General features: G+C 67.3%; 51 protein-coding genes and 3 tRNA genes (2 of these 54 cut by a window edge). 30 read left to right on the forward strand and 24 right to left on the reverse strand.

What is annotated here, in order from left to right; translation table 11 throughout:
* Positions 1-66, reverse strand: partial view of a nicotinate phosphoribosyltransferase gene (locus CXZ05_RS08070; RefSeq protein WP_102972209.1) — the 5' end (the start) only. Its footprint begins 1,263 nt before the window's first position; 66 of the gene's 1,329 nt are visible here — the first part of the coding sequence; the start codon lies at positions 64-66; its stop codon lies off the left edge, out of view.
* 155 nt (positions 67-221) lie between these two features.
* Here CXZ05_RS08070 and clpS point away from each other — a divergent pair, with 155 nt between their 5' ends.
* From clpS to rdgB, 6 genes are all read left to right on the forward strand, one after another.
* Entirely contained in the window at positions 222-599 is a 378-nt protein-coding gene (clpS, locus tag CXZ05_RS08075) for an ATP-dependent Clp protease adapter ClpS (RefSeq protein WP_102972085.1), read from the forward strand.
* Positions 592-1,158, forward strand: a complete 567-nt coding sequence (locus tag CXZ05_RS08080) for a DUF2017 domain-containing protein (protein ID WP_102972086.1) — start codon at positions 592-594, stop codon at positions 1,156-1,158. The genes clpS and CXZ05_RS08080 overlap by 8 nt, the downstream gene beginning before the upstream one ends.
* Before the next feature lie 141 nt (positions 1,159-1,299).
* Positions 1,300-2,325: a glutamate racemase gene (gene murI, locus CXZ05_RS08085; protein ID WP_374754635.1), complete on the forward strand. Its 1,026-nt coding sequence runs from the start codon at positions 1,300-1,302 to the stop codon at positions 2,323-2,325.
* A complete protein-coding gene (locus CXZ05_RS08090; protein ID WP_102972088.1) occupies positions 2,322-3,119 on the forward strand; it encodes an MBL fold metallo-hydrolase in 798 nt (265 codons plus the stop codon). The genes murI and CXZ05_RS08090 overlap by 4 nt, the downstream gene beginning before the upstream one ends.
* Positions 3,120-3,174: 55 nt before the next feature.
* On the forward strand, positions 3,175-3,933 hold the full coding sequence (rph, locus tag CXZ05_RS08095) for a ribonuclease PH (protein ID WP_078026682.1): 759 nt from the start codon (positions 3,175-3,177) through the stop codon (positions 3,931-3,933).
* Positions 3,934-3,938: 5 nt separating this feature from the next.
* Positions 3,939-4,586, forward strand: a complete 648-nt coding sequence (gene rdgB, locus CXZ05_RS08100) for an RdgB/HAM1 family non-canonical purine NTP pyrophosphatase (RefSeq protein ID WP_102972210.1) — start codon at positions 3,939-3,941, stop codon at positions 4,584-4,586.
* An 82-nt stretch (positions 4,587-4,668) separates the two neighbouring features.
* On the opposite strand, the gene CXZ05_RS08105 is transcribed toward rdgB, so the two are convergent.
* A complete protein-coding gene (locus tag CXZ05_RS08105) occupies positions 4,669-5,442 on the reverse strand; it encodes a VTT domain-containing protein (RefSeq protein ID WP_102972089.1) in 774 nt (257 codons plus the stop codon).
* Positions 5,443-5,510: 68 nt separating this feature from the next.
* Between CXZ05_RS08105 and CXZ05_RS08110 the strand changes: the two genes are divergently transcribed.
* Both CXZ05_RS08110 and CXZ05_RS08115 read left to right on the forward strand, forming a co-directional pair.
* Complete coding sequence (locus CXZ05_RS08110) at positions 5,511-6,539, forward strand: exonuclease domain-containing protein (RefSeq protein WP_102972090.1); 1,029 nt, start codon at positions 5,511-5,513, stop codon at positions 6,537-6,539.
* A gap of 374 nt (positions 6,540-6,913) precedes the next feature.
* Entirely contained in the window at positions 6,914-7,483 is a 570-nt protein-coding gene (locus CXZ05_RS08115; RefSeq protein ID WP_102972091.1) for a DUF4395 domain-containing protein, read from the forward strand.
* Here the strand turns inward: CXZ05_RS08115 and CXZ05_RS08120 are convergent.
* Positions 7,470-8,564 carry an ADP-ribosylglycohydrolase family protein gene (locus tag CXZ05_RS08120; RefSeq protein ID WP_102972092.1) on the reverse strand — a complete coding sequence of 365 codons (1,095 nt, stop codon included), beginning with the start codon at positions 8,562-8,564 and terminating at the stop codon, positions 7,470-7,472. The two genes, CXZ05_RS08115 and CXZ05_RS08120, sit on opposite strands and share 14 nt — an antisense overlap.
* 232 nt (positions 8,565-8,796) lie before the next feature.
* Here CXZ05_RS08120 and CXZ05_RS08125 point away from each other — a divergent pair, with 232 nt between their 5' ends.
* The 4 genes from CXZ05_RS08125 to CXZ05_RS08140 all read left to right on the forward strand — a co-directional run bounded on the left by CXZ05_RS08125 (position 8,797) and on the right by CXZ05_RS08140 (position 15,568).
* On the forward strand, positions 8,797-9,738 hold the full coding sequence (locus CXZ05_RS08125; RefSeq protein WP_102972093.1) for an MIP/aquaporin family protein: 942 nt from the start codon (positions 8,797-8,799) through the stop codon (positions 9,736-9,738).
* A gap of 55 nt (positions 9,739-9,793) precedes the next feature.
* Positions 9,794-10,966, forward strand: a complete 1,173-nt coding sequence (locus tag CXZ05_RS08130) for an exonuclease SbcCD subunit D (RefSeq protein WP_102972094.1) — start codon at positions 9,794-9,796, stop codon at positions 10,964-10,966.
* Positions 10,963-14,070: an AAA family ATPase gene (locus CXZ05_RS08135; protein ID WP_102972095.1), complete on the forward strand. Its 3,108-nt coding sequence runs from the start codon at positions 10,963-10,965 to the stop codon at positions 14,068-14,070. Before CXZ05_RS08130 ends, CXZ05_RS08135 begins: the two co-directional genes overlap by 4 nt.
* 124 nt (positions 14,071-14,194) lie before the next feature.
* Entirely contained in the window at positions 14,195-15,568 is a 1,374-nt protein-coding gene (locus CXZ05_RS08140; RefSeq protein ID WP_102972096.1) for an MFS transporter, read from the forward strand.
* Here the strand turns inward: CXZ05_RS08140 and CXZ05_RS08145 are convergent.
* A complete protein-coding gene (locus CXZ05_RS08145; protein WP_102972097.1) occupies positions 15,556-16,290 on the reverse strand; it encodes an IclR family transcriptional regulator in 735 nt (244 codons plus the stop codon). The genes CXZ05_RS08140 and CXZ05_RS08145 overlap by 13 nt on opposite strands.
* A gap of 323 nt (positions 16,291-16,613) precedes the next feature.
* Here CXZ05_RS08145 and CXZ05_RS08150 point away from each other — a divergent pair, with 323 nt between their 5' ends.
* The gene (locus CXZ05_RS08150) at positions 16,614-17,945 is read left to right on the forward strand and encodes an MFS transporter (protein WP_102972098.1); all 1,332 of its coding nucleotides are present in this window, start codon (positions 16,614-16,616) and stop codon (positions 17,943-17,945) included.
* Positions 17,946-17,963: 18 nt separating this feature from the next.
* On the opposite strand, the gene CXZ05_RS08155 is transcribed toward CXZ05_RS08150, so the two are convergent.
* The 3 genes from CXZ05_RS08155 to CXZ05_RS08165 all read right to left on the reverse strand — a co-directional run bounded on the left by CXZ05_RS08155 (position 17,964) and on the right by CXZ05_RS08165 (position 21,138).
* Positions 17,964-18,617 carry a phosphoribosyltransferase gene (locus CXZ05_RS08155; protein WP_102972099.1) on the reverse strand — a complete coding sequence of 218 codons (654 nt, stop codon included), beginning with the start codon at positions 18,615-18,617 and terminating at the stop codon, positions 17,964-17,966.
* A 189-nt stretch (positions 18,618-18,806) separates the two neighbouring features.
* Complete coding sequence (locus tag CXZ05_RS08160) at positions 18,807-19,634, reverse strand: alpha/beta fold hydrolase (protein WP_102972100.1); 828 nt, start codon at positions 19,632-19,634, stop codon at positions 18,807-18,809.
* Positions 19,635-19,755: 121 nt separating this feature from the next.
* Positions 19,756-21,138, reverse strand: coding sequence for an amino acid permease (locus tag CXZ05_RS08165; protein WP_102972101.1), 1,383 nt, complete (start codon positions 21,136-21,138; stop codon positions 19,756-19,758).
* 186 nt (positions 21,139-21,324) lie between these two features.
* Here CXZ05_RS08165 and CXZ05_RS08170 point away from each other — a divergent pair, with 186 nt between their 5' ends.
* Genes CXZ05_RS08170 through CXZ05_RS08190 form a run of 5 tightly spaced genes read left to right on the forward strand, consistent with a single transcriptional unit; the run spans position 21,325 to position 27,218 of the window.
* Positions 21,325-22,035 carry an NUDIX domain-containing protein gene (locus tag CXZ05_RS08170; protein ID WP_102972211.1) on the forward strand — a complete coding sequence of 237 codons (711 nt, stop codon included), beginning with the start codon at positions 21,325-21,327 and terminating at the stop codon, positions 22,033-22,035.
* A complete protein-coding gene (gene nadA, locus CXZ05_RS08175) occupies positions 22,032-23,342 on the forward strand; it encodes a quinolinate synthase NadA (protein WP_102972102.1) in 1,311 nt (436 codons plus the stop codon). Before CXZ05_RS08170 ends, nadA begins: the two co-directional genes overlap by 4 nt.
* Positions 23,343-23,352: 10 nt before the next feature.
* Complete coding sequence (gene nadB / locus CXZ05_RS08180) at positions 23,353-25,179, forward strand: L-aspartate oxidase (RefSeq protein WP_102972103.1); 1,827 nt, start codon at positions 23,353-23,355, stop codon at positions 25,177-25,179.
* Positions 25,172-26,044, forward strand: coding sequence for a carboxylating nicotinate-nucleotide diphosphorylase (gene nadC / locus CXZ05_RS08185; protein ID WP_102972104.1), 873 nt, complete (start codon positions 25,172-25,174; stop codon positions 26,042-26,044). The genes nadB and nadC overlap by 8 nt, the downstream gene beginning before the upstream one ends.
* A 7-nt stretch (positions 26,045-26,051) precedes the next feature.
* Positions 26,052-27,218, forward strand: coding sequence for a cysteine desulfurase family protein (locus CXZ05_RS08190; protein ID WP_102972105.1), 1,167 nt, complete (start codon positions 26,052-26,054; stop codon positions 27,216-27,218).
* Here CXZ05_RS08190 and CXZ05_RS08195 read toward each other — a convergent pair.
* Together CXZ05_RS08195 and CXZ05_RS08200 are read right to left on the reverse strand one after the other, a co-directional pair.
* Entirely contained in the window at positions 27,211-28,095 is an 885-nt protein-coding gene (locus CXZ05_RS08195; RefSeq protein WP_102972106.1) for a fumarylacetoacetate hydrolase family protein, read from the reverse strand. The genes CXZ05_RS08190 and CXZ05_RS08195 overlap by 8 nt on opposite strands.
* A gap of 46 nt (positions 28,096-28,141) precedes the next feature.
* Entirely contained in the window at positions 28,142-28,807 is a 666-nt protein-coding gene (locus tag CXZ05_RS08200; protein WP_102972107.1) for a DUF1684 domain-containing protein, read from the reverse strand.
* A 118-nt stretch (positions 28,808-28,925) separates the two neighbouring features.
* Here CXZ05_RS08200 and CXZ05_RS08205 point away from each other — a divergent pair, with 118 nt between their 5' ends.
* Together CXZ05_RS08205 and CXZ05_RS08210 are read left to right on the forward strand one after the other, a co-directional pair.
* A complete protein-coding gene (locus CXZ05_RS08205) occupies positions 28,926-29,714 on the forward strand; it encodes a hypothetical protein (RefSeq protein ID WP_102972108.1) in 789 nt (262 codons plus the stop codon).
* A 73-nt stretch (positions 29,715-29,787) separates the two neighbouring features.
* A complete protein-coding gene (locus CXZ05_RS08210) occupies positions 29,788-30,594 on the forward strand; it encodes a transglutaminase family protein (RefSeq protein WP_102972109.1) in 807 nt (268 codons plus the stop codon).
* Between the two features lie 67 nt (positions 30,595-30,661).
* On the opposite strand, the gene CXZ05_RS08215 is transcribed toward CXZ05_RS08210, so the two are convergent.
* Both CXZ05_RS08215 and CXZ05_RS08220 read right to left on the reverse strand, forming a co-directional pair.
* A complete protein-coding gene (locus CXZ05_RS08215) occupies positions 30,662-31,129 on the reverse strand; it encodes a MarR family winged helix-turn-helix transcriptional regulator (RefSeq protein ID WP_102972110.1) in 468 nt (155 codons plus the stop codon).
* Complete coding sequence (locus CXZ05_RS08220) at positions 31,126-32,238, reverse strand: LLM class flavin-dependent oxidoreductase (protein WP_102972111.1); 1,113 nt, start codon at positions 32,236-32,238, stop codon at positions 31,126-31,128. The genes CXZ05_RS08215 and CXZ05_RS08220 overlap by 4 nt, the downstream gene beginning before the upstream one ends.
* 387 nt (positions 32,239-32,625) lie before the next feature.
* On the opposite strand from CXZ05_RS08220, the gene CXZ05_RS08225 reads away from it, so the two are divergent.
* Positions 32,626-33,591, forward strand: coding sequence for a GNAT family N-acetyltransferase (locus tag CXZ05_RS08225; protein ID WP_102972212.1), 966 nt, complete (start codon positions 32,626-32,628; stop codon positions 33,589-33,591).
* A gap of 49 nt (positions 33,592-33,640) precedes the next feature.
* Here CXZ05_RS08225 and CXZ05_RS08230 read toward each other — a convergent pair whose 3' ends face one another.
* From CXZ05_RS08230 to bcp, 6 genes are all read right to left on the reverse strand, one after another.
* The gene (locus CXZ05_RS08230; protein ID WP_102972112.1) at positions 33,641-36,856 is read right to left on the reverse strand and encodes an efflux RND transporter permease subunit; all 3,216 of its coding nucleotides are present in this window, start codon (positions 36,854-36,856) and stop codon (positions 33,641-33,643) included.
* Between the two features lie 77 nt (positions 36,857-36,933).
* Positions 36,934-38,439, reverse strand: a complete 1,506-nt coding sequence (locus CXZ05_RS08235; protein WP_102972113.1) for a malate:quinone oxidoreductase — start codon at positions 38,437-38,439, stop codon at positions 36,934-36,936.
* A 77-nt stretch (positions 38,440-38,516) separates the two neighbouring features.
* Positions 38,517-40,193, reverse strand: a complete 1,677-nt coding sequence (locus CXZ05_RS08240; RefSeq protein WP_180987321.1) for an ABC transporter substrate-binding protein — start codon at positions 40,191-40,193, stop codon at positions 38,517-38,519.
* A gap of 199 nt (positions 40,194-40,392) precedes the next feature.
* Positions 40,393-41,064, reverse strand: a complete 672-nt coding sequence (locus CXZ05_RS08245; protein WP_102972114.1) for a fasciclin domain-containing protein — start codon at positions 41,062-41,064, stop codon at positions 40,393-40,395.
* 245 nt (positions 41,065-41,309) lie between these two features.
* Positions 41,310-41,391 (reverse strand) — tRNA-Leu (locus CXZ05_RS08250).
* Positions 41,392-41,576: 185 nt separating this feature from the next.
* A complete protein-coding gene (bcp, locus tag CXZ05_RS08255) occupies positions 41,577-42,056 on the reverse strand; it encodes a thioredoxin-dependent thiol peroxidase (protein ID WP_102972115.1) in 480 nt (159 codons plus the stop codon).
* Between the two features lie 95 nt (positions 42,057-42,151).
* Between bcp and CXZ05_RS08260 the strand changes: the two genes are divergently transcribed.
* A complete protein-coding gene (locus CXZ05_RS08260) occupies positions 42,152-42,628 on the forward strand; it encodes a MarR family winged helix-turn-helix transcriptional regulator (RefSeq protein ID WP_102972116.1) in 477 nt (158 codons plus the stop codon).
* 26 nt (positions 42,629-42,654) lie between these two features.
* On the opposite strand, the gene CXZ05_RS08265 is transcribed toward CXZ05_RS08260, so the two are convergent.
* Complete coding sequence (locus CXZ05_RS08265) at positions 42,655-43,653, reverse strand: LacI family DNA-binding transcriptional regulator (protein WP_102972117.1); 999 nt, start codon at positions 43,651-43,653, stop codon at positions 42,655-42,657.
* Between the two features lie 109 nt (positions 43,654-43,762).
* Here CXZ05_RS08265 and CXZ05_RS08270 point away from each other — a divergent pair, with 109 nt between their 5' ends.
* From CXZ05_RS08270 to CXZ05_RS08295, 6 genes are all read left to right on the forward strand, one after another.
* Positions 43,763-44,899: a Gfo/Idh/MocA family oxidoreductase gene (locus CXZ05_RS08270; RefSeq protein WP_102972118.1), complete on the forward strand. Its 1,137-nt coding sequence runs from the start codon at positions 43,763-43,765 to the stop codon at positions 44,897-44,899.
* Entirely contained in the window at positions 44,896-45,690 is a 795-nt protein-coding gene (locus tag CXZ05_RS08275) for a TIM barrel protein (RefSeq protein WP_102972119.1), read from the forward strand. Before CXZ05_RS08270 ends, CXZ05_RS08275 begins: the two co-directional genes overlap by 4 nt.
* 139 nt (positions 45,691-45,829) lie before the next feature.
* On the forward strand, positions 45,830-46,825 hold the full coding sequence (locus CXZ05_RS08280; protein ID WP_102972120.1) for a substrate-binding domain-containing protein: 996 nt from the start codon (positions 45,830-45,832) through the stop codon (positions 46,823-46,825).
* A 56-nt stretch (positions 46,826-46,881) separates the two neighbouring features.
* Positions 46,882-47,937 (forward strand): ABC transporter permease, encoded by a 1,056-nt coding sequence (locus CXZ05_RS08285; RefSeq protein WP_102972121.1) that lies wholly within the window; start codon positions 46,882-46,884, stop codon positions 47,935-47,937.
* Between the two features lie 5 nt (positions 47,938-47,942).
* Positions 47,943-48,869 carry an ATP-binding cassette domain-containing protein gene (locus CXZ05_RS08290; protein ID WP_102972122.1) on the forward strand — a complete coding sequence of 309 codons (927 nt, stop codon included), beginning with the start codon at positions 47,943-47,945 and terminating at the stop codon, positions 48,867-48,869.
* 21 nt (positions 48,870-48,890) lie between these two features.
* Positions 48,891-49,925: a Gfo/Idh/MocA family oxidoreductase gene (locus tag CXZ05_RS08295; protein ID WP_102972123.1), complete on the forward strand. Its 1,035-nt coding sequence runs from the start codon at positions 48,891-48,893 to the stop codon at positions 49,923-49,925.
* Positions 49,926-50,007: 82 nt separating this feature from the next.
* Here CXZ05_RS08295 and CXZ05_RS08300 read toward each other — a convergent pair whose 3' ends face one another.
* A complete protein-coding gene (locus CXZ05_RS08300) occupies positions 50,008-51,021 on the reverse strand; it encodes a Gfo/Idh/MocA family oxidoreductase (protein ID WP_102972124.1) in 1,014 nt (337 codons plus the stop codon).
* Positions 51,022-51,023: 2 nt separating this feature from the next.
* Positions 51,024-52,208 (reverse strand): Gfo/Idh/MocA family protein, encoded by a 1,185-nt coding sequence (locus CXZ05_RS08305; RefSeq protein ID WP_102972125.1) that lies wholly within the window; start codon positions 52,206-52,208, stop codon positions 51,024-51,026.
* A 130-nt stretch (positions 52,209-52,338) separates the two neighbouring features.
* Here CXZ05_RS08305 and CXZ05_RS08310 point away from each other — a divergent pair, with 130 nt between their 5' ends.
* A complete protein-coding gene (locus tag CXZ05_RS08310; protein ID WP_258006499.1) occupies positions 52,339-53,367 on the forward strand; it encodes a LacI family DNA-binding transcriptional regulator in 1,029 nt (342 codons plus the stop codon).
* A 93-nt stretch (positions 53,368-53,460) separates the two neighbouring features.
* Here the strand turns inward: CXZ05_RS08310 and CXZ05_RS08315 are convergent.
* The 4 genes from CXZ05_RS08315 to CXZ05_RS08330 all read right to left on the reverse strand — a co-directional run bounded on the left by CXZ05_RS08315 (position 53,461) and on the right by CXZ05_RS08330 (position 56,223).
* Positions 53,461-53,536 (reverse strand) — tRNA-Lys (locus tag CXZ05_RS08315).
* A gap of 180 nt (positions 53,537-53,716) precedes the next feature.
* Positions 53,717-53,792 (reverse strand) — tRNA-Lys (locus tag CXZ05_RS08320).
* 116 nt (positions 53,793-53,908) lie between these two features.
* Complete coding sequence (locus tag CXZ05_RS08325; RefSeq protein ID WP_258006502.1) at positions 53,909-55,123, reverse strand: sorbosone dehydrogenase family protein; 1,215 nt, start codon at positions 55,121-55,123, stop codon at positions 53,909-53,911.
* Positions 55,124-55,206: 83 nt separating this feature from the next.
* Positions 55,207-56,223 carry a hypothetical protein gene (locus tag CXZ05_RS08330; protein ID WP_102972127.1) on the reverse strand — a complete coding sequence of 339 codons (1,017 nt, stop codon included), beginning with the start codon at positions 56,221-56,223 and terminating at the stop codon, positions 55,207-55,209.
* A gap of 225 nt (positions 56,224-56,448) precedes the next feature.
* On the opposite strand from CXZ05_RS08330, the gene ilvD reads away from it, so the two are divergent.
* Positions 56,449-56,842 carry the start of a dihydroxy-acid dehydratase gene (gene ilvD / locus CXZ05_RS08335; protein WP_102972128.1) on the forward strand. 1,328 nt of this gene lie beyond the right edge of the window, so only the first 394 of its 1,722 coding nucleotides appear in the window; the start codon lies at positions 56,449-56,451; the stop codon falls past the right edge of the window.

The raw sequence follows: 56,842 nt of genomic DNA on the forward strand, positions 1-56,842 counted from the left end.
GGTCAGCTCGTAATGGTCGGTGAACAGGGACGTACGGGGCTGCTCCCAGCCGGCGGAGTTACTCACAAAAATCACTCTAGTCCCCACCGGCTCCCACGTCTCGCTTCGCTTCGCCGCGGGGGCCCTCGCCGGCGTGGGCCCACGACCGGTTCCCACGTCTCGCTTCGCTTCGCCGCGGGGCCCTCACCGGCGTGGGCCCAGCATCGCCATAGAATGGACAGATGACCTTAAGCGTTGCGCTCGGCCCTGACACCCAGGAGAGCACCCAGACCGGAACGGCGGTGTCCACCGACGCCCTGACCGCCCCGGACGTTCCTTGGAACCTTGTCATCTGGAATGACCCCGTTAATCTCATGAGCTACGTCAGCTACGTGTTCCAGAGCTATTTCGGCTACTCGGAAACCAAAGCCAACAAGCTGATGCTTGAGGTCCACAGGAAGGGCCGGTCCATTGTTGCCCACGGCAGCAAGGAACAGGTGGAGCAGCACGCGGTCGCGATGCACGGGTTCGGCCTGTGGGCCACCGTGGAGAAGGCCACCGGCGGAGACAGCGGGGGCGGCAAACGTGGCCCGGGCAAGGGCAAGGGAAAACGTGGCTAAGGCTTTCAAATACGGACTCAAAGGCATCTCCGGCTTTCTTGAACCGGCCGAAAGGGAACTGCTGCGCAGCCTGTTCGCCGACGTCATCTCCATGCTGGAGCCCGCGGACCGCGGTTCCGAGGATCCGCTCGCCGCGATGATCGGACTGGACATGGAGGTCCGGGAACCATCGGACCGCGCCCTCCGCCGGCTGCTGCCCAACGCAGTGAAGGACGACGCCGCGGCCTCGCTTGAGTTCCGCCAGCTCACCGAACGCTCGCTGCGGGAAAGCAAGATCGGCGCGCTGCGCGCCGCCGCGCTGGGCCTGGACAAGGACGAGCTCGTCCTGACGCCGGCTGATGCCCGGCATTGGTCCACGGCGCTCAACGACGTGCGGCTGGTGCTCGCCGAGCGGCTCGACATCCGGGACGAGGCGGACGCGGACCACGTCCACCAGATGCAGGACTGGTCCCAGGCCGAGGACGTGGAAAGCTACCTCGCCCTGGTCTACAACTTCACCACGTGGCTGCAGGAATCCCTCGTGCAGGCGATGCTGCAGTCTCTGGGCGCGCGGCCCTGAGCCATTCCGGCGGCGAGCTTTTCCGCCACTGGGCGGCTCCAGCGGTGAGCCGTTTCGGCCGCCGGATGTGACAAATTCGACATGAGTCGCCCGCCACAAGTGATGGCCGCACCTCACGGGAAGACCTATCCTCAAATAATCATGACTTCAGCATCGAGCATGGATCCGGCAGCAGGGGCTGCAGCGGAGTCCGCACCGGCCGACGGCGTAAATGTGGGATCGCTGCCGATCGGCGTCTTCGACTCCGGGGTCGGCGGCCTCACGGTGGCGCGGTCGATCATCGACCAGCTGCCGAACGAATCCATTCTCTACGTCGGTGACACCGCCCACGGCCCGTACGGGCCGCTGCCCATCGCGGAGGTGCGCGCCAACGCACTCGGCGTCATGGACGAACTCGTGGACTCCGGCGTCAAGCTCCTCACCATCGCCTGCAACTCTGCGTCGGCCGCGGTGCTCCGGGACGCCCGTGAGCGCTACACGGCGCGTTACGGAATCCCCGTCATCGAAGTGATTCAGCCGGCCGTGCGCCGCGCTGTCGCGGCCACCCGCACCGGCCGGGTGGGCGTGATCGGCACCTCCGCCACCGTGGGCTCCAGGGCCTACGAGGACACCTTCGCTGCGGCGCCTGACCTGGAGATCACATCCGTGGCCTGCCCTGCATTCGTGCCGTACGTGGAGGCCGGCATCACCACGGGGCCGGAACTGCTCGACATCGCCCGAGAGTACCTTGAGCCGCTGAAAGCCGCGGGCGTGGACACCGTGGTGCTGGGCTGCACGCACTATCCGCTCCTGACCGGCGTGATTTCCTACGTCATGGGCGAGGACGTCACGCTGGTCTCCAGTGCCGAGGAAACCGCCAAGGACGTATACCGGGCGCTGGCCAGCAACGGCCTCGAACGGACGGACCCGGCGCCGCCGGAGCACAGCTTCATCGCCACCGGCGATGCGGGCCAGTTCGAAGCGCTGGCCCGCAGGTTCCTGGGGCCGGAGGTGCTCAGCGTCAAGCACGTGGACCACGTCGCGGCGCAGTACCCCACAGGCAGCCTGGCGCGGATCACCCCCGAAATGATCGCCGCCGCGCGGAACGCGGCCGCCCGCCCGCGCATCTCGAACTTCGTCGGGCAGGCCGCCGGCAGCGGTGCAATCCCCGGGAGGTCGTTCCTGTGAAGCTCACCATCGTCGGCTGCACGGGCTCATTTCCCGGCCCCGGATCGCCCGCCTCCTGCTACCTGCTGACCGCCAACGACGGCCAACGGGTGTGGAAGGTGGTCATGGACCTCGGCAGCGGGGCCCTTGGCGCCATCCAGCGGTACACCGACCTCGAGGACATCGACGCGATTTTCCTCACCCACCTGCACCCCGATCACTGCATGGACCTCTGCGGCCTGCACGTGGCGGTGCGCTGGAAGCCCGGCGGCTGGGACCGGGGAAGGATCCCCGTCTGGGGCCCCGCCGCCACCGCCGACAGGATGGCAACGGCCTACGGTCTGGACCTGGATCCGGGGATGCACGAGGAGTTCGACTTCACCAACTGGACCGAGCGCCAGTCCGTCACCGTCGGCCCCTTCACCGTGACGCCGTTCGCAGTGAACCACCCGGTGGAGGAAGCCTACGCGCTGCGCGTGGAGGTGACCGAGCCGGACACCGCCGGGAATGCCGTGACCCGCGTGCTGACCTATTCGGGTGACACGGATTCGTGCCGCGGCCTGGAGGAGGCGGCCAAGGACGCCGACCTCTTCCTCTGTGAAGCAGCTTTCGAGGAAGGCCGCGACGACGGCATCAAGGACGTCCACCTGACCGGCAAACGGGCCGCCGAGGCAGCCACCGCTGCCGGTGCCCGCCGACTTCTCCTCACCCACATTCCGGTGTGGACGTCGCAGACCAAGGTCATGGCCGAGGCACGCCCCGCCTTCGCCGGTGACGTGGCCGTGGCCGTGGCCGGCGTGCACTACACCGTCTGACATCGGACTCTTTGGAGTGGCACCGTCCCGCCTGCAGCCTCGATAAGCTAAAGGCATGACTTCCGAAGCAACCACTGCCCCCGTCATCCGTGCCGACGGCCGCACCCCGGACCAGCTCCGGCCCATCAGCATCACCCGAGGCTGGTCCAAGCAGGCCGAGGGATCGGCCCTCATCGAGTTCGGCAACACCCGGGTCCTGTGCACCGCTTCCCTCACCGAAGGTGTTCCGCGCTGGCTCAAGGGCGAAGGCCGCGGCTGGGTGACCGCCGAATACGCCATGCTCCCGCGTGCCACGAACACCCGCTCGGACCGCGAGTCCGTCAAAGGCAAGATCGGCGGCCGCACCCACGAGATCTCCCGCCTGATCGGGCGCTCGCTGCGATCGATCATTGATACCAAGGCCCTGGGGGAGAACACCATCGTGCTGGACTGCGATGTCCTGCAGGCCGATGGCGGCACGCGGACGGCGGCCATCACCGGCGCCTACGTGGCGCTCGCCGAGGCCATCCGCTTCGCCCGCGAGAACAAGATGATCGCCCGCAACGCCCAGCCGCTGGTGGACACCATCGCGGCCGTTTCCGTGGGGATCATCGACGGTATTCCGATGCTGGACCTGCCGTACATCGAGGACGTGCGGGCCGAAACCGACATGAACGTCGTGGTGACCGGCTCCGGCAAGTTCGTGGAGGTCCAGGGCACGGCCGAGGGCGCCCCCTTCGACCGGGACGAGCTCAACAAGCTGCTGGACCTGGCACTGCTGGGAACGGAGCAGCTGGCCGCGATCCAGCGCGAAACCCTGGCCGAAGCTCCGTGAGCCGCGTGTCCGCAGCGGAGGCGGCACCCCGGCTGGTGCTGGCGACGCGCAACGCCGGGAAACTGCGGGAGTTGCGTGAGCTGCTGCGCGGGCAGATCCCGGGGCTCGACGTCGACACGCAGGTGGTGGACGCGGCCGCCGTCGGAGCCCCCGACGTCGCGGAAACCGGGGTGACCTTTGCGGAAAACTCGCTACTGAAGGCGCGGGCGGTGGCCGAAGCAACGGGGCTGGTGGCCATCGCCGACGACTCCGGGCTGTCAGTGGATGTCCTCGGGGGCGCGCCCGGGATCTTCTCCGCGCGCTGGGCCGGCCGGCACGGTGACGACGACGCAAACCTGCGCCTGCTGCTGGCCCAGCTGGCGGACGTGCCGGACGGCCACCGCGGCGCCGCGTTCGTGTGCGCGGCGGCCCTTGCAGTGCCGGCGTCGTCGTCTGCGGACGGGGCCCGCGAAGTGGTGGAGTACGGCCAGCTGGCCGGCACGCTGCTGCGCGAACCTCGCGGCGAAGGCGGGTTCGGCTACGATCCCGTCCTGGAACCTGCAGGCCTGGACCGCAGTTGCGCCGAGCTCAGCCCGGAGGAGAAAAACGCCATCAGCCACCGTGGCCTGGCGTTCCGTGCACTGCTTCCCTCGATCGTCGAGGCCCTCCGGTAAACAGCAACGCGGGGTCACTTACCGCCCAATCCGGTCATCCCATTGGGCGCTAAGTGACCCCGCGTTGCTGGAGCCTGCGGTATCAGTCCAGGTTCGTTTTGCGCTCGGCCTCAGGCTCGTGCTCTTCGATGAACTCCTCCACCGGGTCCGTCCCGAAGGCCGCTGCCTCGCGCTTGGCGGTCATGCCGCGCACAACTTCGATGCCGACAGGAATCACCGAGAGCAGGACGATCGCGATGAAGATGATGTCCAGGTTGTCCCGCACCCACGGGACCTTGTCGCCCAGCAGGTAGCCGAGAAGCGTCACGCCGCCGCCCCAGAGGAGGGCGCCGATGACGTTAAAGAGGAAGAACTTCCGCTTATCCATCTGGGCAACGCCCACGATGACCGGGACAAAGGTGCGGATGATGGGCACAAAGCGGGCCAGGATCAGGGCCTTGCCGCCGTGCTTTTCGAAGAACTTGTGCGCACTGTCAACGTTCTCACGCTTGAAAAGCCTGGAGTCCGGCTTGTTGAAGATGGCGGGGCCCGCCTTGGACCCGATGAGATAGCCCGTCTGGTTGCCGATGATGGCGGACACAATGATCAGCGCGGCGAAGAGCCAGATGTTGAATTTGATGGTGTCCGTGGCCACGAGCAGGCCCGCCGTAAACAGCATGGAATCCCCGGGCAGGAAGAATCCGATCAGCAGCCCGGTTTCGGCGAAGATAATCCCGCACACCAGCAGAACAACCCACGGGGCCAGGGCCGGGTCGGCGAGGAAGACCTGGGGGTTGAGCCAATCGGGCAGGAATGATGCCAGCTGCGGCTGGACGGGGCCGGCGCCACCCAGCGCGGGCACGGCAAAGTCGCTCAATGCATTAAAGTTCACGTTTCAAGGGTACTTGACGGGCTCCGCGCCGCGGCCGGGCTACAGTTGTCCCCGTGGGTTTGGACTTTACGGCGATCGACTTCGAGACCGCCAACGGCTTCCGCGGTTCGCCGTGCGCCGTTGGCCTCACCAAGGTCCGCGGAGGCGTCATCGTCGAGGAGGTCTCGTGGCTGATGCGGCCGCCGGAAAACCACGACTCATTCGACTACCACAACGTCCGCGTCCACGGCATCAGGCCCGAACAGGTGGCCGGCCGGCCCCGCTTCGGGGAGCTGTTCCCGGAGATCGGCGCTTTCATCGGCGGCGACATCCTCGCGGCCCACAACGCCGCCTTCGACCTCGGCGTGATCCGCTCCGGGCTGGAAGTCTCGGGGCTTCCCGGCCCCGCCTACGACTATGTGTGCACCGTGATGCTCTCCCGGCGCTGCTACTCCCTGGTTTCGAATTCCCTACCTTTTGCCGCCGAGGAGGCAGGCGTGCCCCTCGTGAACCACCACGACGCGGCCGAGGACGCCAGGGCGTGCGCCGGCATCCTCATCGACATCGCGGGGCGCAACCGGGCCAACAGTATTGCCGAGCTCTACCTTTCACTGGGGCTGTCCATACCGCAACAGGCTGCGTTCGATCCGTCCGGCGGGGAGCTTTCCAAGGCGACCGTCTCAGCCCTCGCCGCCGCGGGCGGTGCCGGTGCTGACCGGGTGGTCCGGCCGTTCCGCAGCGGGTGGCCTGAGGAAGGGCCCAACCCCGAGCCCAATCCCGACGCCGAACCCGGGAATCCGCTGTTCGGTCAGACCGTCGTGTTCACCGGCCAGCTAGCCATGCCGCGGCCCGAGGCGAAGACCCGGTCCGCGGAACTGGGGGCGCGCCCGGAAAGCCGGGTCACTGCGCGGACCAATGTCCTGGTGGTCGGCGACGGCTTCGTGGCCGGCGACCTGCGCTCCGGCCGGCTCACCGGCAAGGCCAAACGGGTGCTGGAGCTGCACGACCGCGGTCAGGCCATCGAGGTGATCTCCGAGGGCGAGTTCCTGCAGATGGTGGGCGGCGCGCCCGTACACGGCGCCTCTGCATACATGGCGCAATAAAGCTTCCCGGCTGCGCTACCGACTGACTGGCCCTTCCTCACATCTTGCAGGTTTTCCTCAAACGCTCGATCACATCCTGTCGGCTTTCTTCAAACGCTTCCCCACCGCGCAGAAGCGCATCGGGCAACCCGACCGGACCCTCGGAAGCGTCGCGGAAGAACCGCAACCCGGTATGCCCCGGCTTCAAGTGAGGAAGGGTCGCACCAAAGGGGACGGGACCTGAGGAAGGGTCGCACCAAAGGCGACAGGACGTGAGGAAGGGTCGCGGAAGAACCGACATGATCTGAGGGAGCGTCCCGAAACGCATGGGTCGCAGCCTACACATGGCGCAATAAAGCTTCCCGGCGCCGCCGCCACTCTCCTAGCCTTGCCCCATGGGCAAATTGGGCAAACTAGGCAAATTGGGCACACCGGGCGAACTGGTCAAGGTTGGCAGTCGGGGCAAACCGCGCAGTCAGGGCGGGCCGGGGTCCGTCTTCGCCTTTCCCAACCCGGTCAACGAATACGCGGCCCGCATCACCGCCGGGCTGGTGGTCCTGCTGGCTGCCGCGACGCTGCTCACCGGCTTCGGCTGGGGCCTGGCGGTCATTGCCGCCGGCTTTTGGCTGCGTGTGCTGTTCGGGCCGAGAATCTCACCGCTCGCCCTGCTTTCTGTCAGGGTCCTCACTCCGCGGCTGGGACGGGTCAAGCTGGTGCCCGGGCCGCCCAAGCGTTTCGCCCAAGGCATCGGCGCCGCGATGTCCACGGCGGCCGCCGTCCTGCTGGCCGCCGGCCTGGCCCCCGCCGCCTGGATTTTGCTGGCCGTGCTGATCGTTGCCGCCTCGCTGGAAGCCTTCGCCGGGTTCTGCCTCGGCTGTGCCATCTTTGGCCTGCTGCAGCGCCGAGGCCTCATTCCCGAGGATATCTGCGAGGCCTGCAACAACATTCCGCTCAGGCAGACGTGACGGCAACCAGTTGCCCGGCCATGCCTCGGATCACCTCGGGGGCCTCAAGGGCTTCCAGCCAGTCCGCGGGCAGGCAGGCCGTGCCGTAGTACGCGCCCAGGATGTTGCCTGCGATGGACCCGGTGGAGTCGCTGTCGCCGCTGTGGTTGATGGCCACGGCGATGGCGGCCTTGAAATGGTCCGCCGGATCAGGCGCGCCATCTCCCTCTGATGGGGTGGCAGTCGCGAGGACCGCATAAAGTCCGACGGCGAGAGCCTCCTCTGCCACCCAGCCTTCACCGAGTTCACGGACCAGTTCCTCCGGGCTGAGCACGGTACCGGGTCCGGCCTGGCCGGCGAGACGGATTGCGGCCTCCAGCCGCTCATGGAGTTCAGGTGCTGCCTCCGGATCAGCCAGCACATGGGCGAGGGCTGCCTGCGCTGCCTCCGGCAGGCTGCCGCCCTGCACCAGCGAATGGATGAGCAGGCTGAAAACACCCGCGCTCTGCCGGGCCGAAGGATGCCCGTGCGTGAGTGAGGCCGCGTCGGCGCTCAACTTGTACACAGAATCTGCCGGGATGTGCGGAACCAGGCCGAAGGGCGCCGAGCGCATCACGGTTCCGCAGCCCTTCGATTCGGGATTGACCGGGCGAAAGACCGTTCCCATTTCGCCGGTGGCCAGCCCGCTCAGGCACGCCTTGCCAGGTGCCCGGCGGTGCCGCAGCACCTCTTGGCCGTCAATCCACCGGGGATGCGGCCGCGGCGCTGATTCGGGAACGGGCACGCCCTGTGTCTCCAGCCAGCGCAGGTAGGCAAGCCAGACGCAGGCGTTGGCGTCGGCACCGACCCCGGAGTTTGCCCATTCCAGGGCCTCGACGATGCCGTCGACCGTGTACAGCGTCATCTGGGTGTCGTCCGAGAAGTGGGCCCCGCCGTCGAGCGCGGAAAAATCCCGGAGCCCGGCGGCGCCGAAACGGCGCCGGATCTCGTCGATGGGATCGAACTCGACGGCGTAGCCGAGCGAGTCGCCCAGGGCGCCGCCGAGCAGGCAGCCATGGATGCGGGACTCGGGGGACGGAACGGTGCCCGGAACATTGCTCATGCAGGCAAATTTACCTGCCCGCCGGAGCTGTCCCGGCCCTGTGATTCTGGATGCCGCGGTGTTGACCCTGTGGCCCCGCACCGTGCTGTGACGTCGCACTCGCAATGCCGGGGGTCCGGGCGCCGGACGATAAGCTCGGATTCAGCAACCGTCCAGACTTTGCTGCCAGACTGCTGGGGCCGGCTCCCGGAGCGAGCGGCATTCCCCGCTGACAGAAACTAAAGGATTCCCCATGAGCACCCCTGTGTCCGTCCCCCCGACCGATGACCGGCATTCCGCCGGAGACAACGGACTCCGGCCCGGACTCCTGTCCAGGCTCGGAGCGGAGGCCTTCGGAACGCTCTTTCTGGTGGTCGCCGGGCTGGGCGTGCCGCTCTTCACCCTGCCGCAGTCAAACCCGCTGCCCGGCGCTCTCGCCGGAGGCCTTGCCGTGACGGCGGCGATGCTGGCCTTCGCTTACATCTCTGGCGGCCACTTCAACCCCGCCATCACCCTGGGCAACCTCGTCGCGGGCAGGATCGGCATCGCCGCCGCGGCGGCCTACATCGGCGCGCAGCTGGTCGGCGCTGCGGCAGGCGCGCTCGCCTTGTTCGGCATCCTCCGCACGGTGCCCAACATCTCCGACGCGCGCACGGCCTTCGACACCGTCACCGCCGGCTTCGGCGAGCACTCCGTGATCCAGACGTCGATGGCCGGCGTGCTGCTCGTGGAAGTGCTGGGAGCAGCCCTCCTTGTCGCCGTGTTCCTTGGCATGACGGCCCGCCGCAACAAGCACGCGGCCGCCGCGCCCTTCGCCGTCGGGCTGGCATTTGCCGTGCTGCTGCAGCTGGGCCAGGCCCTTGGCAACGCGCCCTTCAATCCAGCCCGGGCCACCGCCTCTGCGCTCTTCAGCAGCAGCTGGGCGCTGGAGCAGCTGTGGCTGTTCTGGGTGGCCCCGATCGTCGGTGCCGGCATCGCAGGGCTTGTTTTCCGCGGGTTCGCCGACGCCCAGGGCCGCAGTGCCACCGCCGCGGACCACGCCGACGACGCCGCCGATCCCGAGTCTGACCTCGGGGACGACTTCGACGGCGCCTCGGACCAGGAAGCAGTCGAAAAGCCCGCGGCCGCAGCGCCTGGTGCAGGCGGCGACGACGCGCGCGACTTCTTCGACGGACCCCGCAGCAAGGAGTCCTGACGCGCCGAGGCGCAGGGTCGGCTATTTTGTCGGTGCCCGCGTCTAGCTTATGAATATGCGGTTATTGCACACTTCCGACTGGCATCTGGGCCGGTCCTTCCACGGCGTCGGCATGCTGGACGCGCAGCACGCCTTTGTCGACCAGTTGGTTGCCCGTGTCAGGGAACTCTCCGTCGACGTCGTGCTGATCGCCGGCGACGTCTACGACAGGGCCCTGCCCGGCGTTGATGTGGTTAACCTCCTGGACGATGCACTGGTTCGGCTGACCGGGGCAGGCGCACAGGTGGTGCTGACCAGCGGAAACCACGACTCCGCCATCCGGCTCGGCTTCGCCTCCCGGCTTCTGGAGAAGGGCGGTGTTCACCTGCGCACCCGCCTGCAGGAGCTGGATGTCCCCGTCCTGCTGCCACTCGGTGTCACGGGGACCGATTCGGTACTGGCCATCTATGGCATCCCTTGGCTCGAACCCCGGCTGGTCGCCGAGCAACTTGGAGTGGACAGCGCCAGCCACTTCGAAGTCACCCGTGCCGCCACGGAACGCATCAGGGCCGACGTCGCCACGCGCAGCCAATCCCGGACGGTCCTTTCCGTTGTGCTGGCCCACACCTTCGCCAGCGGTGGCATCAGCTCGGACAGCGAACGCGACATCAGCATCGGGGGAGTGGGTGCCGTGCCACTGGACCTGTTTGACGGCTTCAGCTACACGGCACTTGGGCATCTGCACGGCCGGCAGGCCCTCTCTGGCGAAGTTCGGTATTCGGGCTCACCACTGGCCTACTCGTTCTCCGAAGCAAAGCACCAGAAGGGCGGCTGGCTCATTGACGTTGACGAGTCCGGGGTCACCGCCGTGGAGGAAATCTTCTGGGACGCGCCGCGGAAACTTGCCGTCCTCCGGGGGACACTCGACGGGCTGCTGGAGTCCCCGGAGCACGCCTGGGCCGAGCAAGCGTACTGCCAGGTGACCCTGACGGACGCCCAGCGGCCTGCCCAGGCCATGGAGCGGCTGCGTGCCAGGTTCCCGGACACGCTTGTCCTCAGTTTCGAGCCGGAGGGGGCACCCGCCGCCTCGAGGGCGAGCTACAGCAGCCGGCTGGCGGAGGCGGAGGATGACCTCGCCGTCTGCTGCGGATTCCTGGAACACGTCCGCGGCCGGGAGCCGGACACGGCGGAACAGACCGCCCTCACCGAAGCCTTGGAGAACGTGCGCCTGCAGGAGGCATCACTGTGAGGATCCACCGTCTGGAAATCTCAGCATTCGGGCCGTTTGCCGGAACCGAGGAAATCGATTTTGACCGGCTGAGCGCCCAAGGGCTGTTCCTGCTCAATGGGCCAACCGGCGCCGGCAAGACCAGCGTGCTGGATGCCATATGCTATGCCCTCTACGGGTCCGTGCCGGGCGCACGGCAGGACGGCAAAAGACTGCGCAGCGACCATGCGCACCAGGCCGCCGAACCCCGTGTGACCTGTGAATTCACGGCTCGGGGCAGGCATTTTGAGGTTACCCGCTCACCGGCCTGGGACAAGCCCAGCGCCCGCGGACGGAACGGGTTCACCACGCAGCAGGCCAAGACGCTGCTGCGTGAACGTGTGGCAGGTGAGTGGCTGGAAAAGTCTGGCCGGAACGACGAAGCGGGGGCGGAGATCACCGCGCTCCTCGGCATGGATCGGGAGCAGTTCACCCGCGTGGTTCTGCTCCCCCAGGGGGACTTCGCCGCGTTCCTCCGGTCCAAGGCTTCGGACCGCCTCGACCTGCTGCAGAAGCTCTTCGGAACCGAACGGTTCGAGGCGGTGGAGCGGGAGCTTGCGGTACAGGCCGCCGTGGCGGTGAGTGAAGTAGCCGATCTTGAGGGCAGGTTGGGCATGCTGGTGGCGAGGGCCTGGGCGGAGGTGACGGCTCTCGAGGTCGACCCCGACGCGGCGCCTGAACCTGCCGGCGGTCCCGAACTGCTGTCATGGCTGGAGTCTGCCGCCTCGGAGCGTGCCTCGGCCCTGGCCGGGGATGCAGAATCCGCCGAGGAGCGGCGCCGCGGGTGCACGGAGCGGCTCGAAGCGGAGCTGGCCAGGGAGGGAAGGCGCCTGAAGCTTGCTGCTGCCCTGCGCCGGAGGGCAGACGCAGAGGCCGCCGCCCCTGGGCTGACCAGCGCGGGAGCCGCGCTTGACCTGCACCGGAAGGCCGAGCTCCTGGGTGGGCAGCTGAAGGCCGTGACCGCCGCCGAGGTCCTGTTTGCCCGGGCGGAAAAAGCCTTGGACCTCGCCAGCGCCGGCGTGCGGGAGGCCGCGGGCTCGAGCTCCGAACTGGCAGTTATGGAACACGGCACTGCGGAACACGGCACTGCGGAATACGGCACTGCGGAACACAGCGCCGTCACCCGACACCCCGGCGTCGATGTGGCCGCGGAGCTTTCGCGGCTGCGGGCGTTGGCCGCTGTGATCGGCGAACGCCTTGCCGATGAGGAGCAGCTGGGTCGCCTGCACGCACGGGCCGCCGGGCTCGCACAGCGGCGGCAGGAACTCACCCGTACCGGAAATGACCACGCCGTCCGGCTGCTTTCCCTCCGCACCGAGATGGAGGCACTGCGTGCAGCCCTGCAGCCGCTTGAACAGCTGGCAGGGGAATCTGTGCTGCGCACCAAGGAAGCGGCGGCCGCCGACGAGCTGGTGGACGTTGTCAGGCGCTACGGCATTGCTGCGGCCGGGTGCGCTGCCGTCGCCGAGCGGCACCTCAAAGGCCGGGAACAGCACCAGGAACTGCGCCGGCTATGGCTGGACATCCGCGAGGAACGCCTGTCCAATGCGGCGGCCGAATTGGCTTCGCGCCTGGAACGCGGGGCGCCCTGTCCCGTCTGCGGGAGCCCGGAGCACCCCGAGCCGGTTCCCGCCGGGGACTCCGTCCTCGGGCTTGCCGAGAAAGAGGAACAGGCCAATGAGCGCAGTGAGGCGGCTGAGAGGGCGTTGTCTGCACTGGAGGCGGAGCTCTCCGAGGCCAGGCAGCTGGTCGCCGTTCTCGCAGGCCAGGACGGCGACACCGATCCCGCCGAAGCGGCGGAAGCCGCCCGGGCAGCCCGGGAAGCTGCTGCCGAGGCGGCCGCGGCCGTAGCGGAACTGGAAGCGAGCAGGAGCCGGCAGGAGGAACTGGCTGAGCTCATCGACGCCACGGAGCAGGTGCGCGTGGACGTGCTGTCGCAGTTGGCGCAAACAGAATCCGCCCTGACCGAAATCGAAGGGCAGTCCGACGCCCTGGAATCGTCGCTCGAAACGCTTCGTGCCGGCCACGCCAGCCTCGCTCTCCGCAGCGACGCCATCGCCCAGCTTGTCGGCATTCTCGAACAGGCTGACGCCGCCCGGTCGCAGCTGGATCAGGCTGCGGCCCGGCTGGCAGAGGCACGGACCGGGCTGGACCGCGCTCTTCCCGAGGCCGGATTCGCCTCGGCCGCTGAGGCCCGCCAGGCCCTGCTGCCGGGGGCGGAGGCGGCGAGGCTGGAGTCCGCCGTCCAGTCCGGGCGCGACGAGGAGGTACGGCTGGAGGAACTGTTCGCCAGCGAAGAGCTCGTTGTCGCAGCAAAGGAACAGACCGCCAGGGACGACGAAAGCGGCTCCGCGACCACCCCAGCGGACCTGGACCTGCTGCGCACCGAAGCCGAACTTGCTGCCCGGGCAGCAAAGGACATCGAATTGGCGGCGGGCATGGCGCGGCAGGCCGCCAAGAGCCTGGGACGCCTCCGTAAGGAGTACGGGGAGCTCGCTGAATCCGGCCGGGAGCCCCGGGAACACGCCGAAGTTTTGAAAGGCCTCGCCGAAGCGGCCCGCGGCTCGGGCGACAACAGCTACCGCATGAGCCTTAACGCGTACGTCCTGGCGGCACGGCTCGAACAGGTCGCCATTGCCGCGTCGGAAAGGCTCGTCGCCATGAGCGACGGCCGCTACACCCTGCAGCACTCTGATGCCAGGGCAGCCCGGAACGCCAAGTCCGGGCTGGGGCTGGAAGTCGTGGACGAGTGGACCGGCCGCCGCCGGGACACCTCGACCCTCTCCGGCGGGGAATCCTTCATGGCCTCGCTGTCGCTGGCCCTGGGCCTCGCGGACGTGGTGCAGCAGGAAGCCGGCGGTGTTGACATTGAAACGCTGTTCGTCGACGAGGGCTTCGGCAGCCTCGACGAGCAGGCACTGGAGCAGGTCATGGATGCGTTGGAGGGCCTCCGCGACGGGGGCCGCGTGGTCGGCCTCGTGAGCCACGTCGGGGAGATGAAGCAGCGCATCGGCAGCCAGCTCCAGGTGGTGAAGCAGCGGAACGGCTCCACGGTGCACATCGTTGATGCGCTCGTAACGGTCTAACCCCAGTGATGCCGCCGTCGGGACTTCCGCGTCCCGTATCACGTGTCCAGTACCATGGGACTGTTACCGGGTTCAGCGCATCGGGAGGAGGGACGATGCGCACGGACTGAACGAGCCCGCATATATGAGCACTTCAACGGCGCCCCAACCACCCGCCGAGCCCCGTCCCATTCCCATTGCCCCGTCCGCCAACACTCAGGCGCCCACCCCGCAGTTCGGCGGCCGGTTCGCGCGCCTGCCGGCTCTGGCGGGCAGGGGATTCCTGTCCGTGGGCCTGTTTGCCCGCCTGCCCCTCGCGATGCTGACCCTGGGTACCCTCACCCTTGCCACGTCGGTTACCGGCTCCTATGCCGTAGGCGGAGCCGCTGCCGGCGCGGTCGGCATCGGCTCGGCCGTCGGTGCGCCGATCCTCGGCTGGCTGGCCGACCGGCTCGGCCAGCGCCCGGTTCTGTTGATCTCGGCCATCCTTAACGTTGCGGCCGTAGTTGCCGTGATTGTTACCGCGTATCTGATTCCCGGGGTGCACGACGTCGGCGCCGCGTGGGGCATCATCGCGGCGGCGTTGGGGGCTGGCCTCAGTTGCCCCCAGGTCGGCCCGCTGGCCCGTGTCCGGTGGATGGCGCTCACAGCCGAAAGCCGGCGCGCCGGGGACAGCACCGATCTGGACGTCGCGCTGTCCTATGAGAGCACGGCCGACGAACTGACGTTCGTGCTCGGTCCGGCCCTTGTGGGCGTCCTGGCCAGCCTGGTGGCACCCTGGCTGCCGCTCGCCCTGGCCGCCGCGCTCACCCTCACGCTTGTTCCCGCCTTCGCCGTCCACCGTACCCACGCCGCTGTTCCGCGGCGGCCTGCCGCCGGTACCCGCGCCGTTAGAGGGAATGCCGCCAGAGGAAATGCCGGAACCCGGGCCGGCAGCCGCTTTGCCGGCCTGGCCCGCGTGGCACTTCCGGTCCTGGCCATGGTCTGCATGGGCGCGTTTTTCGGCTCCACGCAGGCAGCCTTAAGCGCGTTTGCCGCCGGTTTCGCATCGTCGGAGGCGGCTGGACTCCTGTACGCCGTCATGGGGATCAGCTCGGCCGCGGCCGCGATCTCGGTGGCCTACTGGCCGGCCGGCTTCCCCTTGACGGCCCGCTGGGTCACCGGGGCGGCCGCCATGGCCGGGCTGTCAGCCCTGCTGTTCCTTCCAGCCGATGGCTGGGGCATGGTGCTGGTACTGCTTGCGCTGGGCCTTCCGGTGGGTCCGGTCATGGTCACGGTGTTTGCCATCGGCGGGCTGGTCGCGCCGGCGGGCCGGCTGGCCACAGTGATGACGGCGCTCGCCAGCGGCATCGTCGCGGGCACCGCCCTGGGTTCGTCCATCGGGGGCCAGTTGGCACAGCAATGGGGCCCCCACGCCGCCTTCCTCGTCTCGGCAGCCGCTGCGGCGGCGCTCTTCGCTCTCGGGTCGGCGGCCGCCGTCGTCGTCCGTTCCCGGAAGCGGTCAGCTCAGGCGAGCTGACCTTCGATCCGGGCCGCGCTGGCCGTCAGGGCAGCGGCCACCTCGGCCGGATCCTCCGATGAGCGGATATAGACGACGGCGACCGCTGCCGGGCGTCCGCCGGGCACCCGGACCGGTGCGGCAAGAGAGGAAACCCCGGCGATGACCTCGTCGTGGCTGGCCGCGTAACCGCGCTTCCGCGCCTCGCCGGCCTCGGCGCGGTACGGCACGGCGGGAGCCAGCTGGCTCCACTCGTGCTCCGTCAGGGCCGACTGGATGGCAATGCCGGGCGCGCCGGAACTGATCGGATGGCGGGACCCCGGATGCTGCACCACTGTGGCGGCCGAATGCCGTGGTTCCACCGTCACGAGCGTCACGCATTCCTGGTGGTCCCACACGGCCACGAAGGCCGTCATGTTGAGTGTGTTGGCCAGCTGGGTCAGTTCCGGCAGCGCAGCGGTCTGGAGGTTCCGCGAAACGCCGCGCGCCAGCACCGCGAGGCCGGGGCCCGGCTGGACCCGGCCGGCGTCGTCGCGCACCAGCAGGGAATGGTCCTCAAGGGTCCGCAAGATCCGATAGGCCACGGAACGGTGGACGCCCATGGCCTCCGCCAGCTCGGCAATGGTCAGCGGGCGGTCAGCCTCGGCGAGGATTTCCAGTGCCCGGATGCCCCGGGAGAGGGTCTGCGACGGGGAGGTCTGGGCGGGCGCAACCTGCGCTGCGGCACCGGCGTTGGGAGTCATGCTGTCCATCCTAGGCAGGTTAGCGGGGCGGCTGGCCACAGGGCTGGCGTAGGCGCTGCAGTTCGAGCACGTTCTATATCGGAGTTCTATGTTCGATTATGGAACATCCTAGCAGTGGACGGTCCGAGGCGACTACGCCTTGGCGGCCGCGGCGCGGTGCGCCAGTCCGGCATGCACTTGCGTGTGATTCTGCGTCTGACCGATTGAGGGGTGCGTCGGATCACACTTCGTAGTATCCTCACACTAACTGACCGTTCGATCAGTAAATCGGACACCTCTTCATCACCCCCGGCAGTAGCACTGCCCCCACCCACGGAGTTTCAATGGCCGCAACTTCACACGTCGATTCAGAGGCGGGCCCCAGCAGTAAGCGTGAGGAACGCAAAGTCCTCGCCGGCACGCTGGTGGGCACAACCATCGAATGGTACGACTTCTTCATCTTCGCCCAGCTGACGGCAACGCTGCTGTCGCCACTGTTCCTGGCCCCGCTGAACGCATCCAACCCGGGCCTGGCGCAGATCCTCTCCTTCGCCCTGATCGGCATCAGCTTCCTGTTCCGCCCCCTCGGCGCCATCGTTGCCGGGCACTTGGGCGACCGCCTGGGCCGCAAGGCCATGCTGGTCTTTACCCTCATCATGATGGGTGCCGCCACGGCGCTGATCGGCATGCTGCCCACCTACGCCCAGATCGGTTTCTGGGCTCCGCTCCTGCTGATCCTGCTCCGAGTCATCCAGGGATTCTCCGCCGGCGGTGAATGGGGCGGAGCCGCGCTGATGGCAGTCGAGCACGCCCCCAAGAGCAAGCGCGGCCTGTTCGGGGCCTACCCGCAGATCGGCGTTCCCGTTGGCATGATCCTGGCCACAGGCCTGCTGTACTTCCTCAACACCGGCATGTCCAAGGAAGACTTCGGGTCGTGGGGCTGGCGCGTGCCGTTCCTGCTCTCCATCGTGCTGATCGTGGTGGGCTACCTGATCCGCCGCGCCGTCGCTGAGAGCCCCGTCTTCAGGGAAATGATCGAGCGCAAGGAGAAGGCCAAGGCCCCGCTCGGCCAACTGATCAGGCACCACAAGAAGTCCGTGCTCTACTCCACCATGATCTTCATCGGCAACAACGCTGCGGGCTATCTGCTGATCGCGTTCTTCATCTCCTACGCCACCAGGTCGCTGAAGATGCCGGTCGCGCAAATCCTGCTGGCCACCACGCTGGCATCCTTCGGCTGGCTGATCTTCACCCTGGTGGGCGGCTGGCTCTCGGACAGGATCGGCCGGGTCAAGACCTTCCTGACCGGCTACGCGATCATCTTCGCCTGGATGATCCCGATGTTCGCCCTCATCGATACGAAGGACATCGTGCTCTACGGCGTGGCGCTGTTCGTCCTCACGGTGGGCCTGGGCCTGTCCTACGGCCCCATGTCCGCCATGTACGCGGAGATGTTCCCGGCCAACGTGCGGTACTCCGGAATTTCGATCGGCTACGCCTTCGGCGCTATCCTGGGCGGTGCATTCGCCGCCACCATCGCCGAGTCACTCCTGCAGAGCACCAAGTGGACCGGCTCCATCGGTATCTACATCATGATCCTGTGTGTCATCTCGGGCGTCGGCGTGATCCTGGCGAAGGAGACGAGGGGCCGGCCGCTCGGCGTCAGCCGGCACTAGATGCGGCGTCAGCCGGCACTAGATGCGGGCGCCATCCAGCAGGGCAATGGCGTCCTCGTCGCTCAGTTGCTCAAAGTGCCGGTAAAAGGCTCCCACAGCCCGGAATCTTCCTGGCAGGTGGAGACACAGGACGTTGCAGACCCGGGACAGTGACTTCTCAGCTTCGATTGAACCGACGGGCGCGGCAGCCACTACCGCTGCCGCGCCGGCCATCCGTACGGCCTCGACGGCCGCCCGCATGGTGGCCCCCGTCGCCAGGCCGTCGTCCACGAGCAGGGCCGTCTTGCCGTGCACGTCGGGATGCACAGCCGGATAGCTGTCGGCGCGGCGCATCAGTTCGGTCCGCTCCCGGTGCTCCACCTGGTCGAGCCACTCCTGCCGCACACCGTCGTCCAGAATCCGCTCCACGAGGGGCCTGTTGAGAAGGCGAACGATCCTTCCGCCTGAGTATGCGAGCGCGCCGTATGCCGTCTCGTCATGGCCCGGGATGCCAAGCTTGCGGACCAGCAGGGCACCGAACGGCAGGTGCAGGACCTCGGCCGCGGCGGCGGCCACCGGAATGCCGCCACGGGCCAGGCCCAGCACCAGGGTGTCCGGGCGCTCGCGGAATTGCGGAAGGGCGGCCGCAAGCTGCCGTCCTGCGTCTTCCCGGTCCTCAAAAACCATGCCCATGGGTTCCTCTTCCGGTGTCTCCGCCCCCAAAGTCCAGCCTACGCCCGTCGGCTCCGGTGGGAGCCGGGGTCTTCGACGGCGTTCCGGCAGGGGATGGGGGTGCGGGGAAACCCGGGCCGATCCGCTGCCTGACTGATCCTGAAGTTTGACGGATCCGCCGACTGCCGAATCCCCTAACTGCCAGGTTCCCTAGTTGCCGAGGAACGCGATGGCCGCCTGCTTAAAGGCGCGGCTGGTGATGGCGTTGGTGTGGGTGCGGCCGGGCAGCACCAGCTGCTCGGCCGCGGAACCGGCCTTCCCTGCCAGTTCGGCAAGCTGCGGCATGGACGCGGCGCGTTCATCGTTTTCGCCGGCCACCAGCAGCACGGGCATGTGCGGCACGGCCTCGGCGGGGTCGTACGGTTCACCCTTGATGGCCTCCACCAGTGACAGCAGCGCGAAGATGTTGTTGCTCGGCAGCGCCTGCGCCATGCTGAGGAGCCCGGCCGTGGACGCGTCCGCAATGGGCGTGCCGTCGGCCAGGTAGCGCTGGGCGGCGACGAGGTCGAAGGCCGCCAGTGGGTCGGCCATGTTCGGGCCGCCCAGGACCAGCCGGTGGACCAGCTCCGGCTGGGTGGCGCCAAACTCCCAGCCGAGCCGAGAACCGAGGGAATAGCCGATCACGTCCAGCCCGCTGGCGGGGTCACCGTCGCGCAAGGGCCGGGCGCCGGCGTCGAACGCGATCTGCAGCAGGTCCGCCCTGATCCGGCTGGGCGAGTAGGAGTCCATGTCCTCCGGCGCGCCGCTCCGGCCGTGGCCGGGGAGGTCGACGGCGATGACGCGGCGGCCGGCCTCCAGCAGCGCCGCGATCCAGCCGGTGTCCTCCCAGTTCAGCTTGCTGGACGCGGAGAAGCCGTGGATGAGGAGGATGGGGCGGAGTCCGGCGTCGTTCTTGGGGTCGTGCACCCCGACGTATAGCTGCGGGTCGGTGCCCTCGACCGTGTGGGAGTGCCGTTCACCGGTGTGTCTGCCGCTCATCGCCTCAGTCCTCGTCAAGTCTCAGTCCTCATCGTGTACAGGGCTCGCCCGGACTGCTTCGTCGCCGGTCCGCCGTGGATGGGCACCACTCTACCTGCCGGCGGAGCGGGGAAATCCACGGCTAGGAGCGCCGGGCGCGCCGGGATGACGCGAACCGCGCGCCTGCCCAGCAGGCGGCGGCGATGCCGGCAATCAGCAGCAGCGTGCTGATCAGCTGGATGCGGCTGCTCTCGGCGCTGAAGCCCACGGCAAACACCAGCCCGAGCAGAACCAGGCCGAACACAGTGAGCCCCGGGAAGCCCCTCATCCGCAGCGGCAGCGGAGTGCCGTCACGGTCTGCCCGCCGGCGCAGAATGAGCTGGGAGACCAGTGCCGAACCCCAGACCACGAGGCACGTGGATCCGACGAGCTGGAACAGGGCCGGCAGGATGCGCTCGGGGAACAGCAGTTCCAGGACCGTGGCGATGAAGCCGAACGCGACGGAGACGCCGACGGCGACCATCGGCACTCCCGCGTCGCTGAGCCGGGACAGGAAGCCGGGAGCCTCGCCGCGCTCTGCCAGCGAGAACACCATGCGGGACGCCCCGTACAGGTTCGCGTTCAGGGCGGACAGCAGGGCGACGACGGCCACCAGAGTGATGGCGGTGGCGGCACCCGGGATTCGGGCGGCATCCAGGACGCCCGCGAACGGCGAGGACAGTGCGTCCGAGGTGGCGGGAAGGACTGCTGCGATCACGAAGACTGAGCCGATGTAGAAGACGAGGATCCGCCACACGACCGTCCGGATGGCCTTGGTGACGCTGTGCTCGGGGTTTTCGGTCTCCGCGGCTGCGACGCTGACGATCTCCGTGCCGCCGAACGCAAAGATCACCACGAACAGTGCGGTCGCAATGCCGGCCAGACCCGAGGGCGCAAAGTCTCCGGTGATGTTGGCCAGGCCCGGGGATGCCGCGTCCGGCAGGAGGCCCAGCAGCAGCGCGGCACCGATGGCGAGGAACAGGACGATGGCGGTCACCTTGAGGATGGCAAACCAGAACTCAAACTCGCCGAAGTTCTTCACTCCGGCCAGATTTATGGCGGTGAACACCACCATGAACACCAGGGAGAGCGCCCATACCGGAACCACAGGCCAGACCGAAAAGAGCAGGCCCGCGGCGCCGAGCGCCTCGGCGGCGATGACCACCACCAGCTGCAGCCACCAGAGCCAGCCCACTGTTGCCCCCGCTGTCTTGCCCATGGCGCGTTCGGCGTAAACGGAGAAGGCGCCGCTGTTGGGGCTGGCTGCCGCCATTTCGCCGAGCGCCCACATGACCAGGATGATGAGCGTGCCCGCCACGAGGTAGGAAACCAGGACTGCCGGGCCGGCCGCCTGGACACCGGCGCCGGAGCCCAGGAAAAGCCCGGCGCCTATGGCGCTGCCCAGGCCCATCATGGTGAGTTGCCGGGGCTTCATGCTGTGGCGGAGCTGTACTGCGGGTCGCTCTGCCGTGGACTTCGTCGTCATGCTGCGTACCTTCTTGGGGTTGGGGAACTGGTCCTTTTGGGACCTTTCGAATTTACACCCAACTTCCGGCGAAACATTTTGCATCCCGGGCAACCGGCCGTAGAATCAGTTTGAGTCAATTTGACTATAACTAACCGAGGCAGGCCGCAAGCGGGCTTGCCGATCGCAGCGAAGCGGGTGATTACCGTGTACACCACCTCAGCCAACGTGGCCGAGCGGCAGTCCGCGCCGCCGTCGCTCGCCATTTCCACGGTGATTTTCGCGCTCCGCCCCAGCGAGTCCTCCGGCCGGCCCACCCTGTGGATCCCGTTGGTCCGGCGGATCCGGGAGCCCTTCAAAGGGCTATGGGCCCTGCCCGGCGGTCCTCTGACCCACGCTGAATCCCTGCAGGACGCTGCCTCGCGGAACCTGAGGGAAACGACCGGGCTGGCACCCAGCTATCTCGAGCAGCTCTACGCCTTCGGCGGCATGCACCGCTCGCCCACGCAGCGCGTGGTGTCCATCGTCTACTGGGCACTGGTCCAGCCCACCGAAGCTGCCCTCGCGGACGAATCCGAGAACGTCCGGTGGTTCCGCGCCGACAAGCTTGGCAGCCTGGCCTTCGACCACAACGGGATTGTGGAATACGCCCTCTGGCGCCTGCGGAACAAGCTGGCCTACGGCTCCATCGCCTATCACTTCCTGGGGGAATACTTCACCCTCGCCCAGGTGCGCGAGGTCTACGAAGCCGTTTTGGACACGCAACTGGACCCCGCCAATTTCCGCCGGCAGATCAAGTCGACGCCGGAAATCGAAGAAACCGGTGAATTCCTGCAGGGCGGCAAGCACCGCCCGCCGCGTCTTTACCGATTTACCGGCCGCCCCGGCCTCGACCCAGATAACAGGAGCACCCCATGAGCAGCGTCAACACTGCCATCCAGCTGATCACGCGTGAACAGGCCGAGAAGGCCACGGCAGCAGGCACCGGCGGCACCTGCAGCCCGGCGCTCGCCAAGGGGCCCTGGGAGTATGACCTCGCGGAAACGCTCGCCGGTGTTCCGGCCTACGGTCCCGGAGCCTCCAGCGCGGACGTTGCACCTGCCTCCACGCCGCGCCAGGGCCAGCTTCCCGAGGAGTACAAGCTGGCCGGCGAAGCTGAGCTCGATGCCCGGATCCGGGCGGCCAAGGCGGCGCTGGGTGACCGGGCCGTCATCCTGGGCCACTTCTACCAGCGGGACGAGGTTGTCCAGTACGCCGACTTTGTTGGCGATTCCTTCCAGCTGGCCAACGCCGCGCTGACCCGGCCCGACGCCGAAGCGATCGTGTTCTGCGGCGTGCACTTCATGGCCGAAACCGCTGACACCCTCTCCACGCCGGAGCAGGCTGTCATCCTGCCCAACCTCGCTGCCGGCTGCTCGATGGCTGACATGGCGGACGCCGATTCCGTGGAGGACTGCTGGGAGCAGCTTGAGGAAATTTTCGGCACCGAGCCCGACGCCCAAGGCCGCGTCCCGGTCATCCCGGTCACCTACATGAATTCCTCCGCGGCGCTGAAGGCGTTCTGCGGCCGGAACGGCGGCATCGTCTGTACGTCCTCCAACGCCAAAACGGTACTCGAATGGGCCTTCGAGCGCGGCCAGCGCGTGCTGTTCTTCCCGGACCAGCACCTCGGCCGGAACACGGCCAAGGCACTGGGCGTCCCGCTCGAGCAGATGCCCATGTGGAACCCCCGCAAGGAACTTGGCGGCAACGACGAACAGGCCCTGCTGGACTCCCGAGTGATCCTCTGGCACGGATTCTGCTCGGTGCACAAGCGCTTCAGCGTGGCCCAGATCGAGAAGGCCCGCGCCGACTTCCCGGGCGTCAACGTCATTGTGCACCCCGAGTGCCCCATGGAAGTGGTGGACGCAGCCGACTCCGCCGGGTCGACGGACTTCATCCAAAAGGCCATCGCAGCAGCCACTGAGCCCACGGTCTTCGCAATCGGCACCGAGATCAACATGGTGAACCGGCTGGCGGCCCAGTACCCGCAGCACACCATCTTCTGCCTGGACCCGGTCATCTGCCCGTGCAGCACCATGTACCGGATCCACCCCGGCTACCTGGCCTGGGTCCTCGAAGAGCTCGTCGCAGGACGGGTGGTCAACCGCATCACCGTGGACGACGACGTGCAGCAGGACGCCAGGACGGCACTCGAGCGCATGCTCGCCGCCAAGCCCCAATAGAGAGCCCGCAATGACCATCCCCAGCGAAAACGGAACGGCAGGCCGCCGGCTCGCCGTCGTCGGCAGCGGCATCGCCGGCCTCTACGCCGCGCTGCTCGCGGCGGAATCAGGCGCCGACGTGGTGCTGCTGACCAAGGGCGCGCTCGCGGACAGCAACACGTACTTCGCCCAGGGCGGCATTTCCGCCGTCCTCGACGAGCCGGCTCCCGGAGACACCGTGGCCGCGCACATCGCCGACACCCTGAAGGCCGGCGCCGGGCACTGCAACCCGGCGGCTGTCCGGGTGCTCTGCACTGAGGCGCGCCGGGACATCGCCGGGCTCGGACGCTTCGGCGTCCGCTTTGACCTGGACAACGACGGCGACCCCGCCTTGGGTCTCGAAGCCGCCCACTCCGCGCCGCGGATCCTGCACGCCGGCGGCGACGCCACCGGCGCAGGCATCGCCAACGCCCTGATCTGCGCCGTACTGGCCGCGCAGGCCACGGGCAGGATCCGGCTGCTGGGCCACGCCAGCGTCACTGCACTCCTGCAACAGGGCCGGCGGGTCACCGGCGTTGAGTTCCTGCAGGACGGCCAGCCGGGCAGCATCCAGGCCGACGCCGTGCTGCTGGCCACCGGCGGGGCGGGGCAGCTGTTCGCGCAGACCACCAACCCTGCCGTTGCCACCGCGGACGGCCTGGGCCTCGCCTGGCGCGCCGGCGCTGCCGTCGCGGACCTGGAGTTCTTCCAGTTCCACCCCACCTGCCTGGTCCGGCCGGACCGGGCACCGGCAGCCGGGGGAGCAAAGTCCGACGACGGTCAGGATCCGTTGCTGATCTCCGAGGCGGTGCGCGGCGAGGGGGCCATCCTCGTTGACGCGCACGGCCGCCGCTTCCTGCACGGCTACCACCCCGACGCCGAACTCGCCCCGCGCGACGTCGTTTCCCGCAGCATTGCCCTGCACCTGGCCGCGCTCGGCGACCCCAACGGCCACGTCTACCTGGACGCCCGGGCCATCGAGGACGCCAGGGGAGCAGGGTTCCTCAAGCGCCGCTTCCCGACCATCACACGGCGCACCCGCGAAGCCGGCATCGACTGGACCAGGGAGCTCGTCCCCGTCGCGCCGGCCGCGCACTACTGGATGGGCGGCGTCTCCACCGACCTGCACGGCCGCACCACCGTCCCCGGGCTCTTTGCGGCCGGCGAAGTTGCCTGCACCGGCGTCCAGGGCGCCAACCGCCTGGCAAGCAACTCGCTGCTCGAAGGACTCGTTTTCGGGAGGCGGGCTGTTGAAGCTTTCCTTGGTGACGCTACTACGCTTGGGCCGTCGCAAGACAGCACTACTCCGCCAGGAGCGTCGGCTGACGGCACCCCTCCGCGTGCTAGCTCGGCCGCTAGCGGCCTCCCTTTGACGCACGCTTCCGGGGCACCGTCCGCCGACGCTTACGTCCGCCTGTCGGGCGACTGGGAGGATAGTGACCGAACCGCTGCGCCCTACCCCGAGGGAAATATGGGAGATGCCGCACCCCGGGAGTTTTCACGTGGTGCCCTGCGGCGGCTGATGACTGCTCAGGCCGGGGTGCTCCGGACCGGCGGGTTGCTGCGGGAGGCGGGGGCCGCGCTTGCCGAGTGGGCCGCCGTCGTCCGTCCTGAAGCGGTGCCGCAGGCAGCGGACCCGCGGACCCATGAGGACGCCAACCTGCTCCTCGCCGCGCAGCTGCTGGTCCACGCCGCCCGGGAACGAACGGATTCCCTGGGAGCGCATTACCGGGATGACAGCCAGCCGGCAGACCTTCCAGTCGGCAACCTAGACGAAGAATTCAGAATGAGCCCGAAAGCGAGCCTTGTCCATGACTAGCCTGACCCTCCCTGCCGCACCTGTCCGCGAGATCCTGGAGCGGGCCTTTGCGGAGGATGCGCCCAGCGGCGACATCACCTCGCAGCTGCTGATCCCGGCCGAGGCCAGCGCCACCGCGGTGCTCAACGCCCGCGTCCCGGGCGTCTTCAGCGGCGGCAGCGTGTTCCGCGACGCCATGCTGATGGTGGACCCGGACACGCAGGTGGAGCTGCTCGTGGCCGACGGCGAGGCCTTCGCCGCCGGAACAAAGCTGGCACGGGTCACCGGCCGGGCGCGCAGCGTGCTGCTGGCCGAGCGGGTCGCCCTGAACCTGGCGCAGCGGATGAGTGCCATCGCCACCAAGACGGCAGAATTCGTGGCTCTGGCCGCCGGCACCAAGGCCCGTATCACCGACACCCGCAAAACCACCCCCGGACTGCGGGTCCTGGAACGGTACGCCGTCCGCTGCGGCGGCGGCGCCAACCACCGCTACAGCCTTTCCGACGCCGTGCTGGCCAAGGACAACCACCTGGCCGTCATGACCGGGGGAGACCCGGCACGGCTGACCGCCCTCCTCGCCGACGCGAAGGCACAGCTGGGACACACCACGCATTTCGAGGTGGAGGTGGACAGCGCCGAACAGATCGAACCCGTCCTGGCCGCCGGGGTGGACACCATCATGCTGGACAACTTCAGCCTGGAGGAACTCCGTGCCGGCGTCCGCCAGGTCGGCGGGCGGGCCGTCGTGGAGGCCAGCGGCAACGTCAACCTCCGCACCGTGGCGGACATCGCCGCCGCCGGCGTGGACGTCATCTCCGTCGGCGCCCTGACCCACAGCGTCACGGCCCTGGACCTCGGGCTGGACGTCGAACTGACAGTGGGGTGAGCACACCATGATCTTCCTGGACGCAGCAGCCACAACACCCGTCCGCCGGGAGGTGCTGGAGGCCATGTGGCCCTACCTCACCGGCGAATTCGGCAACCCGTCAAGCCACCACTCGCTCGGTGACTCCGCCGCGCGGGCGCTCGCGGACGCCCGTAAGACCGTGGCCGCGGTGCTGGGCTGCAGGCCCGGGGAGATCACCTTCACGTCCGGCGGCACCGAGGCGGACAACCTCGCGGTCAAGGGGATTGCCCTGGCGCGGCAGGCCGCGGACCCGGCGCTTAACCGGGTGGTGATCAGCGCCGTCGAGCACCCTGCCGTGGAGGAGTCCGCACGATACCTGGAACGCTTCCACGGCTTCACCGTGGACGTCGTGCCCGTCGACGGGAACGGAACCGTGACCCCCGAGGCACTCGCCGCGGTGCTGCGGGACGAAACCGCGCTGGTCAGCATCATGTACGCGAACAACGAGGTGGGGACCGTCCAACTGGTGGCTAAACTGGCGGATCTGGCGCGGGGGCGGGGAATTCCCTTCCACACCGACGCCGTGCAGGCCGCCGGCTGGCTGCCGCTGGATGTAAGGGCGCTCGGCGTGGACGCCCTGAGCATCTCCGGGCACAAGCTCGGGGCGCCCAAGGGCAACGGGGTCCTGTTCGTCCGGGGCCGGACCTGCATCGAGCCCCTGGTGCACGGCGGCGGCCAGGAACGCGGCCGGCGCTCAGGCACCGAAAACGTTGCCGGCGCGGTGGCCCTGGCCACCGCCCTCACCCTGGCGCACGCCGACCGGCCCGCGCTCGCGGCCCGCGTCACGGGCCTGCGCGAGCGTTTTATTGCCTCGGTGCTGGGCAGCGTTCCGGGAGCCTTGCTGACCGGCCATCCGTCCGAACGGCTGCCCTCCGTGGCGTCGTTCTGCTTTCCCGGCACCAGCGGGGAATCCGTGCTCCTGGAACTCGAGCGCCAGGGCGTGGTCTGCTCCAGCGGCTCGGCGTGCGCGGCCGGATCGGACGCGCCGTCACCGGTGCTGGTGGCACTTGGCATCGAAGCGGAGGTGGCGCAGACCGCCGTGAGGTTCAGCTTTGATTCGTCGGTGACCGCCGCCGGCCTGGAGGCTGCCGCCGCGGCGGTGACGGCCGCCGTCGGAAGCGTCCGGAACCTGGGCGGCGTGCCGGTCAGCTAGCGGCCGTGACGGGGTTGGAAAGCTCTCCGATCCCGCCCACCCGGCAGGTGACGGTGTCGCCTGGCTGGATGCCGGCGCTCGCCGCCGGGAAACCGGTGAGGACCAGGTCGCCGGGGTGCAGGGTCATGAACGAGGTCAGGTAGACCAGGATCTCGTCCACTTTCCAGCCCAGGTCCGCGGTGCTTGCGGCAGGCAGTTCGGTGCCGTTATGCACGACGCCGACAGGCAGGTCCGCATGGTCCAGCCCGGTGACGATCCAGGGGCCGGCCGGCGTGAAGGTGTCCTGGCTCTTGGCACTCAGCCAGAGCTCGTCAGACTTTTGCAGCTGGCGCGCCGTGACGTCGTTGCCGATGGTGTAGCCCAGAACCGCCGACCGCGCGTTGCCGAGGGTCAGGTTCTTCGCTGTCCGGCCAACGACGACGGCCAGTTCCGCCTCCGGCTCCACCAGTCCGATTCCGGCCGGCAGTTCAATCGCCTCGCCCGGGCCGATCACGCTGGTGGCTGCCTTGTGGAAGGCCTGTGCCGGAAGGTCCCGGCCGGCCTGCCCGGTGTTGTGGGCCATCCCCAGGACATTGGCGGGCACGCTTGGCGCCAGGAACGCGAAGCTGTCCTCGGAGACCTGGGTCCCGGGTTCCCAGCCGTCACGGTAGCCACTGCCGGCGTTGGCGCGCGAGCCGGGGAACGGCGACCCGACCACCGTCCAGGTTTGTCCCGCAGTGCCCGCGAAGTCCGCGGCGTCGTTGGCCACGAAGAACTGTTCGGGAAGCTGTCTCTCGTCCGGGTCTGTGTTTGGGGGCGCGTCCGCGGACGGGGACGACGACGGGGCAGGGGCGAGGGGACGGACGCGGGCGATCCGCCGCGGGGGAGCAGGGGTCATCCAGCCATCGTATGTGCGGGGCGGAGCGGCCCCGAACTCAATGACGTCAGTACAGCTCGCCGACGGGGATCTCCACAGCCAGCCGGTTGGCCGGGCCGGCGAGCGGGCAGGCCCAGGCCTCGTTGTAGGCGCACGACGGGTTGTAGGCAAAGTTGAAGTCCAGCACATACTGGACTTCCTGGCCCGAACCGCGGATGACGCCATGGAAGGCGCCCTTGATGGTGTCCAGGAGGTACCGGCCCGCGCCATAGCTTCCGCCGGGTTGGCCAGCGGTGGCGTCCCGGAACGGAACGAAGATGCCGCCCCCGTAGCCCAGCAGCTTCCACACGGCCAGTTGTCCCAATTCCGGCAGGTCGAAGGTTCCCAGCCGGACAAACCGGACCACACCGTCTGTCCCCGATTCGACGTTCATTTCCCGCCCGGCACCTTCCTTGGTGAGGGGGACGTAGAAGCGGTAGATGGGATCGTAGTCGGCAGTCTTGAGGCCGTAGAAGGACGCCTTGGCCTCGGCCGTCAGGGCGGACGCCTGATGCGTGCCGAACATGCGGTCGCGTTCCTGGCGCCAGTAGGCGTGGGCTTCCTCGGGGCTGTCCGCGGCGATCTTGCGCACAGTGTCGTAGAGGGCGAAAGTCCGCAGCCGCCAGTCTGCAATGTCGAGCGCGGACATGTTCGCCAGGGTCTGCTCCGCTGCGTCCAGCTCATATTCGGCCATGACATCAGCCTAGACCCCTTGTGGCGCCCGTCCGCCCAGGGCGCCGGCAAAGCGGGAGACCGCGAAACGCTGGCCGGCAGCCTCCGGATGGGACCGGAGTCCCGGTTAGGCTGGAGCCATGACAGGGATCACGGCTTCCGGACGTAAGGGGATCGCCGCCGTCGCACTGTTGGCGGTGGGACTGATGGCCGGCTGCAGCAGCGACGGCAAGGGTTCGCCCGCCTGGACCGCGGAGCCGGGCACTAGCCCGGCGACCGGTCAGGCATCGGGGTCCGCGAGTACCTCCGCAAGCGCATCGGCCGGTGCCTCTGCGACGGCCGGGGCCACAGCAGCGGCGTGGAAGGTTTTCGCCGACCCTGCCAAGACCGTGAGCTTCGAGCTTCCGCAGAACTGGATTGCCCAGTCGGTTGAACCTGACAAGGGAACCCTTCCCGGTGCCGTGAAGATCGAGGTCAAGGACGCGGAAGGCACCTATCTGGCCACCCTGCAGACGGGCCTGCCGGCTACAGCGGCAGCCAAGTGTGCCGCTTCCGCCCGCAAATCCTACGTCGTCGTCAGCAGTGTCCCCGTCGAGTTGCCGCACAGCGGCGGGCAGGGGACCATCGACCCGCATGTGGTGTTCCGGGTGATCCAGGGCTACCGCTACTTCGGCTCCTACGGCATCACCAACCTGGTGGGCGGCGCCGATTCCAAGGCCTGCCAGCTGCAGAACGTGGTGCAGGGCCTGGCGGGCAAGGGGAACTACTCGTTCAGCGACGTGCGTTCCCTGGAGGCGTTTGCGCCGGACGAAAAAGTGGCCCCGGCCAAGGCCTTCGACACGCTTGACCAGGCCGCCGGCTACGTCAACGAGGGCTCCGAATTCGCCAACGTCCAGCGGATGCTAATGTCTCTGAAGATCCAAAACTAGTCCCGCTGCGCCTCCGGCACATCCCCCGTCCGCAGCCGCGACTGGCTGACGCCGCCTCACACCCCGGAGACCCATGGAACGAACTGTTGCTGCCCGCCTGGTATTCAAGACCGTGGCCGACACCAAGGTGGCGATGGCCATCTCCGTTGCGAGGAACGCCGGCTACACGTCCTTTGAGGAGAACCTCAGCGTGACGGCGGGCGGGGAACAGGTTCCGCTGACTGAGCTTTCGGACCACCACGGCGGCAGGTTCCACTACATGGAGTTCGCCAACCCCACGGAGGTCACGGTGGATTACTCGGCGACCGTCGGGGGCCGTGCCGAACCTGAGGATGCCGCGCTGATGGAGCTGATCCGCTACGTCCGGCCCAGCCGCTATGCGGAGTCCGACCGGCTGCTCCCCACGTCGTATGCGGAGTTCGGCGGACTCCAGGGCGAGGAGCTCCTGCACGCCGTGCGCAACTGGGTCTTCAATGAACTGCGCTACGTCAGCGGCTCCTCCCGGGGAACCGACGGCGCCGTCGAGACCCTCCTGAACCGGCGGGGAGTCTGTCGGGACTATGCGCACCTGGCCATCTCGCTGCTGCGCGCCAAGAACGTGCCTGCGCGGCTGGCGGCCGTCTATGCGCCGGGTCTTTCCCCGATGGACTTCCATGCCGTGGCCGAGGCCCATATCAACGGGGCGTGGCACGTGATCGACCCCACCGGCCTCGCGCCCAGGGAGGCCATGCTGCGCATCACAGCGGGGCGCGATTCCTCGGACACAGCCTTCCTGTCCACCGTGGGCGGCAGCCTCTCCCTCCGGGAAATCCGGGTCACCGCCACGGTCGCCGGCGAGCTGCCAGCGGACGATCCGGACAAGCTGGCCGTCATCCGCTGACCGGAACTCTCCGCTTAACTGGCGTCCCGCCGTCGGCCGTCCGACGGCGGGACCACCTGCCGTCCCGCTAACGGGACGGCAGTGACGCGCGCAGCTTCTCCGTGAGCCGCAGCAATTCCCGCTGCTCCGCTGCCGTCAGTGCCGGGGCTACAAGCTCGGCGATGTCCCGCACGTGCTCCCGGCCGATTTCCTTCTGTAGCGCGGCACCCTCCTCGGTGAGTTTGAGCAGCACGCCCCGGCCGTCGTCCGGGGCCGGCTGGCGCTCCACCAGGCCGCGTTTCTCCAGGCGGTCCACCAGCCTGCTCAGGCTGGACTGGCTCAGGAGCACGTTGTCGTTCAGTTCGTTCAGCCGCAGCCAGCCGGACGGGCACCGGGACAGCGTGAACAGCACGTCGTACTCGTTGACCGCCAGGTCCCGGAAGGCGGGGCCGGACTGCAGCCGCCGCATCACAGCCACCTGCGCGCGGAACAGTGACTCCCAGGTTTCCGCGGCCAGCCGCACCGCCGACGTCCCTGAAGCTGCCCGGGGTGTCATCGAGACTCAGTTGGGGAGGCAGCCGTTTCTTCGGCTGCGATCCGTGCGGCCACGCGTCCGGCGTGCGTGGGCGGAGCCGGGATGTGCGCAGGCGTGCGGTCTGCGTACTCCGTGCGCAGCACCGGAAGGACCTCCTCGCCGAACAGGTCCAGCTGCTCCAGGACGGTCTTCAGCGGCAGGCCTGCGTGGTCGATCAGGAACAGCTGGCGCTGGTAGTCGCCGAAGAACTCGCGGAAGGTGAGGGTCTTCTCGATGACCTCCTGCGGGCTGCCGACGGTCAGCGGGGTCTGGGACGTGAAGTCCTCCAGCGACGGGCCGTGGCCGTAGACGGGGGCGTTGTCGAAGTACGGCCGGAACTCCTTCACGGCGTCCTGGGAGTTCTTCCTCATGAAGAACTGCCCGCCCAGCCCCACGATGGCCTGGTCCGCCTTGCCGTGGCCGTAGTGCTCGTAGCGCTCGCGGTACAGGCTGATCAACTGCTGGTAGTGCTCCTTGGGCCAGAAGATGTTGTTCGCGAAGAACCCGTCGCCGTAGTAGGCAGCCACTTCCGCGATCTGCGGGCTGCGGATGGAGCCGTGCCACACAAAGGGGGACACGCCGTCGAGCGGGCGCGGGGTGGAGGTGAAGTTCTGCAGCGGTGTGCGGAACTTTCCGGACCAGTTGACGGTGTCCTCATCCCACAGCTTGCGGAGCAGGCTGTAGTTCTCGATGGCGAGCTCGATGCCGTCCTGGATGTTCTTGCCGAACCAGGGGTAGACCGGGGCGGTGTTGCCGCGGCCCAGCACCAGATCCACGCGGCCATCGGCGAGGTGCTGCAGCATGGCGAAGTCCTCGGCGATCTTGACCGGATCGTTCGTGGTGATCAGCGTGGTGGCCGTGGACAGCGTGATGCGCTCGGTCTGGGCGGCGATGTACGCGAGGGTGGTGGTGGGGGAGGAAGAGAAGAACGGCCGGTTGTGGTGCTCACCGATGGCGTAGACGTCCATGCCGATTTCTTCGACCTTCTTGGCGATCGCCACCGATGCCTTAATGCGCTCGTGCTCGGTGGGGGTCCGGCCCGTGGTGGGGTCCTGGGTGATGTCGCTGACGCTGAATACGCCGATCTGCATGATGAGCCTTCCGTTCGCCGAAGTGTTCGGGCCTGTGCTACCAGTGTACCCGATTTACATGCATTTGCATGTACTGCCCTCAACGTCCCCGGCGCCAGGATATTCCCGCGGCCTCTTGAGCCCGCCGGCAGCCCTGGTACCCGGACACCCCGCCCGTCCGTACGTATAAACGGCAGGCCTGCTGATGGCCTCGGCTGACCGGACGTCGCCTGAGGCCGCGGGCGCTGGACGGGACGCCCCGCGGGCGGGATAATCCACACCACCACAAAGCAAGGCGCCCAGCCATATCCACCACTCAACGGGGCCCAACTCCAGTGTTGTCGGACTCTCTTGCATGCAATTGCGTTGGATGGTCAGATGCAAGACGCCGCCATGGAGGGAGAGGCCATGACCACACAGGATGCCCGACGAATGAGTGCAGGCCCGGTATCGGTCCGCCCCCTGCGTGAGGCGGACCTCGATCGCGCGGACGAGATCGTCAGGGCCGCGTTTGGGACGTTCCTGGGGATCCCCGATCCTTTCGGGACCGCGGACTATGTACATACCCGCTTTGCTGCCGACCCGCAGGCCGCCTTCGCTGCGACGCTCGACGGTGAGCTCGCCGGATCCAACTTCGCCGCCAACTGGGGCAGCGTCGGGTTCTTCGGCCCGTTGACTGTGCGTCCGGACCTGTGGGACCACGGCGTCGGCAAAAGCCTGATGGAGCCGGTCATGGACTGCTTCGCATCCTGGGGGAATAGCCACCTCGGCCTATTCACCTTCTCGCACAGCCCCAAACACCTTGAGCTCTACCGCCGCTACGGCTTCTGGCCGCGGTTCCTGACAGCCGTAATGCGTAAGCAGGTCGTGGCCCCTGCCGCGGTGCCCGGCCGGCTGACGTATTCCGAGCTGTCCGGCGCGGACGCGGCAGGCTACCTCGATGCCTGCCGTGCCCTGACCGACGCCGTGTACGAGGGTCTGGACCTGCAGCGTGAAATCATGGCCGCTCACACACAGGGACTCGGCGACACCGTGCTGCTACCGGGCGAATCAGGTCTCGACGGGCTGGCCGTGTGCCATTGCGGACCGGGATCGGAGGCCGGCGCGGACGTGTGCCTCATCAAATTCGGTGCCGTACGCCCCGGCCGGCAGGCCGGTGACAGATTCGAGCTGCTGCTCGACGCCTGTGAGCAACTGGCAGCTGAGCGTGGACTGGGCCAGCTCGAAGCCGGGATGAACCTGGGCCGCCCCGATGCCTACCAGCGCATGGTCGCCCGCGGTTTCCGTACCGGGTTGCAGGGCGTGACCATGCACCGGCCCAACGAACCCGGCTACAGCCATGCCGATGCCTACGTGATCGACGACTGGCGCTGAGCGGCTGTGGCAACGAAGGGCCGCCCTGCGGACGTGAAGCGGCTGGGGGTCAGTCGGGGGAGCCCGGGGCGGCGCGCCGTCCGCTGAGCTTGGGCACCATGCCGGTGGTCCAGTCCGCGAACTCGGCGTCGACGTCGTCATGGGCGGGGGAGAAGCCGGGCCGCTGCTTGAGCTGGCGCAAGAGCTCCTTCTTCTCCTTCCGACCCTCCACCAGCCGGTACAGCACGGGGACGAGCACCAGCGTCAGCGCGGTGGAGGACACCAGGCCGCCGATCACCACGATGGCCAGCGGCTGCGAAATGAACCCGCCCCCGCCCGTCATGCCCAGGGCCATGGGGGTCAGCGCGAAAACCGTGGCCAGCGCGGTCATGAGGATGGGCCGGAGCCGCTGCCGGGCGCCGTGGGTGATGGCGTCGGCAACACTCATCCCCGGATTGCCGCCACGCGGATTCCGGTACTGGTTGATCAGGTCGATCAGTACAATCGCGTTGGTCACCACGATGCCCACGAGCATCAGCATGCCGATCAGCGACGGCAGCCCCAGCGGCACCCGTGTGACCAGGAGCAGGGCAACCGCCCCGGTGGCGGCGAAAGGCACCGAAACAAGGAGGATCAGCGGCTGCACCAGCGACTTGAACGTCGCCACCATGATCACGTAGACGATGGCGATGGCGGCCAGCAGTGCCAGGCCGAGCTGCCGGAATGATTCTGCCTGCTGGGTGGTTGCGCCGCCGATCTCCGCACTCACCCCGGCGGGGAGGTCCACGGTTTTGAGGCGCTGCTGCACCTCCGCGCTGACGGCTCCCAGGTTGGATCCCGACGGCGTGACGGACACCTGCGCGGTCCGCTGCCCGTTGCTGGAAGTGATGGAGACGGGGACGTCAACCTGTTCGACGGCGGCAATCCGGCTGAGCGGGACCGGGCCGGAGGCGGTGGGGAGCGGGATGTCGCGGAGGGCGGCAATGCTGGTGAAGCGTTTTCCTTCGCCGATCTGGACGGGGAAGTCGTCCGTGTCGATGCGGACGGTGCCTGCGGGGACGGGGCTGATGGTGGAGGCGAGGACGCCCGCCACCTGCTCTTCGGTCAGGCCGGCGGCAACGGCCTTGGCCCGGTCAACCTTCACCTGCACCACGGGCTGGCTGGCAGCCAGGTTGGTGGTCACCTCACTGCTTCCGGGAACTCCGGTCAACGCCTTGACCATAGAGTCGCTGGCCTTCCGCAGGTCCTCGGAGGTGGCCGCCTTCAGGGTGACGTCCACGGTGGAGGACGTTCCGAAGCCTCCCTGCTGGGAGCCGACGGAGATCTTGCCGGCAGTACCTGCCGCCGCCAGTTCGCTGCGGACGGTGTCCTGCAGCTTGCCCTGGTTTGCTTTTTCTTCGGTGACCACGGTGAAGGAGGAGTTGGAGGCGCCCGAGGACGTCAGCGCGGTGAAGCCTGCCTGCGCATTGCCGGAGGTCACCTGGACGTCCCTGATGCCGTCGATGCCGAGGAGCACGTCCTCGACCTTCCGGGCCGCGGTGCTGGTGTCTTCGAGGCTCGTGCCGGCGGGAAGCTCCTGCTTGACCGTCATGCTGTTCTCGCCTGAACGCCCCAGCAGGTCGGTGGCGAGCAGCGGCGTCATTGCGGCGGTCCCGCCGAGAACCAGGACCGCGGCGATCAGCGTGAGCACGGGGTGCTTCTGGGTCCTGTTCAGGACGGGAAGGTAGCCGCGCTGCAGGAGGCTGCGCTGCTCGGCCTCGTGTGCCTGGGCCTGGACTTCCCGGGCGGAGCGCGGGGCCTCGCCGGCTCCGTTGGGGGAGCTCTTCAGGAACCAGTACGCGAGCACGGGAACGATGGTCAGGGACACCAGGAGCGAGGAGAGCAGCGCAATGGTGACCGTCAGGGCGAACGGCCGGAACAATTCCCCCGCGAGTTCGCCGACAAAGGCGATCGGGAGGAAGACGGCCACTGTCGTCAGCGTGGAGGCGGTGATGGCGCCGGCCACCTCGCGGATGGAGGTGAGGATCGCGGTGAGCTTGGCTTCGCCGTAGCTCAGGTGCCGCTTGATGTTCTCGATCACCACGATCGAGTCATCCACTACCCGGCCGATGGCGATGGTCAGCGCCCCGAGCGTGAGGATGTTCAGCGAGTACCCCGTGCCGGACAGGCCGATGAAGGTGATCAGCAGAGAGAGCGGAATGGAGACGGCGGTGACCAGGGTGGAGCGGACGGACATGAGGAACAGGAGGATGACGGCAACCGCGAAACCGAGGCCCAGGAGGCCCTCCGTGGTGAGGTCCTTGATGGACTTTTCGATAAAGGGTGCCTGGTCGAAGACGGGGGTGAACTTGGCGTTCGAGCCAAGCTCCGCCTCGAGTTGTGGCAGCAAATCCTTCACCGCGTGCGAGATTGCCACGGTGTCGCCCTCGGGTTTCTTCGTCACCGAAATGGCCAGCGTTTCGAGGCCGTTCGTCCGGGTGATGGATGTGCGCGCGTCATCCTTGATGCTGACGTCGGCCACAGAACCGATGGTGATGCCGGCTTTGGCCCCGCTGAGCGGCAGGGACTTCACCGCGGCCAGCGAGTCCACCGGGCTGCCGATCTGCAGGGAGAGGCTTTGGCCCTTCTCCTCAATCGTGCCCGCCGGAACAAGATCGCCGTTGTTGGTCAGGGCATTCCGGACCGACTGGATGCTGGCACCGCCGGCGGCCATGCTGGCCGCGTTCGGCTGGATCAGGATGTGCCGGTTGGCGCCGCCCGTCACGTCGGCGCCCCGGACGCCGTCGAGCTTCTGCAGCCTCGGTACGGACAGCCGCTGAAGGTCCGTGTTCAGCTCGCTCAGCGGCTTGTCGGAGGAGACGGCGAGGAAGACGATCGGGAAGTCGCTGATGCTGCCGGCGATGGCCTGGGGTTGGACGTCGTCCGGGAGCGTCCGCTTCGCGTTGGAAATCGCCCGGTCGATCTGGTTCCGGGCCCGGTCCAGGTTGGAGCCGTAGGTGAACACCAGGCTGATCTGCGAGACGCCGTTGCGGGAGGTGGACGACGTCGACTCCAGGCCTTCGACGCCGTTCAGCGCCGTCTCCAGCGGCCGGCTGACCTGCTTGTCCACCACCTCGGGGGACGCCCCCGGCATCGACGTGATCACCGTGATCCGCGGGAACTCAATCGAGGGAATGAGTTCCTGTTTCAGGGAGGACATGGTGATCACGCCGAACACCGAGGCGAAGATGGTGATCAGCGCGATGAGCGCGCGGTTCCCGAGGGATAGATGGGCCAGCCGGAACATCGCATGATCTCCTGGGTCGACGGACTGTTTGCCTTCGGTGGTGCCTGCCGCAACCCGCGCCGGTCAGCGCTGAACGGTTACCGCTGGACTGCGGGCGACGCTTCCAGCTGGAGGCTCTTGGCGGTGGCCTTCTCGAGCTCCGCCGCGAGCTCCGGGTTTTCGTTGAGCTTGATGCCGTAGCCCGGCATCATTTCCTTGAGCTTGGACTGCCAGCCCTTGAAGTTCTTGGGGAAGGACTTCTGCAGGAGCTCGATCATGATGGGAACGGCCGTGGAGGCTCCCGGTGAAGCGCCGAGGAGGGCGCCGACGGAACCGTCGCGGGCGGCAATCACCTCGGTGCCGAACTGCAGCACGCCACCCTTCTTCGGATCCTTCTTGATGATCTGGACACGCTGGCCGGCGGTGATGAGTTCCCAGTCGCCGTCCTTGGCCTCGGGGTAGTACTCGCGCAGCGCCTCCACCTTGTCACCGTGGCGCTTGGCCACCTCTTTGACCAGGTAGGCGGTCAGGTCCATGTTGTCCTTGGCCACGGCGAGCATCGGGATGATGTTGCTCGGCCGGATGGACAGCGGGAGATCGAGGTAGCTGCCGTTCTTCAGGAAGTTCGTCGAGAAGCCGGCGTACGGGCCGAACAGGAGGGAGCGCTTGCCGTTGACGTAGCGCGTGTCCAGGTGCGGCACGGACATGGGCGGCGCGCCGACGGAAGCCTGGCCGTAGACCTTGGCGTTGTGCTGGGATGCGAGGGACGGGTCGGTGCAGCGGAAGAACTGGCCGGAAACCGGGAACCCGCCGAAGCCCTTGCTTTCCGGGATGCCGGAAGCCTGCAGCAGGTGCAGCGCTCCGCCGCCCGCGCCGACGAAGACGAACTTGGCCCGGATGCTGCCGCGCTCACCGGAAGCGGGGTGCTTGAGCGAAAGGTCCCAGCCGCCGTCGGACGCCCTGCGGAGATCGGTGACGTCGTGGCCGTAGTTGATTTCGACGCCGTTGTTGGCAAGGTATCCGGTCAGCTCCCGAGTCAGGGCGCCGAAGTCGACGTCGGTGCCTTCGGCAGCGCGGGTGGCGGCGACGCGTTGCTTCGTGTCGCGGCCCTTGACGATCAGCGGCGCCCACTTGGCGATCTGCGCGAAGTCCTCGGAGTACTCCATGCTCCGGAACAGGGTGTGCTCCTTGAGCGCGTTGTACCGGTTCTTGAGGAAGGTGGAGTTGTCGTCGCCGATGACGAAACTCATGTGCGGAACGGTGTTGATGAAACCCTTGGGCGAGCCGATCAGGGAGTTGTCCACCAGGTGGGACCAGAACTGGCGGGACAGCTGGTACTGCTCGTTGATGTGCAGTGCCTTGGCAGGATTGACCGAGCCATCTTTGGCTGCGGGGGAGTAATTAAGCTCACACAGGGCGGCGTGTCCGGTACCGGCGTTGTTCCACGGTCCCGAGCTCTCCAGGCCCGCCTCGTCGAGCCGCTCGAACAGCGAGACGGTCCAGTTGGGTTCGAGCTGCTTGATGAACGCACCCAGTGTGGCGCTCATGATGCCCCCGCCAATAAGGACGACGTCGGCATGTTGGGTCTTGGAAATGAAGGTCACAATCAGTCTCCCGTAGGCGGCTCTGGCTGTCACAGAATATCCCTGTACCGCCCTCTAACTGAAATTGCGCCCCTGCGTCAAGGCCTCAGCTGGACCTTCGTGAAAACTTCATTTAATACCGGCGAGGCGGGATAGCTGATCACGCGGTCGGACAGGGCCAGTGCGGAGATCGGGAAAGCGATGGGGACGGCGGGCAGGGACTCCGCGATCTGGGCGTTGATGGTCTGGTACTGCTGCGTGCGTTCCTGGCCGTCCGGAAGTCCGCGGGCGCGGTCGATCTTGGAGAACACCTGCGGGTCCTGGTAGCCGAACTCGCCGTTCTTCTCGCCGAAGAGCGGGGCGAGGAAGTTGTCCGCGTCGGAATAGGAACCGTTCCAGCCGAGCAGGTGCAGGGCATGGTCGCCGGGGTTCTGCACCTTCTGCAGGTAGCCGTCCGTCCAGTCCACGGGGACGGGCTGGATGTTCAGTCCCACCGCCGTGAGCTGGCGGCTGATCTCTGCATAAACCTTCTCCGGGGTGGGCAGGTACGGCCGTGTGACGTTCATGGGGTAGTAGAACTTCAGGGCCTGGCCCTTGTAGCCGGCCTCTGCCAGGAGTTCCTTCGCCTTGCGGGGATCATAGCCCAGTGCGGGCGCGTTGTTGTTGAACCCGCTCAGCTTGGGCGGAACGAACTGCGAGGCCTGGGCGGTGTTGTCGATGAAGAAGCGCCTGATCAGCGTGTCCTTGTCGATGGCCAGCTCGATGGCCTGGCGGACCTTGAGGTCCTTCAGCACCGGAATTTCCTGGTTCATGCCGAGATACATCACCGAGAACGGGTCCCGCTGGATGATCTGCTTGCCGCGCTTGACCAGCTGGTCGAAGTTTCCCACCGTGACGGAGTCATAGCCGTCGATCCTGCCGTCCAGCAGGGCCTGCAGCCGCGTCTGCGGGTGGTCGTAGGTGACGAACCTGAGGGTGGCGATCTGTCCCCGGGTGCCCCAGTACTCCTTGTTGTCCGCGAGTGTGACTCCCGCGCTGTCCCAGGCGGAGAAGCGGAAGGGGCCGGTGCCCACAGGATGGGTGGCGTAAGCGGAAAGTGCCTGGCTGCCGCGCCGCAGGCTGGGCTGATCGGCCTTCCCTGCGGCGAGTGCCTTGGGGGAGGAGATGGCAAACGCGGGAAGCGTCAGGGCCTGCAGGAAGCCGGTGAAGCGTTCCGTAAGGCTGATCCGCACCCGCAGCGCCGACAGGGCGGTGCAGGATTTGAAGACGGACAGCTCCGGATGGTCGGCGTGCTCCTTGAAGACTCCCTTGAAGGTGGTTCCCGGAGCCTGCTTTCGAAGGGCCTCGGAAAAGTTGAACCAGCGGTCGAAGTTGGTGCAGACGGCGTCGGCGTTGAAGGGGGAACCGTCGTGGAACCTGATGCCTGGGCGAAGGGTGAAGGTGTAGGCCAGGCCGTCCGACGATTCCGTCCACTGTGTTGCCAGCAGCGGCGTGGGCTCGCCCGTAGTCTGGTCGACGCCCACCAGACCTTCCAGGATCTGCCGGGTGACCCGCTGCGATTCGACGTCGTTGGCCAGTGCGGGGTCCAGGCCCAGAGGCTGCGAGGCCGTGCCGAATGTGAAGGTTTCCGAAGGGGCAGCGGCTGCTGTTGTGGTGCTTGCCGCAACGGACGACGGCGTGGGCTGGGCTTCGCTCGTGCAGGCAGTGAGCGACAGGCCCAGAAGGGCGGCACCGGTCTTGAGGGCCGTACGGCGCGGGATACTGCTGCTGGGCACTCGATTACCACCTCTGGACTGCTGGGGTGCGCGTGGGCGGCTGTTGCCCGGCACCCAGTCTAATTGACGGATCGCGGACCCCTGGCTTATGCGTGAGCCAGGACACGCCGGGGCCCGGAGCAGCAAGAGGCCGCGGTCCGCACTGTCGGGTGCGGACCGCGGCCTCTGCCCGGGAGGATTCCCGGATCAGGTCCAGCGACTACTTGGGCATCAGCACCGAGTCCACGAGGTAAACGGTGGCGTTCGCCGTCTGGACGCCGCCGCAGATCACGTTGGCGCCGTCCACCTTCAGGGCATCCTTGGTCCCGGTGACGGTTACCGATCCGCCCTGCACGGTCTTGTGCGTGCCCACGATCTTGTCCGGGGTGACCTGGCCGGGGACCACGTGGTAGGTGAGGATCTTGCTCAGGAGGGCATCGTCCTTCTTGAGGGTCTCGATCGTTGCCGCGTCGACCTTGGCGAAAGCATCGTCAACAGGCGCGAACACCGTGAACTCGCTGCCGTTCAGCGTGTCAACGAGGTTGACCTTGGGGTTCAGCTTGCCGGAGACGGCGGCTGTCAGGGTCTTCAGCAACGGGTTGTTCGAGGCTGCGACGGCCACGGGGTCCAGGGCCATGCCTGCGACGGAACCCTTGCCGCTGGGGACCTGCTTGGCGTAGCCGGCACAACCCGGTCCGGCGAGATTGGCCGCCGGATCCATGGCCGCCGTCGAGGTCTCTGACGGTGACGGCGCCATGCTGGAGGCGGACGGCTCGGCGGCCGCCGGCGAGCTGCTGGTCGTGCCGGCGGAGCCGCCGCATGCGGTGAGGCTCAGCAGAGCTGCGGCTGCAATGCCTGCGACGGTGAAGGTTGAGCGCTTGAAAGACTGCATTTCGATTCTCCTTAGTTGTGCCGACGAACGGGATCGGAGGGGCTGCGGAGCCTCCGGTGATCCTTTTCCGACTGTGGGGCACCGGCCTGTGGTTCCAGGCTGTTGGGCGGTGTCTCACTGGGTATTCGCCTGGCTGGCAGCAGCGGATGGGTGAACAGCTAAAAATTTTCTGGCGGCCTCGTGGTCGGCCCGTTAAACGAAGAAATCCCGGGCCGTAACCCGGGATTTCCTGCTCTTCACTTTTGTGCGCAAGGGGGGACTTGAACCCCCACGCCCGAAGGCACAGGAACCTAAATCCTGCGTGTCTGCCAATTTCACCACTCGCGCCCGGCTCCGCGCGCTGCCCCTTCCTGCTGTCACCAGCAGGACGACGTACGACGGCGGATGCCAGCCTCAATTGTACCGTCACCTGTGCGGTCCTTGCGGCGGGCGCCGGTTTCGCTGGACGGTGTTGTCCCGCGCCGGCGCCGGCCCGGGGTGTTGGGAGCGGGTCGGGGTTGTTAGGCGCAGGGTTAACGAACCTCTTCGAGCTTGAGGTCCTTGCGCAGCTTGGCGACGTGCCCGGTGGCCCGGACGTTGTACTGGGCCACGGCGACTTTGCCGTCCTCGTCCACCACCACGGTGGAGCGGATGAGGCCCTCGTAGGTCCGGCCGTAGTTCTTCTTCTCGCCCCACGCGGCGTATGCCTCGGCAACGGCGTGGTCTTCATCCGACAGGAGGGGAAAGGTGAGGCCCTCGGCGTCGGCAAAGCTGGCCAGCTTGCCCACCGGGTCGGGCGAGATCCCAAGCACTTCGTAGCCGGCAGCCTGAAGGGATGCCAGGCTGTCCCGGAAGTCGCAGGCCTGCTTGGTGCATCCGGGCGTGGCGGCGGCTGGGTAGAAATAAACTATGGTGTTCCGGCCTCGGAAGTCGCTGAGGCTGACGTCTGCTCCCGTTGCATCCTTCAGTGTGAAGCCGGGGGCGGTGTCGCCCGGCGTAAGTTTTTCAGCCAACGTTGTCTCCTTGTTTTCGTGCAGGACATTCCAGCTTAGTGAGGCGTCGTGCCGGGTACTAATCAGGCTTAGTTATACTTGGTGGTATGCCTGATATGGATCGCTGGCCCACGGGGCGCCTCTTGTCCACGGCGGCCCGCCTTGTAGAGCACTCCTGGAACGAGAAGCTGGGTGCCATTGGCCTGACCCATGCCGGTGTCATCGCCATCGAGGTGCTCTACAACAGCGGCCCCATGACGCAGGCGCAGCTTGCCCAGCTTGTCCGGGTGCAGGCCCAGACCATGGGCAAGACGCTGAGCCGCCTCGAGTCGCACGGGCACATCGTGCGCCAGCGCAGCACGTCGGACCGGCGCAGCCACGTCGTATCGCTCACGGAGCGCGGCACCGAAGCCGTCATGGCTGCAGCAGACATGGAGCGGTCGGTCCTGGCCGCGGCATCTATCGACCCGGACCGGCTGCGCCAGGAACTTCAGGCCGTGGTCCGGGAGCTGGCCAAGCGCTTCGCATCGCCGGAGACCAGCGCCATTGTGGCCGGAGCTGACGCCGGGCTGACCGTCGAGGCAAACTCCTAGCCCGAGGCAAATTCCTGTACCGGCGACTACCCGCCGGCAGCGGGAGCCGCCGTGGTCCTGCGCGCAACCAGGTGCGGGGTCCGGACAACATGCCCGGGCGGCTGGGTTCCCTCAATCCGGGCCACAGCGCGGTCCACGGCTGCTGCTGCCAGAAGCGGAGCGTCCTGGCTGATCGAGGAAAGCTGCACATAGCTGAGCCGCGCGAACTGGCTGTCGTCGTAGCCGAGCACTGACACATCTGCCGGGACCTTCAGGCCCTGCGCCCGGAGACTCTCGATTAGTCCCAGGGCGGACCTGTCGTTGAAGGCAATGACGGCCGTCGGCATGTCCGGGCCGAGGGACTTCCCGGCAGTCATTCCGTCTTCCTCCATCGCGCCGCCGGCAATGATGGCCGGCTCCAGGCCGCGGCGTCCCATCTCCGCCCGGAAGGCAGACCGGCGCGGTTCGGCGGAGACCGCGGTGCCGCCGTCGACATGGACGATCCGCCGGTGCCCCAGGGACACGAGGTGTTCCACCGCCATCCGGATGCCCTCGTAATCGTCACTGCTCACGGAGTCGGTGAGTTCGCCGACGTCGTTGCGGAGCAGGCTCACCACCGGCACCTGGCCGGCGTACCGGGCCAGTTCGTCGCTGCTGAGCGTGGGTGAGATCAGGATCAGCGCCTCGGACCCGAAATCCAGCAGAGCCTCGATGGTCTGGGTCTCTGGCCTGCCGCTGGTGACGCCGCCGAGTGCCAGTTCGTAGCCTTTGGCGCTGGCCTCGGCGTACGCGGCGTCCACAATTTCGGCGTGGAACGCGTGGCCCGTGGAGAAGCTGAGGCCCAGGAGTTTGGTCCGGGTGCTGCGCAGCAGGCGGGCACGGCTGTCGGGCCGGTAGCCGAGTTCGCGTGCGGCATCCAGCACTTTTTGCCTTGTGGCTTCGGCGGCGCCGGGGGCGCCGCGCATCACGATGGAAACGAGGGCCCTTGATACGCCGGCCGCTTGCGCTACGTCCATGAGGGTGGGGCGCCGTTGCTGTTCAGTCATCTGCCTCCTTGCTGACAGCAGTCTATAGAACGATCTAGACAGATAGCGAAAAACTGTGCCACCATCATGTCACTAGAACGATCTAGAAGCGTGAGAAGAGGATTACAACATGACCTACGTCCAGCAACCGGCCGGTGACAACCACCCCGTCCGCCTTGGCCTTATTGGAGCGGGCTGGATCGGTGCCTTCCACGCCGAGTCCGTGGCCCGCCGGATTCCCAATGCGCGGCTGGATGCCATCGCTGATCCCGCGCTTCCCGCCGCCGAAGCACTGGCGGGCAAGCTCGGGGTTGCCAGAATCACCGCAGATCCGGCGGACGTCATAGCCGACCCCGACATTCACGCGGTCCTGGTGGCATCGCCGGCAAGGTTCCATTCAGGCCTTATCGCAGCTGCGGCCAGGGCCGGGAAAGACGTGTTCTGCGAAAAGCCGGGCGGCCGCACCGTCGAAGAACTGGATGAGGCGCTGGCCGCCGCGGACGCCGCCGGGGTCAACGTCCAGTTTGGCTTCAACCGGCGCTTCGCGGCGGACTTCGCCGCCGCCAGGAGACTCATCGACGACGGCGCGGTGGGCACCCCGCAGCTGCTGCGCTCCCTCACCCGGGACCCGGGCACCGCGGCCGGAATCTCGTCCCCGGAGCGGATCGTGCCCGGAACGATCTTCCTGGAGACGCTGATCCATGATTTCGACACCCTGAACTGGCTGAACCCGGGAGCGGTTCCGGTGAAGGTGCATGCAGTGGCTGACGCCCTGGTGGCGCCGGAAGCGAAAGCCGGAGGCCTGCTGGACACGGCGGTGGTCACGGTGACCTACAGCAACGGCGCCATCGCGGTGGCAGAAGCCAACTTCAACGCCCTGTATGGCTATGACGTGAGGGGCGAGGTGTTCGGCTCTGCCGGCATGGTCGCCGCAGGCGGGCCGCGGGCATCAAGTGCCGTGAGCTACACCGCCGCCGGCATTGCCTCCGACACCGTGCGGTTGAACATTGACCTCTTCCACGACGCCTACACCAATGAACTTGCCCACTTCGTCGACGGCGTTGCGGCCCGCCGGGCCGGACGGGCAGCGGGCGGAACGGCGGTCCCCCGCGGCATCGATGCCCGCAATGCGCTCGCCGTGGCCCTGGCGGCGATCCGGTCGCACGAGACGGGCCTCCCGGTGGACGTTTCGGCTGTGGCACACCTGCAGGCGGCCGAGCCCGGGCTGCAGCTCACAGGACCGCATCTCACGGGTCCGGGCGCATGAGCTTCCGGCTGGCAGCATGCGCCGAAATGATCTACGGCGAGCTGCCCCTCGTCGAACGGGTGCAGCGCATACACGGGCAGGGGTTCGAGGTGGAACTCTGGGACACGCGGAACCGGGACATTTCGGCACTCGCCGCAACGGGTGCCCGTTTCTCCTCCATGAGCGGCTACTTCGGCGGCAGCCTCATTGACCCGGACAGCGCGGACCGGGTAGTTGAATCGGCGGAGAAACTCATCCCGACTGCGTTGGAGCTGGGTGTCGAGCGCATGGTGGTGCATCCGGCGGAACTCGGCGACGGCGGGGTTGCCGTGCGGCCCCTTCAGCGCTCCAGCGGCCAGATGTGGCTGACCGCCCTCCGCACCCTGGAGCGACTGGGCCGGCTCGGTGAGCGGCATGGTGTGGTCTTTGCGCTTGAGAACCTCAACACGGTTCTGGACCACCCGGGCATACCGCTGGCGCGGGCCAAGGACACCCTGACGCTGGTGTCCGCAGCCGACCACCCGCACGTGAGGATGATGTTGGATCTATACCATGCCCAGATCGGCGAAGGAAACCTGATTGAACTTGTCCGCGGGGCGCAGCCCTGGATCGGGGAAATTCAGGTGGCCGACGTCCCTGGCCGGTTCGAGCCCGGAACGGGGGAGGTCAACTACAGCGGCGTCGCCAAGGCGCTCGCCGGCGCCGGCTACTCCGGAGTCATCGGCCTCGAGGCGGCTGCGTCGGGCGGACCGGGAGTCGCCGCGGGGGACAGGGCCCTGTCGGCGTTCCGGCACGCCTTCACGCGTGGGTAGGCCCGGGCGAAAACTAATATCGTCCTAATGTTAGGACAAAGATTGACATCTGTGACTCGAGTCACGATGATCAGAGATATCAACATTCCAGGCTGGTGCGGTGTGGCACGGCGGGAACCCGGATCAAAGGAGATTTTCGGTGAACAAATTTTCATGGCGGAGGGTGGCGCTGGTAGCCGCCGTCGTGCCGATGATGGCTCTGAGCGCCTGTTCGTCCAGCGGCGGCAGGCCGGAGGAGAACGCAAATGCCGGGGCCGGCGGCCAGGCTGCGTCGACGCCACGGATCAAGGTTGCGCTCATCACGCATGCCGCTCCCGGAGACACCTTCTGGGACATTGTCCGCAAGGGCGCTGAGGAGGCCGCCGCCAAGGACAACGTGGAGCTGCTCTACACCTCGGACCCCGAAGGCGGCCGTCAGGCCCAGCTGATCCAGCAGGCTGTGGACCAGAAGGTGGACGGCATCGCCGTAACGCTGGCCAAGCCGGACGCCCTGAAGGACGCACTCAAGAAGGCCACGGATGCGGGCATCCCCGTGGTGAGCCTCAACGCCGGTGAATCCGTTTTCGCCCAGCTCGGCGCGTTCACGCACTTCGGCTCCAATGAGAAGCTCGCCGGTGAAGCAGTGGGTGACAAGCTCAACTCGCTTGGACTCAAGCACCCTGTCTGCGTCATCCAGGAGCAGGGGCACGTCGGCCTCGAAGCCCGCTGTGCGGGTGTGAAGTCGAAGGTTCCGGGCACCGAGATCCTGTATGTGCAGGGCACGGACATGACGCAGGTGTCCTCCACAGTGACCGCCAAACTGCAGGCCACCGCTGATGCCGACGTCATCATCGGGCTGGGTGCGCCCTACACGCTGACCATCCTCAAGGCGGTGACCACGGCCGGCAGCAAAGCCAAGGTGGCCTCCTTCGACATGAACGCCGAGCTCGCCCAGAAGATCGCCGATGGCGCCGTTGAATTCACCGTTGACCAGCAGCCGTGGCTGCAGGGCTACGGTTCGGTGGACGCGCTGTGGCAGGCCAAGCGCGGCGGCTTCAAGGTCGGCGGCGGCCAGCCCGTCCTGACCGGCCCCACCATCGTGGACAAAGCCGGCGCAGCCAACGCCCTCACCTTCGCCCAGCAGGGTATCCGCTAGCAGTCCGCCAGCCCGGTCCGGCGGAAACGCAGTACCGGGCAGCAAGGAGCATTCCAATGACCATGACCCAGACCATTTCCAAACCGGCGGTGACCGACGAACGTGTCGGCAGGCGCAATCCTTTGCAAAAGCTGCTTGGCCGTCCCGAGGTGGGCGCCCTCGTGGGAGCCATCGTCCTTTTCATATTCTTTGCTGCGGTGTCCCAGACCTTTACCCAGCCGAACGCGTTCGCCACCGTGCTCTACGGTTCCTCGACCATCGGCATCATGGCGGTGGGAGTATCGCTGCTGATGATTGGCGGCGAGTTCGACCTGTCCACCGGTGTCGCAGTCATCAGCTCCGCGCTCACGGCGTCGATGTTCAGCTGGTACTTCAGCATGAACGTCTGGGTCGGTGTGATCCTGGCGCTTGCGGTGTCGCTGAGCATCGGTTTCATCAACGGCTGGATCCTCATGAAGACCAAGCTCCCCAGCTTCATCGTCACGCTCGCCACGTTCCTGATGTTGACCGGCTTGAACCTGGGCCTGACACGCATGATCGGCGGCGGCGTCTCATCACCGTCCATCTCCACCATGGACGGCTATGAGTCCGCGCAGGCCATCTTCTCCTCGTCGGTGAACATCGCCGGCGTGGACGTGAAGAACACCGTCTTCATCTGGATCGCCCTGGTGGCCGTCGCCTCCTGGGTGCTGCTTCGCACGAAGGTGGGCAACTGGATCTTCGCTGTCGGCGGCGACGCCAACGCCGCGCGTGCCGTGGGCGTGCCCGTCAAGGCGACCAAGATCGGCCTCTTCATGGCCGTGGGTTTCTGCGGCTGGATCCTGGGCATGCACAACCTGTTCGCATTCGACGCCGTGCAGTCCGGCGAGGGCGTGGGCAACGAATTCCTGTACATCATCGCCGCCGTGATCGGGGGGTGCCTGCTGACCGGAGGCTACGGGTCCGCAGTGGGCGGCGCGATCGGCGCCTTCATCTTCGGCATGGCCAACAAGGGCATCGTGTACGCGCAGTGGAACCCGGACTGGTTCAAGTTCTTCTTGGGCCTGATGCTGCTCCTGGCCACCATTGTGAACCTGATCGTCAAGCGCCGCGCAGATTCAAGTAAGGGCTGAACACCATGGACGCCAAACAAATCGACCAGCAGGAACTCCTCAGGGACGAGAAGGACCCGCTGACCCACACCCCGGTGCACCTGCTCTCGCTGGAGAACGTGGGCAAGCATTACGGCAACATCGTCGCCCTCACGGACGTCACGATGGCCGTGGACAACGGCAGGGTGACCTGCGTGCTCGGAGACAACGGCGCGGGAAAGTCCACGCTGATCAAGATCATCGCCGGCCTGCACCAGCACGACGAAGGCGTCCTCCACATCATGGGCGAGGAGCGGAAATTCGGTTCGCCCCGTGACGCCCTGGATGCCGGCATCGCCACCGTCTACCAGGACCTCGCCGTCGTTCCCCTGATGCCTATCTGGCGCAACTTCTTCCTCGGCTCCGAGCTGACCACGGGCTTCGGTCCCTTCAAGCGCCTGGACGTCCAGGCCATGAAGGACATCACAAAGCAGGAACTGGCGGACATGGGCATCGACCTGCGCGATGTTGAGCAGCCCATCGGCCAGCTTTCCGGCGGTGAACGCCAGTGTGTCGCCATCGCCCGCGCCGTGTACTTCGGTGCGAAGGTCCTGATCCTGGACGAGCCAACGGCAGCCCTGGGTGTGAAGCAGTCCGGCGTCGTGCTGCGCTACATCCTTCAGGCCCGCGACCGCGGACTGGGCGTCATCTTCATCACCCACAACCCCCACCATGCCTTCCCGGTCGGGGACCGGTTCCTGCTGCTCAAGCGCGGCAGGTCGATTGGCTACTACGACAAGAAGGACATCACCCTCGACGAACTCACCGCCCAGATGGCAGGCGGCGCCGAATTGGCCGAACTGGCCCACGAACTCGAACAGCTCGGCGGCCACGGGGACGTAGTCAAGCAGGTCCAGGCCGAGGTTGCCGGCGTGACTGACTCCACTGCGGACACCGGCCGGGCACCGCAGTAGGGAGACATGACAAGGAGCAGCATGAAAGAGGTAAGCCTTGGACTCGTGGGAGTCGGCCGGATCGGTGCGATGCACGCACGCAACATCACCAGCCTGAATGAGCTGATCACGCCGCAGGGCACTACGGTGCACCTTAAGCTGACCGACGTTGCCGAAGAGCACGCACGCACCCTGGCCGGCGGAATTGGCGCGGCTTTCCTTCCGTCCGTTGAAGCCTTGCTTGACTCGGGCGTCGACGGACTGGTCATCGCCACCGGGACGGCCACGCATCCGGACCTGATCAGGGCCGGAGTGGACGCAGGAATCCCGGTGTTCTGCGAAAAGCCCGTCACTGTGAACGTCGAGGAATCACTGCCCGTGCTCGACCATATACGGGCCACGGGCGGGACCGTGCAGATCGGCCACCAGCGCCGGTTCGATCCAGGCTACCTGGAGGCCAAGCGCGCCTTCGACGCCGGGGAGCTGGGGTGGCTTCACACGGTCAGGGCAGTGACGTGCGACATGACGCCGCCGCCGGTGGAGTTCCTGGCGACATCCGGCGGGCTCTTCCGCGACTGTTCCGTCCACGACTTCGACATCCTCCGCTGGCTCACCGGCAAGGAAATCGTGGAGGTTTTCGCCAAGGGGTCCAACAACGGTGACCCCGCAATCGGTGCCGTCGGCGACGTCGATACCGCGCTGGCTGTGGTGACGTTCGACGACGGCAGCGTCGGAACGGTCTCGGCCACCCGCTACAACGGGGCGGGCCATGATGTCCGGCTGGAACTCCAGGGATCCGCAGGGTCCATCATGGTGGGGATGGATGAGCAGATGGCGATGTCTTCTGCCGAGCCCGGGATCGGTTTCCCGGCGGGGCCGCCGCACATGACGTTCGCCGAGCGGTTCCACACGGCATACCGTGCCGAGATGGCGGCCTTCGTGGAAGTAGTGCTGGGGCAGCGGCAGAACCCGTGCACACCGGAGGACGCCGTCGCAGCCTCCATGGTGGCCGACGCTGCCCAGGCATCGCTGCAGTCCGGGGAGCCGGTGCGGGTGGCGCTCCAGCCGGCGGGCTGACACGGCGCGAACGTACAGTTGTGGCCCCAATTCCGGACGGAAAAGGGGCCACAACTGTACGTTCGCGCAGGGAGGTGCCGAATCAGTACTGGATGGTCTCGGTCCTGCCCGTGCGCAGGGACAGCGTTGCCGCTTCGGCGATCGCCTGGGCCTTCAGGCCATCCTCGAGGGACGGCGCGACGGCTGAACCGCCGTCGGCCGCTTTTCCGTTCTCCAACGCAGCCACAAAGTGGGCCAGGGCGGCGGCGTAGGTCGGCTGGACCCGTTCAAACCAGCCGGGGTGCATGCCGTCGTCCACCACCTTCCCTGAGTAGTAGCGGGACACAGCCCCGGCGCGGTGGCGGCCGGCCTCGGCCATGCCCGTGGAGCCCATGATTTCGATCCGTTCGTCATAGCCGTAACCGGTGCGGCGCGCGCAGTCGATCTGGACCAGGGCGCCGCCGGGAAGCCGGAGCGACACCACGGAGGTATCCACATCGCCGTACTCGGCCAGCCGCGGTTCTGCCAGGGCTGACCCGGTGGCGAAGACCTCAACCGGGTCCGCTCCCGTCAGCCAGCGGACCAGGTCGAAGAAGTGAACGGTCTGGTCGCGCATCTGCCCGCCCGACGTGGCGATGTAGGAGAGCGGCGGCATGGCCGGGCCGCGGCTGGTGAGCTGGATGAGTTCTACATCTCCGATTTCGCCGGCGTCGACAATCCTCTTGAGCTCGGCGTAGTCACGGTCAAAGCGCCGGTTGAAGTCCACCATGACCGGCACCGCGTGCTTGGCGGCGAAGGCTGCAGTCTCCCGGGCCTGCCCGAGGTCCAGGTCGATCGGTTTTTCGCACAGCACTGCCACGCCGGCCTTGGCGGCACGGCGCAGGTGCGCGGCGTGGGTGTCGGTGGAGGAGGCGATGAACACCGCGTCGATGGCAGCGGAGGCGAACACCTCCTCCAGGTCCGCGGCAGCGCGGGCGCCGTGCTTCACGGCCAGGGCCTTCGCGCGGTCCTGGTCGACATCGAAGACGAAGCGGAAGTCAACGTCCGGGTGGGCTGCGAGGTTGGCGGCGTGAACGGAGCCAATGAAGCCTGCCCCGAGGAGTGCGAAGCGCTGCATGGTCAGACCCCCACCTTCTCGACGGCGCCGGCCGGGGTTACCCAGGCGGCATCCCGGGCATGTGAGGCTGCGACCGCCTCCACGAACCGGACGCCTACAAGGCCGTCGTGTCCCGTGGGGAAGGACAGTTCCCGGGTCTCCGGCAGGGTGCCGTCCCGGCGGGCGCGCAGTTCGGCGGCCAGGTCGCGGTAGAAGTTGGCAAAGGCTTCGAGGAATCCTTCAGGATGGCCCAGCCCTACCCTGGTGAGGCGCGAGGCGTCCTCCGACAGGGTGCTGAGCCCTTCCGTCAGCACCGTCGTGGTCCCGGCGAGGTCCTGCATCAACAGGCGGTGGGGGTCCTCGTGCTGCCACTCGAGGTTTCCCTTCGTGCCGAAGACCCGGATCCGCAGGCCGTGGTTGTGGCCGGCGGCGGCCATGCTGGCCCACAGCCGGCCCGGAACCTCACCGGTGAGCTGCAGTTCGACGGTGGCATGGTCGAAGACCCGCCTGCCCGGAACCAGGGTCTTCAGCCGCCCAGAGACCCTCTCGGCCTCGAGCCCGGTGATGTAGCGAAGCAGGTGGAAGCCGTGCGTGCCGAGGTCGCCGACGACGCTGGGGAAGCCGGCGATGTCCGGGTCCGTCCGCCAAGTGGCCTGCTTGTGCCCGCCTTGTTCCAGGGGAGAAGCCGCCCAGCCCGAGGCGTGCTCCACGTCCGCGAACGTGACGGCTCCCAGCTGGCCGTCGCGCACCATCCGGGCCGCGTGGCGCACCATGGCGTAGGCCGAGTAGCAGTGCGGAACCGCCAGTACAGCGCCGTTTTCAGCGGCGATCCGCACCAGTTCCGCGGCGGTCACTGAGTCCCGGGTCAGCGGCTTCTCGCACACCACCGAGATGCCGGCCTCGAGAAAAGTGCGGGCGATCTCGAAGTGGCTGTCGTTCGGCGTCGCAACAACCACCACATCGACGCCGTCCTCCCGGCTCGCTTCCTTTTCCGCCATCTCTCGGTAACCGGCGTAGTGCCGGTCTTCCGGGATGCCAAGTTGGGACGCGACGGCAGCGGAATGGGCCTGATCGCGGCCAAAGACCCCAGCCTGAAGGTCGTATTCGCCGTCCAAGCGCATCGCGCGGCGGTGCGTCTTGCCGATGTCGGCCCCTGCGCCGCCTCCAATCATTCCGGCCAGCAGCTGCCGTGCATGCGGTTCACTCATCAGGATCCTCTTTGACTCTTTGGAATTTTCTTGGACCGGTCCATACTTAGTGGCATGAGCCGGTTCGTCAACCCCTTAGGCTGGTACCCGACTGGCAGTACCCGGCTGACACGACCTTAAGAGGAGCCCCGTGATCCCATCGTTCCCCAACAGCGGCCTGCCCGCAGCGAAGCCCACGATCCGGGACGTGGCAGACCGGGCCGGGGTGTCCAAGTCGCTGGTCTCGCTGGTTCTGCAGGGCTCCGGGAACGTCAGCGATTCCCGACGGCGGGCGGTGCTTGAGGCGATGGACGAACTGGGTTACCGGCCCAACAAACTCGCCCGCGGGCTCTCGATGCCGCGCACCGGGACCGTTGGCGTCCTGCTCAATGATCTCCGGAACCCCTGGTTCATTGAGCTCCTGGAAGGTCTCGCGGCCTCCCTGCATGCGGCCGGCGTTTCGCCCGTCCTTGCCGACTCCTACACGGACCGCAGGATCGGCCGCCCGTCCGTCGAGGCGCTGCTGGAGCAGCGGATTGATGGCCTGGTGGTGGTGGGAACCACCACGGAGTCCGCCGCCATCAGGGCCGCCTCCGCCGTGGTTCCCGTGGTGCTGGCGGGCACGCTTGATCCGGAGTTGCCGGGCATGGATGTGGTGGTCAACGACGACGCCGCGGGTGCGCGGAAGGCCACCGCGCATCTCATTGCGCTCGGGCACAAACGCATCGCGCATCTCCAGGGCCCCGATGAGATCGGGCGCCTGCGACGGTCGGGTTACGAGCAGGCGATGCAGGCGGCCGGCTTGGAACCGTGCGCGGTGGCGGGCGGGATGAGTGAGGAAAGCGGCTACGCCGCGGCCCGGACCCTGCTGGCCGCCGGCACCCCGCCAACGGCGATTTTCGCTTTCAACGACATCGCCTGCATTGGCGTGCTGTCCGCCGCAGCGGACGCGGGCGTGACCGTTCCGGGGAACATTTCCCTGGTGGGCTACGACAACACGTATCTGGCCCGCATCCGCCACCTGTCCCTTACCTCTGTGGACAACGGCAATCTCGCGGTGGGGGTCCAGGCCGGCAAGTTCATCCTGGAGCGGCTGGGCAATCCGGATCTGCCGGGCCGGAGGCATCTGGTCAGCAGCGAGCTGCAGGTCAGGGGATCCTCCGGCAGTGCGCCGGATTAGGGTTCCTCCGCTGGCGCCGGGGAGCGCGCGGCCACTCCGGGGCAACGACAAAGCCCCGCCTTCAGGCTTGTGGCCTTGAAGGCGGGGCTTCTGTGGTGCACCCCCCGGGACTTGAACCCGGAACCCATTGATTAAGAGTCAATTGCTCTGCCAATTGAGCTAGAGGTGCATCTGCTGTTTCGTTCCTCCGAGGGCTTTAGTCTCCCTCGTTGACCTCCGCAACGACATGAAACTCTACACGATGTTTTGGCTACGACAACACGTGCATGCTGCGCAGCCGGCATCACGCACATTCCGGGCACGACAAAGCCCCGCCTTCTGGCTTGTGGCCTTGAAGGCGGGGCTTCTGTGGTGCACCCCCCGGGACTTGAACCCGGAACCCATTGATTAAGAGTCAATTGCTCTGCCAATTGAGCTAGAGGTGCATCTGCTGTTTCGTGCCTCCAAGGGCTTTTCATTTCCCTCGTTGACCTCCGCAACGACATGAAACTCTACACGAAGTTTCGGCCGGTGTGAAATCGGGGCGGGCGGGAGGTGCCACTTAGCGTGGAATCCGCAAAATCAGCGCGAAGTCAGGGTTTTGGTTGTTGGTGAGAGCCCATAAATCCCCGTTTGGGGCCGCTGAAACGTTCCTGATCCGCCCAAACTGCCCCGTGAAGTAGCCCACAGGATTGCCGGCGTTTTCGCCGTCGAGCGGGACAGCCCAGAGGCGCTGGCCCCTCAGCGCGCCAAGGTAGGCCGTGCTGCCTACGATCTCGAGTCCGCTGGGCGAGGAGTCTGCGGTGGACGGCCAGACAATCTTGGCGTCGATGAATCCGTCGCGGTGGGGTGCTCCCGTGACTTCCGGCCAGCCGTAGTTTCCGCCGGGCTGGATCAGGTTGAGTTCGTCATTGACGTCGGGTCCGAACTCGCTGGCCCAGAGCCTGCCCTGGCTGTCCCATGCCAAACCCTGCACGTTCCGGTGGCCAAGGCTGTAGACGGGATTGTTCGGGAAGGGATTTCCGGGCGCGGGGGCGCCGTCCTTGGTGAGCCGCAGGATCTTGCCGCCCAGGGCGTTCCGGTCCTGCGGCTGCTCCCGGCGCTGTGAGTCTCCCGTGCCGACGTAGAGGAAGCCGTCCGGGCCGAAGCGGATCCTGCCGCCGTTGTGGGTGGAGGCCTTGGACATGCCCGAGAAGATCACCGCCGGCTCGCCCAGGCGGAGGCCCGCACCGCCGGCTGCCCCGCTGCCTTCCAGACGCATGCGGACAATCCGGTTGTCATCGGCGGCGGTGAAGTAGGCGTAGAGATAGCGGTCCGAGGCAAAGCCGGGCGACAGTGCCAGGCCCAGCAATCCGCCCTCACCGCCGGGAGCGACGCCGGGAACCGCTCCGATGGTGCTGACCTTGCCGTCGGTCACGGATTTGAGCAGGGCGGAATCGCGTTCGGAGATGACGGCCGTGCCGTCCGGCAGGAACACCGTCGACCAGGGAATCTGCAGTCCCTCGATCCTGCCCCGCACTTCCGGCGCCCGCGGCGGTGTGGGAGCCGCGCCGGAAGCACCCGGCGCACTCGCACCCGAGGCGGTCGCCCCCGGTGAGCCGGTGCCCGGAGTAGGCGCCGCGGTGGCCCCGTTGGCCGTGGAGCCGGTGCTGGCAGGGGCAGGCTGACCGCCGTCGCCGGTGCAGCCGGACAGGGACAACGCCAGGGACAGGGACAACGCCAGGCACAGGGACAACGCCAGGGCGGAAAACGCCCGGGCGGTCGCGGCCGGGGGCATGGCGGCGGCAGCCGTTGCGGGCTTGCCGGGGTGGTTGCGTGCCATCCGCTTACTCCGCCCGCAATCTCCGCCGCCGTGTGGCGTTAGCGCCGGGACCGCCGCGGCGCCCGGAACCCGGCAGCCTCGGCATGTGCCGGGGACTGAAACCAGACTTCCGCCCGGGCGTCCTCGTAGCCGGCACTGTCTTCGTCGTAATAGGTCATGGCGCTGGCGTCGCCCTTGACGGCGTAACCGTCCGGGGCGCTGCCGTCTGCGGCCGGCGCGGCCGATCCCTCGCCGTAAGGCTGATCCGTGGCGGCTGCTGCACGCACTTCGGCTACACGTTCACGATGGATGGGCTGTTCGCCGAAACCCCGTTCGGCGCCGAAGCCCTGTTCCAGATGATGCGGCTGGGGTTCGCGGTGATGGGGCTGGGCCTCGTGGCTGGCTCCGGCTTCCGTGGCGGCGGAGGACTGAATGCGCTGCCGGGTTTCGGCCTCAGCGTCCGTCGCTTCGGCCGCCGCGGATTCCGCGCCCGGCAGGGTGGGAGCGTGCGGGTCCGTGTACTCCGCGTGATGCGTAGGGGCGGCAGGCTCTTGCGCTGCGGGCTGAGTGGAACTGGCTGCCGCGGCACTGCCTGTTTCTGCACTGCCGGCATCCGACCACTGGGCATCCCATTCGGCCTTGTCCTCGTCGTCGTCCCAGTCGTCAACATCTCCTCCAGTGGACCGCGCCGGGGAGGGGCGGTCGGAGGCGGCTTCCCAGGATTCAATGTCCGGTTCAACATCCTCGGGGTCCGGGCGCGTGGACGCAGGGGCGGGGTGGCCTACCAGCGGCGCAGATTCGGCGGCCGCCGGCCCGGCGTCCGGTTCGGCCAGGCGCCCAGTTTCCGGTACGGTCCGGGTGGTGGCTGACGGGGGTCCCGCTGCCGCTGCTGCGGCAGAAACGGCCGACGGCGTCTCTTGCGTTCCGGTTGACGCTGCGGGAGAGGCTCCGGCGCGGGGCCCCGCCTGTTCGGTCCGTGCCGCGTCGGCTGCCGTTCCCCGCGAGTTCCGGTTCAGCAGCCACCAGACAATGGCAATGATCAAAACAATGACAATGACCCAGATAATCCACTCCATAGCAAAACCTTTCATCCATCACACGAGGTTGCCGTTGCTTGACGGTACGTCGCTGTCAATAGGGCTGTCTAGGCTTGTCAACGCCAGTGGAGGAGAGGGCGCGCAGTCTCTCCGTCTCAAAGTATGAGACACAAGTCCACTATTTGATCGAAATTTTCTCGAAATTGGGTCAAACCGGCCACTTCCGGTCGTTGGCGGCCTTTCAGGAGTCATAGACTTTGACCCATGAGTGAGGACACCCAGATCGCAACCGATAACAAGCCTGACATCAAGCCCCGGAGCCGGATCGTCACTGACGGCATTCACGCAGCTCCGGCGCGTGGAATGTTCCGGGCCGTGGGCATGGGTGACGACGACTTCGCGAAGCCCCAGATCGGAGTCGCGAGCTCCTGGAATGAAATCACCCCCTGCAACCTGTCCCTGAACCGGCTGGCCCAGGGCGCCAAGGAAGGCGTCCACGCCGGCGGCGGATTCCCCATGCAGTTCGGCACCATCTCCGTTTCCGACGGCATCTCCATGGGCCACGAGGGCATGCACTTCTCCCTGGTCTCCCGCGAAGTCATCGCGGATTCGGTGGAGACCGTCATGCAGGCAGAGCGCATTGACGGCTCCGTGCTGT

The sequence above is a fragment of the Arthrobacter sp. AFG20 genome (assembly GCF_002892795.1).
Classification (GTDB): Bacteria; Actinomycetota; Actinomycetes; order Actinomycetales; family Micrococcaceae; genus Arthrobacter.

Coding starts and splice junctions, on each gene's coding strand:
- CXZ05_RS08330 (WP_102972127.1), bottom strand. CDS start 56,223: ATGGAGTGGATTATCTGGGTCATTGTCATTGTTTTGATCATTGCCATT.
- nadB (WP_102972103.1), top strand. CDS start 23,353: ATGACCATCCCCAGCGAAAACGGAACGGCAGGCCGCCGGCTCGCCGTC.
- CXZ05_RS08145 (WP_102972097.1), bottom strand. CDS start 16,290: ATGACTCCCAACGCCGGTGCCGCAGCGCAGGTTGCGCCCGCCCAGACC.
- CXZ05_RS08305 (WP_102972125.1), bottom strand. CDS start 52,208: ATGAGTGAACCGCATGCACGGCAGCTGCTGGCCGGAATGATTGGAGGC.
- nadA (WP_102972102.1), top strand. CDS start 22,032: ATGAGCAGCGTCAACACTGCCATCCAGCTGATCACGCGTGAACAGGCC.
- CXZ05_RS08300 (WP_102972124.1), bottom strand. CDS start 51,021: ATGCAGCGCTTCGCACTCCTCGGGGCAGGCTTCATTGGCTCCGTTCAC.
- CXZ05_RS08325 (WP_258006502.1), bottom strand. CDS start 55,123: ATGCCCCCGGCCGCGACCGCCCGGGCGTTTTCCGCCCTGGCGTTGTCC.
- CXZ05_RS08265 (WP_102972117.1), bottom strand. CDS start 43,653: ATGACTGAACAGCAACGGCGCCCCACCCTCATGGACGTAGCGCAAGCG.
- CXZ05_RS08130 (WP_102972094.1), top strand. CDS start 9,794: ATGCGGTTATTGCACACTTCCGACTGGCATCTGGGCCGGTCCTTCCAC.
- CXZ05_RS08270 (WP_102972118.1), top strand. CDS start 43,763: ATGACCTACGTCCAGCAACCGGCCGGTGACAACCACCCCGTCCGCCTT.
- CXZ05_RS08260 (WP_102972116.1), top strand. CDS start 42,152: ATGGATCGCTGGCCCACGGGGCGCCTCTTGTCCACGGCGGCCCGCCTT.
- CXZ05_RS08290 (WP_102972122.1), top strand. CDS start 47,943: ATGGACGCCAAACAAATCGACCAGCAGGAACTCCTCAGGGACGAGAAG.
- CXZ05_RS08220 (WP_102972111.1), bottom strand. CDS start 32,238: ATGCAGATCGGCGTATTCAGCGTCAGCGACATCACCCAGGACCCCACC.
- clpS (WP_102972085.1), top strand. CDS start 222: ATGACCTTAAGCGTTGCGCTCGGCCCTGACACCCAGGAGAGCACCCAG.
- CXZ05_RS08140 (WP_102972096.1), top strand. CDS start 14,195: ATGAGCACTTCAACGGCGCCCCAACCACCCGCCGAGCCCCGTCCCATT.
- CXZ05_RS08295 (WP_102972123.1), top strand. CDS start 48,891: ATGAAAGAGGTAAGCCTTGGACTCGTGGGAGTCGGCCGGATCGGTGCG.
- CXZ05_RS08195 (WP_102972106.1), bottom strand. CDS start 28,095: ATGACCCCTGCTCCCCCGCGGCGGATCGCCCGCGTCCGTCCCCTCGCC.
- nadC (WP_102972104.1), top strand. CDS start 25,172: ATGACTAGCCTGACCCTCCCTGCCGCACCTGTCCGCGAGATCCTGGAG.
- CXZ05_RS08155 (WP_102972099.1), bottom strand. CDS start 18,617: ATGGGCATGGTTTTTGAGGACCGGGAAGACGCAGGACGGCAGCTTGCG.
- CXZ05_RS08120 (WP_102972092.1), bottom strand. CDS start 8,564: ATGAGCAATGTTCCGGGCACCGTTCCGTCCCCCGAGTCCCGCATCCAT.
- CXZ05_RS08245 (WP_102972114.1), bottom strand. CDS start 41,064: ATGCAGTCTTTCAAGCGCTCAACCTTCACCGTCGCAGGCATTGCAGCC.
- murI (WP_374754635.1), top strand. CDS start 1,300: ATGACTTCAGCATCGAGCATGGATCCGGCAGCAGGGGCTGCAGCGGAG.
- CXZ05_RS08190 (WP_102972105.1), top strand. CDS start 26,052: ATGATCTTCCTGGACGCAGCAGCCACAACACCCGTCCGCCGGGAGGTG.
- CXZ05_RS08150 (WP_102972098.1), top strand. CDS start 16,614: ATGGCCGCAACTTCACACGTCGATTCAGAGGCGGGCCCCAGCAGTAAG.
- CXZ05_RS08210 (WP_102972109.1), top strand. CDS start 29,788: ATGGAACGAACTGTTGCTGCCCGCCTGGTATTCAAGACCGTGGCCGAC.
- CXZ05_RS08160 (WP_102972100.1), bottom strand. CDS start 19,634: ATGAGCGGCAGACACACCGGTGAACGGCACTCCCACACGGTCGAGGGC.
- CXZ05_RS08165 (WP_102972101.1), bottom strand. CDS start 21,138: ATGACGACGAAGTCCACGGCAGAGCGACCCGCAGTACAGCTCCGCCAC.
- CXZ05_RS08215 (WP_102972110.1), bottom strand. CDS start 31,129: ATGACACCCCGGGCAGCTTCAGGGACGTCGGCGGTGCGGCTGGCCGCG.
- CXZ05_RS08225 (WP_102972212.1), top strand. CDS start 32,626: ATGACCACACAGGATGCCCGACGAATGAGTGCAGGCCCGGTATCGGTC.
- CXZ05_RS08205 (WP_102972108.1), top strand. CDS start 28,926: ATGACAGGGATCACGGCTTCCGGACGTAAGGGGATCGCCGCCGTCGCA.
- CXZ05_RS08230 (WP_102972112.1), bottom strand. CDS start 36,856: ATGTTCCGGCTGGCCCATCTATCCCTCGGGAACCGCGCGCTCATCGCG.
- CXZ05_RS08285 (WP_102972121.1), top strand. CDS start 46,882: ATGACCATGACCCAGACCATTTCCAAACCGGCGGTGACCGACGAACGT.
- rph (WP_078026682.1), top strand. CDS start 3,175: ATGACTTCCGAAGCAACCACTGCCCCCGTCATCCGTGCCGACGGCCGC.
- CXZ05_RS08125 (WP_102972093.1), top strand. CDS start 8,797: ATGAGCACCCCTGTGTCCGTCCCCCCGACCGATGACCGGCATTCCGCC.
- CXZ05_RS08275 (WP_102972119.1), top strand. CDS start 44,896: ATGAGCTTCCGGCTGGCAGCATGCGCCGAAATGATCTACGGCGAGCTG.
- CXZ05_RS08200 (WP_102972107.1), bottom strand. CDS start 28,807: ATGGCCGAATATGAGCTGGACGCAGCGGAGCAGACCCTGGCGAACATG.
- CXZ05_RS08115 (WP_102972091.1), top strand. CDS start 6,914: ATGGGCAAATTGGGCAAACTAGGCAAATTGGGCACACCGGGCGAACTG.